The organism is Pandoraea cepalis (genome assembly GCF_902459625.1).
Classification (GTDB): Bacteria; Pseudomonadota; Gammaproteobacteria; order Burkholderiales; family Burkholderiaceae; genus Pandoraea; species Pandoraea cepalis.
Genome location: NZ_CABPRY010000003.1, coordinates 460,702 through 518,372 on the forward strand (window position 1 = coordinate 460,702; position 57,671 = coordinate 518,372).

Here is a 57,671-nt window from a genome sequence, read left to right on the forward strand (position 1 = left end):
AGCTGGCGTCGACCTTCCTGTTCGCGTTCTTCCCGGTCGTCGTGGCGACCATGGGCGGACTCGCCAGTGTCGCGCGCAACCTCGACGAGCACTTCCGCGCGTTGGGCGCGAGCCCGTGGGACACCTTCTGGCGCCTGTACCTGCCGGCGGCGCTGCCCGCGTTCGCCGATGGGCTGAAGATCGCCATGCCGCTCGCGGTGATCGGCGCGATCGTGGGCGAGTTCATCGGCTCGGAAGCGGGGCTGGGGCATCTGATCGTGTTCGCGTCGGCGGCGGCGCGCACCGACGTCATGTTCGCGGCCATCCTCATGGTGACGCTGCTGGCGGTGGTGCTCTACTGGGTGATCGAGCGTCTGGCGCGCTTTGTCTGGTGGCGAGGGATCAACGTATGACTATCTCGACGACTACGGTGACGCCGTTCCCCGCGCCGTCGCGCCCCGCCGGCGACACGAAAGTGGCACCGGCGGGCGCCGCGCAGGTCCAGGACGCGATGATCGAAGTGCGCCACATCGACAAGACCTTCGCCGCCAAGCAGCGCAAGGCCTCACCGGTGAAGATACTCGACGACGTATCGCTCTCGATTGCGAATCGCGAGTTCGTGTCGATTCTCGGCGCGAGCGGTTGCGGCAAGAGCACGCTGCTGCGCATCGTTGCCGGCCTTGTGCCGCACGACGGCGGCGAGGTGCGGGTGGCGGGCCAGCGCGTGACGCGGCCCGCCCCCGAGATCGGCGTGGTGTTCCAGACGAGCAATATGTTGCCGTGGCTCACGGTGCGGCAAAACCTGCTGCTCGGCACGCGTCTGCGCAAGATCCCGAAAGCCAAGAGCGAGCCGCGCGTGGCGGCGCTGCTGGAGATGCTGGGGCTCGCCCAGTTCGCCGATCATCATCCGCACGAGTTGTCCGGCGGCATGCGCCAGCGCGCGTCGATCGGCCAGATCCTGGCGCTCGAACCGAAAGTGCTGCTCATGGACGAGCCGTTCGGTGCGCTCGACGCCCTCACGCGCGACAACCTGAACGTCGAACTGCTGCGCATCTGGCAGGAGCACCGGCAAACGGTGTTGCTCGTCACGCACAGCATCGAGGAGGCGGTGTTCCTGTCGGATCGCGTGATCGTGATGTCGGCGCGTCCGGGTAAGGTCCAGCAGGAAGTCGTGATCGATCTGCCGCGTCCGCGCTCGCCGCAGACGATCAAGCAGCACCCGCGTTACGCGGGGTATGTCGCGCAGCTCTCGCAGCTGATGGGGGTCTATTGATGACCGCGCAGACGATTGCGGCGACGGCAGACGGATGGGCGCGAGCCCGAGCGCGCATGCGCGCGCTCGGGCCGCGCTGGGCCGACGATATCGCTGCCGGACGGCGCCTCGTGCTGGAGACCTACACGCCGCTGCTCGCGCAGGCGTCGACCGACGCGTACACCGTCGTGCGTGATCTGGCCTATGGCCCGCATGCGCGGCATCGGCTTGACGTCTATCGGCCGGCGTCGCGTTTGCGCGAGCCTGCGCCGGTCGTCGTCTTCGTGCATGGCGGCGGATTCGTTCGCGGCGACATGAACGCCAATGCGCAGATCTACGGCAACGTGCCCCGATACTTCGCGCGTCACGGGTGCGTGGCGGTCAACGTGGAGTATCGGCTCGCGCCCGAGGCGCCGTTCCCGGGCGGCGCGCAGGACGTGGGCGCCGCGGTGCGCTGGGTGCGCGAACATATCGGCGAGTATGCGGGCGAGGGTGGGGCCGACGTGAGGCGCATGCTGTTGATCGGCCATTCGGCCGGCGGCTCGCACGTGGCCAGCTATCTGTGCGATCCGCGGGTGCGGCCGGCGCAGCCCGAGGTGGCGGGGACCGTGCTCATCAGCGCGCGACTGCGTGCGGACGTGCTGCCCGACAATCCGAATGCCCCCGGTGTGGTGGCGTATTACGGCGACGCGCCTGCACGCCACGAGGCCGACGCGCCGATGGCGCATGCCGAAGCGATGCCGGTGCCCGTGATGACCGTCGTGGCGGAGTTCGAAAATCCCCATCTCGACACCTACGCGCTTGAGTTCTGTCATCGGTTGGCCAAGCGCGACGCCCGCGCGCCGCGCTGGCTACAGGTGCGCGACCACAACCATACGTCGGTGGTTGCGCATCTCGATTCCGGCGACGAGTCGCTCGGTCGCGAAATCCTGCACTTCCTGCACGACATCGACCCATCGCCCTGATGCGGTCCGCGCCTGCCTGCGCCGGTGAGCCATTGCGCCGTTGAGCCCTTGAACCGTTGATCGAATCGGCGGCGGATCAGCAGCGAACAGGCGGCTCTCGGCGCAGGCAGCGTCGTTCATCTCTCCCTCCCTCAAGGAACTGTCATGGTCGATCATGAATTGACCGGGGCGTTTGCGCCCGTCGTCACGCCGTTTCAGGCGGATATGACGCCGGATGCCCCCCGTTTTCTCGCGCATTGCGAATGGTTGCTCTCGCACGACGTGGGCCTGGCCCCGTTTGGTACGAACAGCGAAGCGAATTCTCTCGACGCCCGCGAGCGCATGGCGTTGCTCGATCATCTGGTCGACAACGGCCTTGACGTGCGGCGCATGCTGCCCGGCACCGGCTGCTGTTCGTTGCCCGAGACCGTCACGCTCACGCGTCATGCGATCGAGCGAGGATGCGCGGGGGTGCTCATGCTGCCGCCGTTTTTCTACAAAGGTGTCACCGACGATGGCGTGTACGACTACTACGCCCGCGTGATCGATCAGGTGAACGATGCACGTTTGCGGCTGTACCTGTATCACATTCCGGCGCTCTCGGGCGTGCCCATCACGCTGCCGGTGATCGAGCGGCTCAGGCGCGACTTCCCGCAGACCGTGGTTGGCATCAAGGACAGCTCGGGTGATTGGACTCACCTGAGCGCGATGCTCGACGCCTTCCCCGGCTTCGGCATCTTCCCGGCATCTGAGTCGCTGGTGTCGCGCGCGTCGGCCAAGGGCGCGAAAGGCTGCATTTCCGCGACGGTCAACATCAATGCGCCGATGATCGGGCGCTTGTGTCGCGAGTGGGCGGACGATGGCGGTGCAGCGCTTCAGGCACAGGCTGACGTCGTTCGCGGCATCGTGCAGTCGTTCCCGATGATTCCGGCGCTCAAGGCGGTGCTGGCCTCGCAGCGTGACGATCCGGCGTGGGCGCGAGTGCGCGCGCCGCTTACGCAACTGACGAGCGACCAACACGTACGGCTGCACGCGCAGTTGTCCGCTTGCGGTTTCACGTTGGCAGGGTAAGCGGACATGCGCGGCACGTTACGGTATCGAGGGGCACGTCGTGGCTGGCGGTGTGTCGGGACCACGCGGCTGGCGGCGGCATGGAGCCTTGCGTTGGCGCTGGGTCCGGGCGCTTGCGAGGTGTCGCACGCTCAGGTGCAGGTCTACGGCCACCTCACGCCGATGACCGATTGGGTCAGTGTGAGCGGGCGTCAGGCGAGCGCGTCTGCGCCGCGTCCGACCCAGGCGCCGTCGGGGGCCATCAATGCGCCGACGGCGAGCGGTGCGCGCATGCTGTCGAGCATTTCGTACTTCGGCCTGCGCGGCAAGGAAGATCTTGGCGACGGGTATGCCGCGATCTGGCAGATCGAGACACCTGTCGCGCTCGACGGAAAATCCACCGGCACGATCGCGGGACGCAATACGAATGTGGGCCTGAGCGGGCCGTTCGGTACGGCGTTTCTGGGCAACTGGGACACGCCGTATCAATGGTCGACGCTCGCGGTCGGCTCGCCGGTGCGCAATCCATACACCGGCGACCTGAGCACGATCCTGAGCAATCCCGGATTCAATGTGCCTAACACGACGACGCAATCGGGGCGGGTGGGTAGTGCGGTCGATGCCACGTTCAACCGGCGGCAGGGCAACAGTCTTCAGTACTGGACACCGACGTGGGCCGGGTTGCAACTGCGGTTCTCGTACTCGCCGTCGAACAGCAAGGTCGTCACGCCGGCGGGCGAGATCTCGCCACAGGTGTTCGGGGCCGGACTGGAGTATCTGAACGGCCCGCTGCGCGTGCGTTACGCGTACGCGCTGCACAAGGACTACTTCGGGCTGGCATGGCTCGGCGCGCCGTCGTCCGCCAATCCGTCCAATGTCGGATCGCACGCCACGGGGTCGCGCGACGACGCGCACAAGGTGCTTGTCGTCTTCACCTACGCGCAAACCAAGTGGGTCGCGGGCTGGGATCGGCTCACCTACCGCACGGACGACGGCACGGTCGGCAATCTCAACCGCTACCGGCGCGATGCGTTCTACGCCATGGTCCAGCACTGGTTTGGCGGTGGCCGTCACTCGGTCTGGCTCGGCGGCGGCTATGCGACGAACGGCGCGTGTTCACGCACGGGCGGTGCATCGTGCAGTACCGACGGGCTTGGCGCGACGCAGCTCAATCTTGGCTATCGCTACGACTTTTCACGGCGCACGGACGTGTACGTCGCGTACTACCAGGTCATCAATCGCGCTTGGGGCCGCTACGGCGTCTCGCCGCGTCCGACGCTCGGCGCGAACGGCGCAAGCGCACCGCCGGGCGCGCACTACCGGGGCATCGGCTTCGGCATCGAACACAGCTTTTGAACAGCACCATCCGACTCACAGGAGACGAAATTGAAGACGACACAAGCGAGCTTCGACAGCATTGTCGAGCGAGAAAAGGGGCTGCATCGCGGCCTGAGCAGTGGGCAATTGTCGATGATTGCCATTGGCGGTGCGATTGGCACCGGCCTCTTTCTGGGCAGTGCGTTCGCCATTGGCTTTGCCGGGCCGAGCGTGCTGGTGAGCTATGCGATCGGCGGCTTGATTGCGCTGTTGCTGATGGGGTGTCTGGCGGAGATGACCGTGGCGCACCCGACGTCCGGGTCATTCGGCGCCTATGCCGAGCACTACATCGGGCCGCTGGCGGGGTTTCTCGTGCGTTACGGCTACTGGTCGTCGATCGTGTTCGCGGTCGGCACCGAGGTCACGGCCATCGCTGTTTACATGAAGTACTGGTTCCCGGCGGTGCCCGGCTGGTACTGGATCGTCGGCTTCTCGGCGGGCCTGATCGGCATCAATGCGGCGAGCGTGAAGGTGTTTGGCGCGGTCGAGTACGGATTTTCGATGCTCAAGATCGCGGCCATTGTCGTGTTCCTGATGCTCGGGGCCTATGTGGTGTTTCGGGCGCCGGTGGACAGCGGTATCGGGTTGGCCAACTACACGTCGCACGGCGGATTCTTCCCGAGGGGGGGATGGGGGATGTGGGTCGCGGTGATCGTGTCGATCTTCAGCTACCTGAGCATCGAGATGATTGCCGTGGCCGCCGGCGAGGCGCAGGATCCGCAGCGGGCGATCACGCGCGCCTTCCGGGCGACGATGTTCCGTCTGGTGTTCTTCTATCTGCTCACGCTCGCATTGACGCTTGCCATCGTGCCGTGGAGCGCGGCGGGTGAAGACGGCAGTCCGTTCGTCAAGGTGATGGCCGCGACGCATATCCCGGGCGCGGCGGGGGTGATCAACCTGGTGATTCTGGTGGCCGCGCTCTCCGCGATGAACAGTCAGCTCTACATCACCACGCGCATGATGTTCAGCCTGTCGCGGGCGGGGTACGCGCCGCGCCGGTTCGGCGAGGTGAGTCGTAACGGCGTACCGGTCGCGGCGCTCATGCTCTCGACCATCGGCATCGGGCTGGCGGTCGCGCTCAACGTGTTCGTGCCGCGGGCGTCGTTCACGCTGATGATGTCCGTGTCGATGTTCGGCGCGATGTTCACGTGGCTGATGATCTTCGTCACGCACCTGTACTTCCGCCGTGCGCACGAGGCAGCGTCGCTGAGCTTTCGCATGTGGGGCTATCCGTATGCGAGTCTGGCGGGCGCGCTGCTCATGCTGGCGACACTCGTGACCACCTATTTCACCGACGAATTCCGCCTGACGCTGGTCTACGGCGTTCCGTTTGTCGTGGCGTTGTCAGTGATCTATGCGGTCTGGTATCGCGGAGATACCCCCGCCGCTGCCATGCATACGCAGGGGCCGAAGCAGTGAAGTCGCACGGCGCGCTTTTTTTCCGTCCGGTGCGCACGCCTTCGACTGATCGCTTTGCCGGGACACGATCCGCGCCCCGGGAACGACCGTGGCGTTGCCCTCAGAGCAGACGATAAGCGAGGCGGGCGGCGACGCGAGCCCCTGCGCCTTGCGGGTCAAAGCGCGGGTTGTATTCGGCCAGGTCGGCCACGCGCAGTTTGCCTGATCGGCGTACGTGCGTGACGATGGCTTCGACAACGGACATTGGCACGCCATACGCGGCGGGGGCGGATACCCCTGGCATGACTGGCGCCGGAAGCACATCGAGATCGATCGTCAGATAGACATGTGAGACGTCGGCAATCCATGCGTCAATCTGTGCGAGACGCGCCTCCAGATGCCGCTCTTGCATTTCGGTGTCTTCCACGTGAATCACGTTCAACTCGCGCGCGCGGTCGAACAGCGATGCTGTATTGCTCAACCGGCTGACACCCAGACATGCGTAGTCGAACGGAAGTCCGGCCGCTTCGCAGGTCTGCGCGATCTGATCGAACGGCGTGCCCGACGAGCCTGGGCGCGCCGTGCGCAGATCGAAATGGGCGTCGAGATTCAGGATCAACAGGCGCGAGCGGTCGCCCGTCGCATCGAGATGCGCGCGCAGTCCTTGCCACGTGCCCCACGCAATTTCGTGACCGCCGCCCAGCACCACCGGTTGCGCCCCGGCATCGAGCTGATGGCGTACCGCGTCGGCCAGTGCTGCTTGGGCCGCCTCGAGATCATCGCCATCACATGGGATATCGCCGGCATCGAACAGGCACGCGATGTCGTGGGCGGGCAGGTTCGCCAGCGCCTGACGGATCGCTTGCGGACCCTCAACGGCGCCAACGCGTCCCTGGTTGCGTTTGACGCCTGCATCGCAGGCGAAGCCGAGCAGCACGGGCGCGCCGCCCGCTGCCGCGTCAGTGCGCGCATCGATCTCGCGCACGACGTTGAACAGCCGGCGCGTGTCGCCGCGCTCGCCGGTATCCGTGCGACCGCGCCAGACCGGGGAATCGCCGGTCACCGATTGCCATTGAATTGCCATGCAAGTCTCCTGTGCGCCGTGCGGGATCAAACCGAGGTCAGGTCGCGCCACTGGCCGTGGCGTACGGTCCGAGACGGCAACTCGCCGCCCAGCCAGTAGGCGAGTTCTGCCGGTCGATCGATTTCCCACGCCACGAAGTCCGCCGTCTTCCCGGCTTCGAGAGTGCCGTGCGTGCCGAGCATGCCGAGGGCTTTGGCCGCATTGCGCGTAACGCCCGCCAGTGCTTCTTCCGGGGTGAGTCCGAACAGCGTGCAGGCCATGTTGAGCATCAAGCGTAGCGAGAGCGCGGGCGACGTGCCCGGGTTCAGATCCGACGCCACCGCGATGTCGACGCCGTGACGACGCAGCAGATCCACCGGTGGGCGACGCGTCTCCTGCAACATGTGGAACGCGCCCGGCAGCAGAACGGCAACCGTGCCCGCGCGTCCCATCGCGGCGGCATCGTCAGCGCTCATATATTCCAGATGATCCGCCGACAGGGCACCCATCTCGGCCGCAAGACTTGCGCCGCCGAGCGGCGAGAGTTGCTCGGCGTGCAGCTTCACCGGCAGCTTCAGTTTCTGCGCGCGCAGCAGCACGCGCATCACCTGCGACGGTGAGAAGGCAATGGTCTCGCAAAAGGCATCGACCGCATCGACCAGATGCTCCTCCGCGAGCTTGGGCAGGATGTCATTGCAGACGTAATTCACGTACTCGTCCGCCTTGCCCGCGAATTCCGCAGGCACCGTGTGCGCGGCCAGGCATGTGGTCTTCACCGTGACCGGCAACGCCTCGCCGAGGCGACGTGCCACGCGCAGCATCTTGCGCTCGCTGTTCAGATCGAGGCCGTAGCCCGACTTGATCTCCACCGTGGTGACGCCGTCGCGCATCAAGGCAAGCAACCGTTTGCGCGCCGATTCGAAGAGCGCGTCCTCGGTGGCGTCGCGGGTGTGCCGCACCGTGTGCTTGATGCCGCCGCCGGCGGCGGAGATGTCCGCGTAGCTCACCCCCTGCAACCGTTGCTCGAATTCGAGGCTGCGGTTGCCGCCAAACACCAGATGCGTATGGCAATCGATCAGGCCGGGCGTGACCCACGCCCCTTGCAGATCGACGCACGCGTCGGTGCCCGAGGCCGAGCGCTCGCTGCGCGCGCCGACCCACTCGATATGCTTGCCGCATGTGACGATCGCGGCATCTTCGATGGCGTGATAACGGCCGTCGCGCATGGTCGCGACGTGACAGTTCTTCCAGTAGGTCCGTTTCATGAGAGGCTCATTCCAGGCTCATTGGGCCGCGCACCTGCGCTTCCTTGGGTTTCACGCCGAACTGATAGGCCACCGACATCAGCACGATCCAGCCGGCACCGACATACAACGCAACACGGGTGTCCTCCATATAGCCCAGCACCCCGATCACGAACAGCATGAACGCGATGGCCAGCGCCGGACCGACCGGCCACAGCGGCACCTTGAACTTGAGCGCGGCGACTTCCGTGGCAGACAGGCGACGGCGCATCGCCACCTGCGAGAGCAGGATCATCAGCCAAACCCACACGGTGGCAAACGTGGCAATCGACGCAATGATCAGGAACACGCCTTCCGGGATCAGGTAGTTGAGCACCACACCGCCGAGCAGCGCGGCCGTCATCACCAGCACCGTGACCCACGGCACGCCATGACGCGACGTCGCCGAGAACGCGGCCGGCGCCTGACCGTGTTCGGCCATGCCGAACATCATGCGGCCCGCGCCGAAAATGTTGCTGTTGATGGCCGAGATGGCGGCGGAAATCACGATCACATTGAGGACGGCGGCGGCGGACTTGATGCCCAGCCCCGAAAAGATCTGCACGAACGGACTGCCCTGGCTGCCAATGCCGGTCCACGGGAAGATCGCCATGAGCACACACATCGTCAACACGTAGAACAGCAGAATGCGCATCGGCACGGCGTTGATGGCGCGCGGGATCACGGTTTCCGGATTCTTGGCCTCCCCGCCGGTAATGCCGATGATCTCGATCCCGCCGTAGGCGAACATCACCACGGCCAGCGACGCCACGAGTCCGCCCCAGCCATTGGGCAGGAAACCGCCGTGCGACCAGAGATTGCTTACCGCAGGGGCATGCTCGCTATGGAGTTGCACGCCCGCGAACAGAATCACACCGCCCCCCACGATCATCGCGACGATGGCGAGAATCTTCACCAGCGCCAGCCAGAATTCCATCTCCCCGTACACCTTCACGTTGCACAGATTCAGCCCGCAGATCAGCATCACGATGCCAAGCACCCAGACCCATTGCGGCACGTCCGGGAACCAGAAGCCCAAATAGATGCCGAACGCGGTCACGTCCGCGAGACAGACGATGACCATCTCCAGAATGTAGGTCCAGCCCGTGAGAAACCCCGCCAGGGGGCCAAGGTTGTCGCTCGCATAGCGGCCGAACGAGCCGGAGACGGGCTGGCGCACGACCATCTCGCCCAGCGCGCGCATCACCATGTACACGGCGGCGCCGCCCAGAACATAGGCCAGGATGACGGCCGGACCGGCCAGTTGGATGGCGGACGCCGAGCCGTAGAACAGGCCCGTGCCGATGGCGGAGCCGAGCGCCAGAAAGCGGATGTGCCGCGCGCTCAGATTGCGTTGCAGGTTTTTCAAGCTGTCTCCTGAATGCGTGATGAGCCAGCCCGCGATCGCGGGCGGCAAGGGGATGCGGGGGGACGGGCAGCCCTGTCCCCGACCGCCGGTGGCGCGAATCGCAGTTCGCTTCGCCCCGGCGGGGGAAGAGGCCTGTGCGATTTAAATGACCGGCGCGCTAGGCAACGTGCCTGACGGCACCAGCGCACTGAGCTGCCGCTGGGCGATCAACGCGCTGGCTCCCTCGATGTCGGGCGCAAAATAGCGGTCCTTATCGTAGAACGGAACCGACTGGCGCAGGAGAGCGCGCGCGCGCTCAAGTGCCGGGGTCGACTTGACCCCCTCGCGGAAGTCCAGCCCCTGGCAGGCGCTAAGCCATTCGATCGCGATAATCCCCTTGACGTTATCGGCCATCTCCCAAAGCCGCTTGCCGGCGTTGGGGGCCATCGACACATGATCTTCCTGGTTGGCCGAGGTCGGCAGACTGTCGACACTGGCCGGATGTGCCAATGCCTTGTTCTCGGAGGCGAGTGCGGCGGCCGTCACCTGCGCGATCATGAAACCGGAGTTCACGCCGCCGTTGGCCACGAGAAACGCGGGCAATTGCGACATGTGCTTGTCCATCATCAGGGAGATGCGACGCTCGCTCAGCGCGCCGATTTCGGCCAGCGCCAGCGCGAGGTTGTCCGCGGCCATGGCGACCGGCTCGGCGTGGAAGTTGCCGCCGGAGATCACGTCGCCCTGTTCCCAGAACACGAGCGGGTTGTCCGACACCGCATTCGCTTCGACGGCGAGCACCTCGGCCGCCTGACGGATCTGCGTGAGACACGCGCCCATGACTTGCGGCTGGCAGCGCAGCGAGTAGGGGTCTTGCACCTTTTCGCAATGCGCATGCGATTCGCCGACCTCGCTGGTCTCGCCGAGCAGATGACGATAGAGCGCTGCGGCATCGATCTGGCCACGCTGGCCGCGAGCGGCATGAATGCGGGCATCGAACGGGGCGCGCGAGCCGAGCATGGCTTCGACCGTCAGGGCGCCGCAAACGCTGGCGGCCGCGAACATGTCTTCCGCTTCGAATAGGCCACGCAGTGCATAGGCCGTCGAGACCTGCGTGCCATTGAGCAGCGCCAGGCCCTCCTTGGCGGCGAGCGTGAGCGGCTCGAGCCCGGCCACGGCAAGGGCCTCGCGAGCGCTCATCCACTGGCCGCGATAACGCGCTTCGCCCTCGCCCAGCAACAGCAGCGACATGTGAGCGAGCGGGGCGAGATCGCCGGAGGCGCCGACCGAGCCCTTGAGCGGGATACGCGGATACACCTCGGCGTTCACCAGCGTGACGAGCGCATCGATGACTTTACGGCGAATGCCCGAGAAGCCCCGCGCCAGGCTGTTGATCTTGAGCAACATGATCAGGCGCACGAGCGCGTCGTCGAGCGGCGCGCCCACGCCGGCGGCGTGCGAGAGCACGAGCGAGCGTTGCAGGTTTTCGAGATCGTCTTTGGCGATGCGCGTCGTGGCGAGCAGACCGAAGCCGGTGTTGATGCCGTAAGCCGTGCGGCCTTCGGCGACGATGCTTTCCACGCAAGCCACGCTGTTGTCGATGGCCGCATAGGCGGACTCGTCGAGCGTGACGGTGGTCGGGTTCTGGTAGACGTCGCGCAGCTGCGTCAGCGTGAGCGTGCCGGGCGTCACAAACAGTTTTGCCATGGACGGATTTCCTTGATTCGACATATTCGGGGGGTGTGGCTTGTCTTGCTTATTTCGAGGTGCCCAGCATGGGCAGGTTCAGGCCGTGCTCGCGCGCGCATTCCACGGCGATGTCATAGCCGGCATCGGCGTGGCGCATGACGCCCGTCGCCGGATCGTTGTTCAGCACACGCGCGATGCGCGCGGCAGCGGCGTCGGTGCCATCGCACACGATCACCACGCCCGAGTGCTGCGAAAAGCCCATGCCGACGCCGCCACCGTGATGCAACGACACCCAGGTCGCGCCGCTTGCGGTGTTGAGCAGGGCGTTAAGCAGCGGCCAGTCGGACACGGCGTCCGAACCGTCGCGCATGGCTTCCGTTTCACGGTTGGGGCTGGCGACCGATCCTGAATCCAGGTGGTCGCGGCCGATCACGACCGGTGCCGAGAGTTCTCCTGAGCGTACCATTTCATTGAAGGCCAATCCGAGCTTCGCGCGCAGCCCCAGCCCGACCCAGCAGATCCGTGCGGGCAGGCCCTGGAAGCTGATGCGCTCGCGCGCCATGTCGAGCCATCGGTGCAGGTGCGCGTCGTCGGGAATCAGCGCCTTGACCTTCGCGTCCGTCTTGTAGATGTCTTCCGGATCGCCCGACAGCGCGACCCAGCGGAACGGCCCGACGCCACGGCAGAAGAGCGGACGGATATAGGCGGGTACGAAGCCGGGGAAATCGAAGGCGTTCTCGACGCCTTCCTCCTTGGCCATCTGGCGGATGTTGTTGCCGTAGTCGAAGGTCGGCACGCCCATCGCCTGGAAGTCGAGCATGGCCTTGACGTGCACCGCCATCGACTGCTTCGCGGCCTTGACGACTTCGGCGGGTCTGGTGCGGGCGCGTTCGCGGTAGTCGTCCCAGGTCCAGCCGATCGGCAGATAGCCGTTGAGCGGATCGTGGGCGCTGGTCTGATCGGTGACCATGTCCGGACGCACGCCACGGCGCACCAGTTCCGGCAGAATTTCGGCCGCATTGCCGCACAGGGCGATGGACACGGCCTGACCGGCCGCGGTGTATTTGGCGATGCGCGCGAGGGCGTCGTCGAGATCCTTGGCTTGCTCGTCGACGTAGCGCGTGCGCAGACGGAAGTCGATGCTGGTCTGCTGGCACTCGATGTTCAGCGAGCAAGCGCCGGCCAGCGTAGCGGCCAGCGGCTGCGCGCCGCCCATGCCGCCCAGGCCGGCGGTGAGCACCCAGCGGCCCGTCAGATTGCCGTTGTAGTGCTGGCGGCCGGCTTCGACGAAGGTCTCGTAAGTGCCTTGCACGATGCCCTGACTACCGATGTAGATCCACGAGCCGGCGGTCATCTGGCCGTACATGGCCAGCCCCTTGGCGTCGAGTTCGTTGAAATGTTCCCACGTCGCCCAGTGCGGTACCAGATTCGAGTTGGCGATGAGCACGCGCGGCGCGTCGGCATGCGTCTTGAACACGCCCACCGGCTTGCCCGACTGCACGAGCAGCGTCTCATCGTCACCCAGCGTCTTGAGCGTTTCGACGATCCTGTCGTAGCACTCCCAGTTGCGGGCGGCGCGGCCGATGCCGCCGTACACAACGAGCGCGTTCGGGTTCTCGGCGACGTCCGGGTCCAGATTGTTCATGAGCATGCGCAGCGGGGCTTCGGTGAGCCAGCTACGGGCATTGAGCTGCGTGCCGCGCGGGGCGCGGATCGTGACATCGCGGTATCGGGTGACTTGACTCACAACGTGTTCCTCTAATTCGGAGCGGAGAATGACTTGTACAGTATTGTATATACAAGTTACCGTGAACTAGGGTTTTTACGTACTTCTGTGAGCCAGGAGGAGGGGGCTTGAGGGGGATGCTCGGGCCCGATGCGCCGGCGCCGGCTGATCGTTGGCTTGCCGCTCGCTTATTCGGTCGCGCCGAAACGGCCTTCCAGTCGGTGGCGAGAACCGGGGTGCAGCAGCCGTGCAACGGAGACCACGCGCTTGCCCGTCCACGTGCGCCGACGGATGAGCAGGCACGGTTCCGTGCGTGCGATGTGCAGCAGTTGCGCTTCTTCGGGGGTGGCTGTCACGGCTTCGACCACATGCTCGCCCGACGTGAGCGGCGAGAGTCGCTGCAGATAGGCGTTGGGCGTCAGTTGGGTGAAGTCTTGTTCGAGGTAGTGTGGCGCGAGCGTGGGATTGACGCAGCGATCCTCGATCTGCACCGGCACGTTGTCCTGGTAGTGAACGATCACCGAGTGGAACAGCGTTTCGCGCTCCTGCAGGTCCATCGCAAGCGCGCGTTCGGGGCCAGCGAGTTCTTCGCGCAGCAGCTTCACTTCGGCGCGATGGCGATGGCCATGCTCGGCGATTTCGTCCGCGATATTGTTGACGGCCAGCAGCGGGGAGTGCGATTTCGGCTCGGCCACGAACGTGCCGACGCCCTGCATGCGTACGAGACGCCCCTCGGCGCTAAGTTCTCGCAGCGCGCGATTGACCGTCATGCGACTTACGCCCGAGAACTCGACCAACTCGTTTTCCGACGGAATGCGGTGATGCGGCGGCCAGGCGCCACTGTCGATCTGACGGCAAATGAACTGCTTGAGTTGCAGATAACGCGGTGCCGGCCCTTGTTCGTTGAGCGTTTCGACAGTCGGTTGGGCAGATTGACGTGGCACCTTGATGGCTTCTCCGGTCACTGACGTGCGGGTGGGAAAGCCTGAAGCATAAGCCAATCGCCCGCTGCGAAGGAGAAAAAACGCGACCCGCTGCGTACGGCATCGGTCAAGGCGAGGCCGCGCCAAAGATGCACTGCGACCCACCGCGAAGCGAGACGAATCCGCTCACCAACCGTGCAATCTCGACCAGACTGCCAGCTCGCGATCTGGAGCGATGGCGTGGTATTCGGGGAATTGCGCCCCGGTGGCACAGGCGTGATTCGGCAGTATGCGCAACAGAGTGCCGATAGGGAATCGCGCGACGATGCCGAGGTCCGGCTCGCCTTCGCGCGACAGAATGCCGTGTTCCTGATTGGCACCGCTCAACCGATACCCAGGGAGGAGGCTGCCGTCGATGCGGCACACCTGTCCGTAGCCGAAATCGCGCTTCTGCTTTTGTGTGCCGCGGTCGCGGCTCATGGCCATCCAGCCGGCATCGACAATGGCCCAGCCTTTCTCGGGCTGATGCCCGATCACGGTCGTGAGCACGCTCAATGCCAGTTCGTCGGTCGTGCACACGCCGATGTTATGCATGACGAGATCGAAGAACACGTACACGCCTGCACGCACTTCGGTCACGCCGTCGAGATGCGCGGCGGTGAGGGCGGTCGGCGTCGAGCCGACGCTGACCACGGGGCACGGCAGCCCGGCATCGCGCAAACGCGTGGCGGCGCGCACGCAGCCGGCGCGCTCCTGCTCGGCGATGGCGGCGAGTGCTTCGGGCGTGTCGACGTCATAGCTGGATCCGGCATGCGTCATCACGCCGCCCAGCGCCGCACCGCCGTCATGCAGCACGCGCGCCACGTCAAGCAGCGCATCGTCGTCGGGCGCGATGCCCGATCGGTGACCATCGGTGTCGATCTCGATCCACACGTCGAATGTCTCGCCGAACTCGGCACCGAACGCCACGATTGCCTGCGCCGATGCGAGGCTGTCCGTGAGGATCTTCAGGTCGCAGCCGCGGCGTCGCAAGGCGAGGGCGGCCGGCAGCTTGCTCGCGACCATCCCCACGGCATAGAGGATGTCGGTCACGCCATCGTCGAAGAAGCGGGCGGCTTCCTTGAGGGTGGAGACGGTGATGCCCGCGGCCCCCGCTTCGATCTGTGCACGGGCCACCTCCACGCACTTGCTGGTCTTGACGTGGGGACGCAGGCGTACGCCAAGCGTGTCCATGCGGGACTGCATGCGACGAATGTTGTGCCGCATGCGGGGCACGTCGATCACGGCGGCCGGTGTGTCGAGCATGGGCAACGAGGTCGGGGGAAGGGCGGCTTTGGCGGTCATGGTGCGGTGTCTCTGGCGGTGGGGACGGGCACGGGCACAGGCCAACGGCGTCGCGCGTGCGCGGGATAGCACGGTGGCGCGGTGGCAGAGTGGTGGATTGGTAAGGCGTCGTCGTCGAAGCAGGTAGTGTAGGAACGATAGGGGGCCTCGCCGTTAAATGTCGCAACATCAAACATTAAGCTCAAGTGAATGATTCAGATCGAGGACCTGCGTCTGGTCGAAGCGCTCGCGCAGTCGGCGTCGCTCAGTGCGGCGGCAAGCCTGCTCAACTTCACGCCACCCGCATTGTCGGCGAGGCTGCGAAAGCTGGAAGCCACACTGGGGCTGCGCTTGCCACGCGCACGTCGCGTCAGTTGCGCCTGACCGCCGAGGGGGAACGGCTGGCGCGAGGGTTCGGCGTTGCTCGCGCAGCTCGATGCGCTGAGCGAATCGTTCCGTCGTGAGGACACGCGCCTGACCGGCACGCTACGGGTGGCGGCCCCGTTCGGCTATGGCCGTCACCACGTGGCGCCCGCGTTGCTGCAGCATCGTTGCGTTTGCATTCGCGAGAACGACGAGGACGTGACGGTGTGGCGCTTTCATCGCCGGGCGACGTCGTCTGCCTCGTCGGCTTCGTCAACCCGGCGCGCATCGACGCGCAACAGTGTTCGCGTCGCACCTGCCTACACGAGCAACGATGGCAGCGTGGCACGCGAATGGGCGGAGCAGGGGCTGGGTCTGGTCTTGCGCTCGGAGTGGGATACCCGCGAGTCGGTCGCGTCGGGCAAGTTCGTGCGCGTGTTGGCGGACTGGGCGTTCGACAGTGCGCCGGTCATCTTGCTGGTGCCCACGCGGCGAGGGCCGACTGCACGGCTTCAGGCGTTGATAGCGTTTCTGGAGGACGCGTTGGGTGCTCCGGCAGCCCGTGTGTCGCTCCCGCCCTCAGGCGAGTCGATGGGCGCGTTCGGCACTTCGGGTCCGCGCGCCGTTCGCCAACACACTGCAAGCAAGGAGTAACAGCGCCGTCATGAAAAACACCGACGGCAATCCGAACGCGACGGCGATCTGGCCACCGACGACGGGCCCGATCACCTGGCCGCTGAATTGTGCCGACTGAAGATAGCCGAGCATCTTGCCGGTGTGGCGCTCGCCAACCGAGTGACGGGCGAGTTTGCCGATGGCGGGCAGCAGTCCCGCGAGCGTCATGCCCATGAGCACACGCAGTGCGGCCAATTGCCACCAAGTGGTGACGAACGCTTGCGGCACCATCACCAGTGCCGTCGCGATAAGGCATCCAACGATGACGCGCCAACTCCCGACGCGGTCCGCGAGCGCGCCCAAGCGCGCTGCCGTGAGAATGCTACCCAGCGCCGAGCTTGCCATGACGACGCCGGCGACCCGCGTGAGATGCGCGCTGTCAACGCCCAATTTCGCGATGTAGACCGTAATGATCGGCTCGATGGACATGTTCGCCAGCAATACCATCATGGCCGTCGCCAGAATGGCCGCTATGTTTCCGGCGCGAGGCGAATGATCGTGGGTGCGCGTCCCTGATGGAGCGTGGCGTTTGCCGTCGCGCGACGCATCGAAGTCTTCGCGAACCCCGAAAATCGTCAGCAGTGCCGTGACCGCAATCATCGCGCCGCCGGAGAAGAAAGTGCCGCGAATACCCAATAGCGGTGGCAACATTCCGCCGACCAGCGGCCCGACCAGACTACCCGCGAGGGCGCCCGTCGACAGGACGCCGAGTGCCCAACCTGCGCGTTCGCGCGGTGCCTGTGTCCCCACCATCACCGTCGCCGCCGACGCATAGCCACCGATCAGCCCGGCGATCAGACGCAGCCCCACGAGTTGGTAGACATTGTGCGCGACGCCGATGAGCGACATCACGATGGCCATGCCGACGGCTGCGCGGATGAGCATCGGCTTGCGGCCAAAACGGTCCGCGAGGTGGCCCCAGAGGGGGGCGGTCACGGCGGTGCCGAGAAACGTTGCGCTGAACGCGACGCCCGACCATTGAATGACGGCGGACTCCGAGGCAACGCCAAGCTGCTGGACATAGAGTGGCAGGAACGGCAACAGCATGCTCAAGCTGACCAGCGTGGTAAATGACCCAAACACACCAATGACCAGATTACGATGCCAGTACCGGGCATGACGGTCGGTGTAACTGGCGGTATGGGTGGCGTTGGCGGTATCGGCACTGACGGATTGGGACGACTCGGCGGGGGGCTTCACAGCAACCTCTGCATTGTGCAATGTGTTCGTGGGTAACCGGGGGGCGGCGCTACTGCCGAGTCTAGTCCGAGCCCCGCGGCGCTGGAATGGCCGCCGTGCGGAAGTCAGTGTTACGAGGCGCGGACGAATGCGCCAACGTTTGCAGCAAGAAATCGATGAAGACGCGGGCGCGAGACGGCAATGTCTTGCCGTGGGGGTACATCAAACTCACCGGGCGCGAGCGTCCCCCGTAAGCGGCCAGCACCTCGACCAGACGCGCGGCCGCCAGATCTTCCTCAACGATGAAGCGGTAAGTCTGGAACAGCCCGGCACCGGCTTTCGCGAGTGTGACGCCCGAGAGCACATCGTCACTGCAACGAAAGTTGCCATCCACGGCATGCTCGATGTCGCGGCCCGCCTCGCGGAACAGCCACGGTATCGCTCGCCCCGTGCTCGGCAGGTCAAATTCGATGCAGTCGTGCTCGGCCAAGTCGTCGAGGGTTCGCGGTGTTCCCACGCGATTCAGGTAATTCGGGTGGGCGACGACGACGAGTGCGGCGTCTTCGAGCGGGCGCGCCACCATACTCGACTCGGGCTGGGCGCGAAAGCGGATGGCGAAGTCGAAGCGCTCCTCGTGAAGGTCGACGTTTCGGTTGCTCACGTGCACGTGCACCTTGATGCGCGGATATTGCGCCTGGAACGTGGGCAGCAGCGGCAGCAGTCGATAGTGCGCGTAGGTCGTCGGCACACTGATACGCAGGGTGCCGGACGGCTGCGACTGGGCGCCAGAGACACGGTGCTCGGCTTCGGAGAGCATGCCAAGGGCGGATCGGCATTCGTCGTAGTACGTGCTACCGCTTTCGGTCAGACGGATGCGCCTTGTCGAGCGGACAAAGAGACGTACCCCGAGGCGTTGCTCGAGACGGGCGATCGACCGGCTGACGGCGGCCGGCGTCACCCCCGCCAGGTTCGCCGCCGCCGTGAAGCTGCCCGCTTCGGCGGCCAGACAGAACAACTCTATGCTGCCAAGCAGGATGTCGCCGAATTGCCGCTGCATATCGATTCTTTACATCATGTAAAAAGACAAGTGTATCCGGATGTGTTTTTCGCGTCTTCATTCACGAATAGAGTGGTGCTCAACCCGCGGGGCGTGTGGATGATCCGCCGTCCCGGCAGGCCACTTCAAGTTGAGGATAGACATCATGAACCATTCGGAACGCACGGCCATTATCACGGGTGCCTCAAGTGGCATCGGCCTCGGGTTGGCGGAAGCTTTCCTGAAGGAGGGTTTCAACGTCGTGGGGACTGGGCGGAGCAGCGCTCGGCTCGACGCGGCGCGCACGGCGCTCGGGGTGGGCGAGCGATTCCTGCCGGTCGCGGGCGATGTGGGTGACCCCAAGGTGGCCGAAGCGGCCTTCGCACGCGCCATTGAGGCGTTCGGTCACGTCGATGTGCTCGTCAATAACGCGGGCATCTTCACGGCGAAGCCGTTTGTGGATTTCACGCCGGACGAGATCGACGAGCAGATCGCCACGAACCTGAAGGGCGCGTTGTACTTTTCACAGGTGGCGGCGCGCCATATGAGCGAACGCCGTCGCGGCGCGATCGTCAACGTGACCGCGTCGATCGCGTTGCAGGCGCATTCGAGTGTTCCCGCCTTGATGGCTGCCGCGCTCAAGGGGGGGCTCAATCAGGCGACGCGCGCATTGGCCCTTGAGTTGGCGCCCTACGGTGTAACGGTCAACGCCGTAGCCCCCGGGGTCGTGGACACGCCGATGCATGCTCCTGAAACGCACGACGCGCTGGGGCAGATGCATCCGCTCGGACGCATTGCTGATGTATCGGACATCGCGCGGGCGGTGCAGTACCTCGTGCAGAGCGAATATGTGACGGGGACGATTCTTCCGGTGGACGGCGGTTTCAGCGCCGGACGCTGATCGACACGGCGCTTCGCCTTCGTTGTTCATGGCACAGCGGTTCGGTGAATTCACCGGCCGCGGCATCTTCAGGAGTCAATCATGCCGTTCGTCAGCATTCGTATCACTCGGGAAGGGAATACCGCCGAGCAGAAAGCACAGGTGATCCGTGAAGTCACCGAGACGCTGGAGCGCGTGTTGCACAAGCCGCCGCACCTCACGCACATCGTGATCGAGGAGATCGACACGGACAACTGGGGCTATGCGGGACAAACCACGACGGTCGTGCGCCGTGCGTCGTCGCCGGGGTGAGTGGGGCCCCGACGACGCGCTCGACCTCATAGCGATCGCTCGATGGCCTGTCCGAGCAACGCCAGCCCGAGGTCGATCTCGTCTTCGCTGACGGTCAGCGGCGGGGCGATGCGGAACACGCCGCCCATGCCCGGCAGTTGCACGATGTTCATGCTCAGGCCGAGGTTCATGCACTCGCGTGTGATCTTCGCGCCGAGTCCGTCGGCCGGCGCTTTGGTGCGACGATCCTTGACGATTTCCATGCCGAGCAGCAGGCCGCGTCCGCGCACATCGCCCACGCATTCGAAGCGCTCCATCAGCCCCAGCAATCCATTGCGCAAACGCTCGCCGATGACGTTGGCGCGCGCGACAAGCCCGTCGCGCGCGACGACGTCAAGTACGCGTAAGCCAACGGCGGCGGGCAGCGGATCGGAGACGTGGGTGGTGTAGAAGAGGTAGCCGCGTTCGTGGGCGCGTTCCTCGATCTCGGCGGACGTCACGATGGCGGCGAGCGGTAGTCCGGCACCGAGGGTTTTCGAGAGCGTCAGGATGTCGGGGGTGACCCCGTCGCGCTCGAACGCGAACATCGTGCCGGTGCGGCCGATGCCGGTCTGCGCCTCATCGAGAATGAGCAGCATGTCGCGTTCTTCGCACTTGCGCTTGAGCGCTGCGAGATAGCCCGGCGGCAGCTCGATGATGCCACCCGAGCTGAGGATCGGTTCCGCGATGAAGGCCGCAAGGTTGCCGCTGGACTGGCGATCGATCAGGTCGAACGCGTAGTCGAGTTCGGCGAGGTAGTCGTACTGATCGGCCGGGCCGAAGCGGGGGCGGTAGGTCAACGGCGCGGGAATTGCAAACGAACCGACCGCGGCCGGTCCGACGCCTTTACGTCCCGCGCTGTAGGTCGCGGCGGCGGCGCCACCGGTCATGCCGTGCCACGATTGCGCGAACCCGACGATTTCGAATTTCCCGGTGACGAGCTTGGCCATGCGAATGGCGGCCTCGTTCGATTCGGCGCCGGTGCTCAGCAGCATGACCCGGTCGAGGCCCTCGGGGGTAATGTCGGCGAGCCGCGTGGCGAGGTCGACCACGGGGCGGGAGAGCATGCCGCTGAACAGGTGGTCGAGCGTGCGGATGGATTCGGTGACGACGTCGACGATGTCGGGATGGCTATGACCGAGCACGGCGCTCATCTGTCCGGAGGTGAAGTCGAGGATAGCCCGGCCGTCGGCGTCGTAGACGAAGCTGCCTTGCGCCCGCTCGATGATCATCGGTTCGAAGGTGCCGCCGTAACGAATCAGATGCTGCCGGGCGTTGCGCCAGAAGTCGGCGTCTTGGTTCTTGGACATGCAGGTGTCTCCGATGGGCAACGGCGATGGGGCGGGGCATTTACCGCTTGCAGTCTAGGCAGCGCTCTGATTTCATGGAAGCGAATAGTGCTAATGGAAGATAGAAGCGAGCCTAATATCTTGAGCCTGTCCCTGGAAATCGATTTGCTGCGTTCGTTCGTGGCCATTGCGCAGGCGGGTTCGCTCAGCCGTGCGGCGCAGCGCATCGCGCGAACGCAGTCGGCGCTGAGCCAGCAGATGAAGCGTCTGGAAGCGATCGTCGATCAGCCGTTGTTGCAGCGCACGGGCCGCGGCGTGGTGTTGACGAGTCCTGGCGAGCGTTTGCTAGGGCACGCCCAGCGGATTCTGCGGGTGCACGACGAGGCCATGGCGGAGATGTCGGGCCGCGGGTTGAGCGGCACGATTCGATTCGGGTGTCCGGACGATTACGCCGCCGCGTTTCTGCCCCATCTGTTGCGTGAGTTTGCGGTGGCGCATCCGCATGCGTTGGTGGAGGTGATTTGCGAGCCAACACCGCGCTTGATGGAGCAATTGTCGCGCCATACGTTGGATCTGGCGCTGATTTCATTGCCGGACGGCGTGGACGATGAGGGCGTCATCCGACGGGAACCGTTGGTTTGGATCGGGAATCCGGGCCTGGAGGCGGTGCTTTCGAATCCCGACGTGGCGCTGCCGCTGGCGTTGTCCGACCCGGATACGCTGGATCATATGGCGGCCTGCGAGGCGTTGGCGCGGGCGGGCAGGGCGTACCGCATTGCCTATGCGAGCAGCAATCTGGCGGGATTGACGGCGCTGGCGCGCTCGGGGCAGGCGTTCGCGGTGATGACGCAAACGGCGGTGCCCCAGGATTTACGCATTGTTACAGGTGATACGTTGCCGCCATTGCCGTCGGTCGGGATTACGGTAAAGTTCGATCGCGCGCGTCCGAATCACTTGAGCGTTGCGTTTGCCGATCACATTCGGCGGACGCTGGCGGTGTTGTAGGGCGGGGACGTGGGGCTTTCATGTTTGCCCCGGTTCAGGTGAATTTGAAGCACAATTGCGCATCGTTTTGAGGCGAGGGTAGTCGCTTCCTCGCTCATCAACAAGAAGCCGGGTTCCGGGCCTTGGGAGGCTCCGATGGTGGCCGGAAACTCGTGGTTATTTCGTTTTTTGTATCGAGGTCGATATGTTGGCGCGTATTTTGGCGGTTTTCCTGGTGGTCGGTTCGCTGCTCTCGTTGGCAGGCTGCAATACGGTCGACGGCGTCGGGCAGGACATTTCAGGCGCAGCGCGCACGGTCAAGCGGGCCCTGTAAGGGGCTGGTTCGGGCGAGGGGGGACGTTTGCGCCTTCGCCAAAATCAATTAGCATGCCGCGTCCAGCATGAAAGCGCTCTGCGTGGTCGATCGCAAGGTTAGCGTCACATTGGAACGGCGGTATGCCGGACGGATTGTGAAACCAGATGTGGCCGGCATCCGCCCCATGAATCAGCACCAGATGCCCGCCGCGTCGATGGTTCGGTTGCTGGGGGGTGGCAATCTCGGGACTGACCGACGCCATGATCATGCAAGTCGGGGAGATCTCTTGCGTCACCGATGCTAGTGGCGCGCCCTCATAGATGCGGGCATTCAACCGATACCGCGAACGAATCCATCGGCAAAATGGGCGGTATATCAGTCCTTTGACGGAATCTTCTCCGTCTATCTCATAGACGCCGTGATCGATCGCCTCGCCAAGCATGCGCTTTCGATTTTCATGTGCAATGCCTAGAAAATCGAGAATCGACTCAAGGCATGCGATGCCGCATACCCTTCGGCTCCAGAATCGATACGCTGTTTCATCCCTGAATCCTGTGTTTCTCCAAGCAGGGTCGTCGCATGGATCCATGCATCCATTTCTTATCTCTCGGTTCAACGCCGGATCGCCCCACTGCGATCTGTAGGGAACGTCGAGGTGTCGGAATTGACGCTTCATATCTGGCATCTCCGGTTCTTCCCACGCGACGTACGCAACGATCGCCTGCCATTCGGCGCCTCCGTTGCGCTGGTTGTCCGCCTCTTTGGCACCTCGTTCGCACCTCGTTCGCACCTCTTTGGCGCGTTTTGACGCTTTCCACACCTGCCCCCCAGACGGACCGGGGCCCCTTTCCGCCTCTCAAACATAAACCCAACTCGCTGCAGAAAGGGGCCCCGGTCCGTCCCCCCTCCACGCCCCCAGTCCCTCCACCCAACGACCTAAGCCCGGCACCGCCCAAATAAACCACTTCACCACTGATGCTTTGGAAACCCGTTATCCTTCTTTGGCTGACGCGCTTTCGGGCGCCCCCCCTTTCTTTCGCTTTCCGCCGAAGACTCCGTCCCCGGCACCCGCTTTTCAGGAGTTCCCCCCTCGTGGCCGCTTTCGACATCGACGACATCGTCTCCTCCCTGCACTCGGCTCGCCTGCGCTGGCGCGACGGCCAACGCCGCCTGCTCGAATCCGGTGGACGCGATCTGCCCTCCCGTGAACACCTCGCCGACATCATCGGCGCCCTCAAAGGCGTGCTCTTTCCCATGCGCCTCGGCCCGCCAGACCTGCACCAGCAAGGCGAGAACTATTTCGTCGGTCATACCCTGACCAGCGTGCTCAACGGCCTGGCCGAACAAGCCCGCATGGAATGGCGCCACAAGGCACGCCACGACGCCAACCTCACGCCCGCACGCATCGAGGAACGCGCCCACGCCACCATCCAGCAATTCGCCCAACGCCTCCCGGCCATCCGCGAATTGCTCGACCGTGACGTGCTCGCCGCCTATCAAGGCGACCCAGCCGCCGGCAGCGTCGACGAGGTACTGATCTGCTACCCAGGCATTCACGCGATGATTCACCACCGCGTCGCCCACGAACTCTATCGACTGGAATTGCCCCTGCTCGCCCGTATCATCGCCGAGCAAGCCCATTCGGAAACAGGAATCGATATTCACCCAGGCGCACAGATCGGTGCCGGCTTCTTCATCGATCACGGGACAGGGGTGGTCATCGGGGAAACCGCGATTCTCGGCGAGCGCGTGCGCGTCTACCAAGCCGTCACGCTCGGCGCAAAGCGCTTCCCGGCCGACGACGACGGCAATCCGCGCAAAGGCCTACCGCGTCACCCGATCGTGGAAGACAACGTGGTCATTTACGCCGGCGCAACGATCCTCGGTCGCGTCACTATCGGACAAGGCTCGGTGATCGGCGGTAACGTCTGGCTCACGCAAGACGTCCCGCCGTTCAGCAACATCACGCAAGCAAGATCGCGCACGGAGGCCGGCTCGCCCCCGGTGTCCGGATGCGATAACGAATCGTCCTGATGCACCCCGCGTGGCCCACGCCGCGCACGGATCGGTCAGGCGGTATTCAACGTCGCGCCCTGTCAGGCCCGTCAGGCAAGCCCCGCCGCCCCGGCGAGAGCGCATAGCGCAACCACGGCAAGCGGCGGTGCCTTCCACCGCGTCAACAGCACGAACGCAATCGCGGCCACCGCGAAGTCGGCGGCGCTGTGCACCGCGCTTGTCCACACCGGGGAGTACAACGCCGAGGCCAATATGCCCACGACGGCCGCATTCACCCCGGCAAGCACGGCCGCCGTCGACGCACGCTCACGCAACGCCTGCCAATGCGGCAGCGCAGCCACGACGAGCAACAGCCCGGGAAGAAAGATCGCCGCCGTCGCAAGCACGGCGCCAAGCCACGGATGCAGCGGGCTCCCCGAGCGCCACCCTAGGTAGGTCGCGAACGTGAAGAGCGGGCCCGGCACCGCCTGCGCCGCACCATAACCGGCCAGGAAGTCGCCGTTCGACACCCATCCCGTCGCCACGGTCTGCGCCTGAAGCAGCGGCAGCACGACATGACCCCCGCCGAACACCAACGCGCCGGATCGGTAGAAGCCGTCGAATATGGCCACGGACCGCGCGTCGGTGAGATGACGCAAGAACGGCAACCCAGCCAGCAGCACGCAGAAGAGGATCAGCGCCACGGCGCCCGCCGTACGTGAGATTCGAAATCGCGCTGACCAGGGCAACGGCGGTGCAGCCATCGCGTGGCCCGAGCGCAGCAGCAGAACCCCAAGCCCCGCGCCCAGCGCGATCACGATGAGCTGCGCAAACTGGGTGGTCGTCAACGCGAGCACTGTCATGGCAGCCAACGCGATCCCCGCGCGGCGTGTGTCGGCACATAATCGCCTCGCCATGTCCCATACGGCCTGCGCCACGACGGCGACCGCCACCAGCTTCAAGCCATGCAGCACGCCATCGCCGACCGGACCGCCCAGGTGCGGCGCCACGACGGCAAACACGAGAAGCAGCAGCGCCGACGGCAGCGTGAACCCGCACCACGCGGCGATGCCGCCCAGCCATCCGGCCCGCTGAAGTCCGATGGAGAACCCGACCTGACTGCTCGCCGGTCCGGGCAGAAACTGGCACAACCCCACCAGATCGATGAAGCTCGCGTCATCAAGCCAGCGACGCCGCTCCACGAATTCGCGACGGAAGTAACCGATGTGGGCGACCGGTCCGCCAAAGCTGGTCACGCCCAGCAGGAGAAACGCACGCAGCACTTCCAGGGCGGCGCGCCCGTGCCTCGTGGCGGGACCCGGGACGGTCTCGATGTCGGTTTTCAAGGGGGACAACTCACGTTAAGCAGCACAAGGTTGCACATCTTAACGCTGACGCGTTGACGTCGGCATGACCGTCAGTAGGATGGGGACACGCAGGGGCATCGCAGGCGCGCGCCACGCCCGCCGTGGGTGCCACCGGTCGCCGGGGTTCATGGCGCGGCGGCCATTTGCAACGCGGACAGCGATTTCCGCATTTCTCCCCCCGTGGCGGTGAAGTGGGTGAGGACTGCCACAATCGCCGGTTCGTTTCAGCAATCGCAGGTTCGCGTGCCGCGTTAGCGTTTCCCCCTCGCTGCGGATGTTGTCTTTCGCGATCTCGCGATGGCACAACGCCGCCGAATTCACGGAGAAACGCTGAATGACTCGATTGCATTACGCCATGCCGCACCACGCGCATCGACCCGCCGCCAATGCGCACCATACAAGACGGGGCATCGCTCGCCCCGCATTCGTCGACGACTGGCGAGCCGGTCTGTCGGTGCCCCGTCGTCGCGCTGTCCAGACGCAGGCGCCTCTGCGTTCGGCCCCGCAACCGCTGCCGACCGAACCCGTCGCTCGCGCAGCGGTTGGCGCAACGGGCCGTGAGACCGCCAATGCGGCCTTCGCGCTGGGCTTGTTGGCGGTGGTCTGTACGACAGGCGTAGCGGTCGCGGCCGTCGCCCCGGGGGCCTCGGTTGCCGGGCCACGGTCGATCAGCCGCAGAGAGGTTCGTATCGAGACGGGACCAACCACGGCGCCGATAGCGTTGCCGCATTCTGACGCGGTGTTCGGCATTCACGCGTTGCTGCGCGTGTGGCCTTACCGCCCCGACGGCGGTGGGGTGATGGCGCAGTGCCTGCCGGCACCGCACGCCCGATCGCTCGGTCGCCCGCCGGCGCCGGCCGACAGCCGCGAGGCCCTGAGCGCGGGACTGGAAGCCTACCGGGGGGATATCGAGCACGCCGTCGTCGCGCTGATCCGGGAATCCGTCGCCGCTTCGGACGCTCAAACGCGCGCGGCGTTTGCCGAGGCCGAGGTTCTGCTCCCAACCCGCATGTCGATGCTCGTCGAGCGCGCGGGGCGGCCGGGTTTGCCCCCGAGAGGGATCGTCTACGACGCGTCTCACGCGATTTCCCTGCACTTGAGGGGCGAGGACGGCGTCTGGCGCGAGTTTGCCCTCTCGCTCGCCCACGATGCACCCGCGCTCATCACACCGTTACATAACGTCGACTCGACCGACGGCGTGGGTGGCAGAAGCCTTGCTGAGACCTATGGGCCTGTTTTCTGGGGCGAGCGCTGGTCGTCGATCGAGTCGCGCATCGGCGAAGGCGACAAGGTGCGGTTCACGTTGGCGGTCGCCGGCGCCACTATCTCAGCGGGCTGGCCGCATCCCGATTCGTCGGTCCTGGATTCGCCGGACATGGAGGAAATCGCCGAGCTGCTGATCGATACCGTCGTGAAGCGTGCTCCCCGCGACCGCCGCGGTCTGCCGGATGCGTCTTTCGGCGCGCGCTCGCGGCGGCACGCGGCGGCCGACATCGGCGGGTCGGGCGCGTTGGCATCGCGCCTGACGATGTCGGGGCTCGAGTGTGTTGCCGCCATGGTGCGCGCCGATACGCTCCATCAGGATGCCATTGCGCTGCTGCAACACCTTTGGCCGGAAACGCCCATCCCGGCATCCGCACAGGCATTGCCCCAGGTGTCCTCTCACGCAACGCCACAGGCAACTCCACAGGCAACTCCACAGGCAGCGCCGTTGCCGCGCGTCATCAAACATGAGCCGTTCGACGGCCCCCTTGGCCGAGGCGTGCAATGGTCATTGCCGCCCAACGTCCGTGTCGAATTCCTCCCGGACCTGACGCAAAACGGGGTAAAGGTGTTCGACATCGACGGCGTTCTGTACGGTGCGACGGTGGCGCACACGCGCAAACACGCTTCGGATCTCCGGCCGCTCGATGACATTCGCCGCGAGCGAGGCCCGGAGTCGCTGTGCCGCATCTCGCGCGGCACGGGGGTCGATATCGACGGCATGTGTCTGGAATGCCACTCGGAGCGACATGACGAAGTGACGGTCACGGAGCAGGGCGCCACCCTGACGCAGCATCAAGCCTTGGACGCGTCGCCGCTCGTACGCTTGCGCGTCGCGGTGTATTCGCGCTTGACGCCATCGGCGGACGGCGGCCAGGTGTTTTTTGCGTTCGGGCGTCTGGGGCGCATCGACGAGCATGGCGTGCCACGCGTCTCGGCGGACTCGCCACTCGTCGATCCGTCGGTGTATGCGCCGGAACTGAACGGCGAACTGGCCTATTACGAGCAGCCGACCACGGAGGGACCGGTCGGCGGGCGCCGCGTGCGTCTCACGCTCGGCGGCATGCGCATCGCGGCCCCCTTCGGGACGTATCGGGATAGCGAAGGCGCGCTGCACGGCATCGTGCAACTGTCCAGCGACGTCTTCTACCGCTTCAGGCTGCCCGAGCGCGACGAACACGACGAATACGGTGAACACGAATCGGCACGTCAGGTACACCTGCACTTTCGCCAGGCGACGCACCGTGACATTCGCGCGTACCGCACGGCACAGCACCATCGCGCGGCGGCCGAAAACGTCGTAGTGATGCCGGCGATCGCCTATGGCGAAGGCCGCACGTTCCTGCAGTTGTATCTCAAGCTCTGGCAGCAGGCACCGTCGCCGGCGGATGTGTGGCGCGGGCTCGAGGACATTTCGCTGTCCGTCGTCGAGGCCAGGCAAGCGGTTCGCGACCTGACGCAAGCGATCGAACATCGGGTGGCCGCGTCCAGAACGCCCGAGGCATCGCCCGGCGCCAGTGGATTCGCGGCGCCGCCGGGGATCGATACCACACTGATGCCGATGTTCAATCGTCTGTGGAACCACTGGCAGCACTACCCGGCGCAAGCGGAGGCGTTCATCAATGCGATCGCGAGGGACTTCGTCTCGCGGCCCGCGCCGTTGGCCGTATGGTCGCAGTTGCCGTTCGTCGGGGACGTGCAGACGACCCGCGAGGTGCTGTCGATCTTCGAGACGTTGTTTCCCGGCATGTCGGGGATCCAGGCACTGGTCGGCGGTACGGCGCGCGCGGCACGCGATGTCGGCGACCGGATGCGCGAGGTCTCGCGTAACGCGAATATTGCGGTGGCGGAGGTCACACTCGTCGACGGGACGAGAACCCTCTACTACTGCCTGTCGGGGCTCCAGCGCACCACGCTGCACACGAACACGCCGAGCGTACGGATCGTGGACGCGGGCAGGGCGTATGCGCGGCGTGAGCACAACGTCATCGCACAACGCCGCAAAGCGGCACGCTCGGGGGAGGAGGCCATTTTCACCGAGTCGCCCGAACTACGCCTGGCGATGGCTGACGCGGACCTGCCGACGTTCAACGCCGCCACCGGCGGAGCGCAGTCCCGCACGCTCGATACCGAGCGAATGATTCTGGCGCAGATCTATGCGGATTACCCGATGGGCGAGAACGTCGTTCGCTCGATCGTGCTGTGCTCGCGCCTGCCGTTCTGCGACTCGTGCGCCGTCAATCTCGCCATGGTCCCCTATCACTATCCCGACGCGGCGTTGCGCTTCCATTATGTGGCCCCTTCGCCGCGCGATCGCCGAACGCGACCCGACACCACGCCGGCGCCCCCTGCCGTGACGGCGTCGGCAGCCGCGACCGGGCAAGCGAGAACCCACGCACACGCGCGCGACCCAGACGAACGGCACGCGCATTCCAGCCTGTGAGCGCGACGCCTGGTCGATTTTCCAATATATTGACCGCACTCGACGGCACTTCTGGCGCCACCTCCGGCGCCTGACGACTTCCCGGTTCGCCGTCCGCCCGTCGAGGGGCATGCGGACCGGGGGCTGAGCTTAACGGCAAAGGAACGATGTACGCATGACGGTGCCTGACGCTCCAGTACAACCGCCCGCCATCGGGTTGGGTGGTGCGGCGCGCGATCTCTACCGCGCGCTCTGGCGCCACGCCCACGGCGTGCGGCTGCATTTGCTCGGCGCCGCCGGGCTGTTGTCGGCCGCGCAGTTATTGCGTCTGACCCTGCCGTGGCTGGCGGCACAGGCGATCAATGCGCTGCAGCAAGGCGACATGACGACGGCCGGCCGCTGGATCGTCTACCTGGTCGGCGTCTATCTCTTGTCCTGGCTGCTCCACGGTCCGGGCCGGATCCTGGAGCGCAACGTCGGGGTTCGTGTGCGTGTCCGGCTGGCCGATCAACTGTACGCGCGGATTGCCACCGCACCGCTCGCATGGCGCGATGGCCGACACTCCGGCGAGTTGCAACACCGCGTGGTGCAATCCAGTCGCGCGCTGTCCGACTTCGCCCAGAATCAGTTCGGCTATCTGCAAAGCGCCTTTAATTTCGTCGGGCCGCTGGTGGCGCTGGCGTTGCTGTCTCGCACGAGCGGTGTGATTGCCGTGACGGGCTATGTCGTCGTGGCCCTCATCATCCTGCGTTTCGACCGCGTACTGATGCAACTCGCCCGAGCGGAGAACGATGCCGAACGACGCTACGCCGCGGCGCTGCTCGATTTCGTAGGTAATGCTGGCACGGTGATCGGCCTGCGTCTGCAGGCCGCGTCTCGCAAAGTGCTGGGGCGGCGCATGGAGACGGTGATGGCGCCGCTGCGCCGCGCCGTCGTGGTGAACGAGGGCAAATGGTTCGCCGTCGATATTCTCGGCATGGGGCTGACGTGGATCCTGGTCGTCGTCTACGTGTTGCAGTCGCGCGTGCCGGGGCAGGCGGTGTTGCTGGGCACGGTGTTCATGATTTACCAGTATGCGCAGCAAGCGGCGACAGTGGTTGGCTCGATGGCGTCGAACTTCCAGAGCTTCGCCCGCATGCACACGGATTACGGCAGCGCCGAGCCGATCTGGGCGGCGCCGGGCGATCCCGAAGCGACTGTGCCCCGCATCGTGCCCGATGCGCCGTGGGAGACGCTCACACTGCGCGGCGTGTCCTGGCTTTACGCCGACGACGCGCGCGGCGGACTTCGCGGTGTCGATCTCGTGCTCCGGCGCGGCACGCGTGTGGCACTGGTCGGCCCGAGCGGGGGTGGCAAGAGCACCCTGCTGCGCACACTGGCCGGTCTCTATCTCCCGCAGCAGGGCCAACTGCTGCGCGACGGCGCGGCGGCACAGTGGGCCGATCTGCGCACGCTGGCCACGCTGATCCCGCAGGAAGCCGAAGTGTTCGAGGCTAGCGTGGAGGAGAACCTGACGTTCGGGGAACCGGCCGCCGCGCAGTCCGTGCAGGCCGCTGTGCATGCAGGGGCATTCGACGACGTCCTCCAGCATCTTCCCGACGGCATGGCCAGCCTGCTTAATGAGCGCGGCGGCAACCTCTCGGGCGGTCAGCGACAACGGCTCGCGCTTGCGCGGGGCGCGTTGGCGGCGCAGGGGAGTTCGCTGTTATTGCTCGACGAACCGACCAGCGCGCTCGACCCGCTGGCCGAGGCACGAGTATTCGATCGCCTGTATGAAGCGTTCCCGAACGCCTGCATCGTCGCGTCGGTGCACAGGCCGAGCCTGCTCGACCGGTTCGACACGCTCGTGGTGATGGACGCAGGCCGCGTCGTCGACGCCGGCCCGCGCGACGAGGTGCTGGCCCGACGGACCTAGCCAAAACCGTTATATCGGATTGAATATAGCGGTTCACATGCCCGCGAGCGCCGTCAACGTCAAGCAGAGTCAGGGCGCGGCTTATATAGCACTACAAGAAATATCGCCACGTGTTGAGCCAAGGCAAACCTTCGATGCGACGCGCTTTACATGTCACAAACGAAGGCGAATAATCGCCTCGTGTTCGAAGACCCGACTGCGCAGTCGTTGCCTTAAGCCGGCGGGAACCGCCCCCCAACACTTCGGAATCGTGTGGCGTTCCCGCTTTCGCTCGCCTGTCGGCGCCATCTTGCGCCGACTCATGCCAGGGAAACGCCATGAGTCATTTCGTTGACCGTCTTCGTTTTTTCACGTCTTCACGTCCCCAGTTCTCCGAGGGGCACGGTGCCACGACCGACGAAGACCGCGGCTGGGAAGACGCGTACCGTCAACGCTGGCAGTTCGACAAGATCGTGCGCTCCACCCACGGCGTCAATTGCACCGGGTCTTGCTCCTGGAAGGTGTACGTCAAAGGGGGCATCGTCACCTGGGAAACGCAGCAGACCGATTACCCGCGCACGCGCCCCGACATGCCGAACCATGAGCCACGCGGCTGCTCGCGTGGCGCGTCGTACTCCTGGTATCTCTACAGCGCCAATCGTCTCAAGTATCCCCTCGTGCGCAGCGCACTCGTGTCGCGCTGGCGCGAGGCGCGCAAATCGCTCGCGCCTGTCGAGGCATGGGCCTCCATCGTGGAAAACGAGGCGTCGCGCCGGGCCTATCAGTCGCGTCGCGGCCTGGGCGGCTTTGTGCGCGCCTCGTGGGACGAAGTCAACGAGATCATCGCTGCCGCCAATGTCTACACGGTCAAGCGCTATGGCCCGGATCGCGTCACCGGTTTTTCGCCGATTCCGGCGATGTCGATGGTGTCGTATGCCGCCGGCGCGCGCTATCTGTCGCTGATCGGCGGCGTCTGCCTGAGCTTCTACGACTGGTACTGCGATCTGCCGCCGGCCTCGCCGCAAACGTGGGGCGAGCAGACGGACGTGCCCGAGTCGGCCGACTGGTACAACTCGACGTTCATCGTGATGTGGGGCTCGAACGTGCCGCAGACGCGCACGCCGGACGCCCACTTCATGACCGAGGTGCGCTACAAGGGCACGAAGATCGTGTCGATCTTCCCCGACTATGCGGAAGGGGCGAAGTTCGGCGACCTGTGGCTGCATCCGAAGCAGGGCACCGACGCCGCACTGGCGCTTGCCATGGGCCACGTGATCCTCAACGAATTCCACCTGGCCGGCAAGAGCGATTACTTCATCGATTACTGCCGACGCTTCACGGACATGCCGTGTCTCGTGCGGATGGTCAAACAGGGCGATGGCTACGTGCCGGAGCGCCAACTGCGCGCGGCCGATTTCGACGGCGCGCTGGGCCAACCGCACAACGCCGACTGGAAGACGGTCGTGATCGACGAGTTGAGCGGCGAGTTCGTGGCGCCGGTCGGCTCTATCGGCTATCGCTGGGCGCAAGGTGACGATGCCAACAAGGGCAAGTGGAACCTGCGCGAAGAGGGTCCCGACGGCAAACCCATCCAGCCGCGCCTCACGATGGTGGAGGGTCACGACGAGGTCGTACCCGTGCTGTTCCCGTACTTTGGCAACCAGCCGCACGCGCATTTCACCTGCACGTCGCACGCCTCGGTGCAACGCCGCAATGTCGGTGTGCGCCGTGTCCAGACGACCGAAGGCGAAGTGCTGGTGGCGACCGTCTACGATCTGTTTATTGCGAACTACGGGCTTGATCAGGGCCTGGGTGGCGAGCACATCGCCCACACCTACGACGACGATGTGCCCTACACGCCGGCATGGCAGGAGGCGATCACCGGCGTCAAGCGGGAAGACGTGATTTCGGTGGCACGCCAGTTCGCCGAGAACGCGCACAAGACGCAGGGCAAGTCGATGGTCATCATCGGGGCCGGTATCAACCACTGGTTCCACATGGATATGTCGTACCGCGCGATCATCAACATGCTGGTGATGTGCGGATGCATCGGGAAATCCGGCGGCGGCTGGTCGCACTATGTCGGCCAGGAAAAGCTCCGCCCGCAAACGGGCTGGACGCCGCTGGCGTTTGGGCTCGACTGGCACCGCCCGCCGCGCCAGATGAACGCGACGTCGTACTTCTATGCGCACACGGACCAGTGGCGTTACGACAACAGCGATCCGTCGGGCCTGCTTTCGCCGCTCGCGGACAAGGCCCCGTTCCACGGCCGCCCCATCGACTACAACGTGCGCGCCGAGCGCATGGGCTGGCTGCCAACGGCGCCTCAACTGCAAACCAATCCGCTCGATGTCGGCCGCTCGCTACCCGATCCGTCGAAGGCCGGGCAGTATGTCGCGAACGCCCTCAAGGACGGCACGCTGCGCATGGCGTGTACCGACCCGGATCACCCCGACAACTTCCCGCGCAATCTGTTCGTGTGGCGCTCGAATCTGCTCGGGTCGTCGGGCAAGGGCCACGAGTACTTCCTGAAGCATCTGCTGGGCACCACGCACGGCGTGCAGGGCGAAGACATCGGCAAGACCCACGGCGCGCGTCCGGAAGAGGTCAAATGGCGCGACGAAGCGCCCAAAGGAAAGCTGGACCTGCTCGTGACGCTGGACTTCCGGATGTCCACCACCTGTATGTACTCCGACGTCGTGCTGCCCACGGCCACTTGGTACGAGAAGGACGATCTGAACACGTCCGACATGCATCCGTTCATTCACCCGCTCTCGGCCGCCGTCGATCCGGCGTGGCAGGCGCGCAGCGACTGGGAGATCTTCAAGGGCATCGCCAAGCGTTTCTCCGAACTGTGCGACGGCCATCTCGGCACGGAGACGGACGTGGTGCTCGCGCCCATCGCGCACGATGCGCCCGGCGAACTCGCGCAACCTTACGAGGTGAAGGACTGGGGTGCCGGGCAGTGCGATCCGGTGCCGGGCAAGACCGCGCAAGGCGTGGTCGTCGTCAAGCGCGACTATCCGAATACCTACCGGAAATTCACGTCGCTCGGGCCGTTGATGGATTCGCTCGGCAACGGTGGCAAGGGCATTCAGTGGGAGACGCACGAGGAGATCGACCTGCTCGGGCAGCTCAACTACAAGGTCTCGGAGGCCGGGGTGTCGAATGGTCGGCCGCGCATCGAGTCGGCGCTCGACGCCGCCGAGGTCATTCTCACGCTTGCGCCCGAGACCAACGGCGAGGTGGCCGTGCGGGCGTGGCAGGCGCTCACGAAGGTGACTGGCCTGCCGCACGCGCACCTTGCCGAAGCCCGCGCCGACGAGAAAATCCGCTTTCGCGACATTCAGGCGCAGCCGCGCAAGATCATTTCGTCGCCCACGTGGAGCGGGATCGAGTCGGAGCACGTGTCGTACAACGCCGGTTACGTCAACGTCCACGAACTGGTGCCATGGCGCACGTTGAGCGGACGTCAGCAGCTCTACCAGGACCATCCGTGGATGCGGGCGTTCGGTGAGTCGCTGTGCGTCTACAAGCCGCCCATCGATACGGGCAGCTACGCGCACATGCTCGGCCAGCGCAGCAACGGCAACCCCGAAAAGGTGCTCAACTTCCTCACGCCGCACCAGAAGTGGGGCATCCACAGCACCTACACCGACAACTTGCTGATGCTTACGATGTCGCGCGGCGGACCGATCGTGTGGATGTCGGAGGCCGATGCGCGCTCGCTGGACATCGTCGACAACGACTGGATCGAGTGCTTCAACGCGAACGGCGCGTTGTGCGCCCGTGCCGTGGTGAGTCAGCGGATTCCGAGCGGGGCCGTGATGATGTACCACGCGCAGGAGAAGATCGTGAACACGCCGGGTTCGGAGATCACCGGCACGCGCGGCGGCATTCACAATTCGGTCACGCGCATCAGCGTCAAGCCCACCCATATGATCGGCGGTTACGCCCAGCTTTCGTACGGCTTCAACTATTACGGCACCGTCGGCTCGAACCGCGACGAGTTCCTGGTAGTGCGCAAGATGAATCGTATCGACTGGCTCGACGATACCGCCGACCAGGTGCTCGTGCCCCCGACCGGAGAACGCCAATGAAAGTGCGCGCGCAGATTGCCATGGTGCTCAATCTGGACAAGTGCATCGGTTGCCATACCTGTTCGATCACCTGCAAGAACGTCTGGACGAGCCGCGAGGGCATGGAATACGCCTGGTTCAACAACGTCGAGACCAAGCCGGGCATCGGCTATCCGAAAGACTGGGAGAACCAGAAACGCTGGCGCGGCGGCTGGACGCGCAAGGCCAACGGCAAGCTCGAACCGCTGCAGGGCGGCAAGCTCAAGCTGCTCGCCAGCATTTTCGCCAATCCGCATCTGCCGGAGATCGACGATTACTACGAGCCGTTCACATTCGACTACGGTCATCTGCAGACCGCCTCGGATGCGAAAGCCATGCCGGTGGCACGGCCACGCTCGCTGGTCACCGGCGAGCGCATGGAGAAGATCGAGTGGGGACCGAACTGGGAAGAGATTCTCGGGGGCGAGTTCGCCAAGCGGTCGCAGGACTACAACTTTGAAGCGGTGCAGAAGGACATCTACGGCCAGTTCGAGAATACCTTCATGATGTACCTGCCACGCCTGTGCGAACACTGCCTGAACCCGGCCTGTGTCGCATCGTGCCCCTCCGGGTCGATCTACAAGCGCGAGGAGGACGGCATCGTGCTCGTCGATCAGGACAAGTGCCGCGGCTGGCGCATGTGTGTGTCGGGCTGTCCGTACAAGAAGATCTACTACAACTGGCACAGCGGCAAGGCCGAGAAGTGCATCTTCTGCTATCCGCGCATCGAAGCCGGGCAGCCGACGGTGTGCTCGGAGACGTGCGTGGGCCGTATTCGCTATCTCGGCGTGCTGCTCTATGACGCGGACCGCATCAGCGAGGCGGCCGGCGTGGCCGACGAGAAAGACCTGTACGAGTCGCAGTTGTCGGTCTTTCTGGACCCCAACGATCCGGCGGTGATCGCACAGGCAAGGCTCGACGGCGTGCCCGACGCGTGGATCGAAGGCGCCAAGGCGTCGCCCGTCTACAAGATGGCGGTCGACTGGCGCATCGCCTTCCCGCTGCATCCGGAATATCGCACGCTGCCGATGGTCTGGTACGTGCCGCCGCTCTCGCCGATCAACGCCGCCGCGAACAGCGGCGATCTCGGCATGAACGGCGCGCTGCCCGACGTGGCGTCGCTGCGCATTCCGCTGCGCTATCTCGCGAACTTACTGACCGCCGGCGACGAAGCGCCGGTGAAGCTTGCGCTTGAGCGCCTGCTCGCCATGCGCGCGTTCATGCGCGCACGGCACGTCGACGGCGTGCAGGCGGACGACGTGCTGGCGCAAGCCGGTCTGTCCGTGGCGCAGGTCGAGTCGATGTACCGATATCTGGCGATTGCCAACTACGAGGACCGGTTCGTGATCCCGACCGCCCACCGCGAATACGCTGAAAACACGTTCGACATGCACGGCGAGTGCGGCTTCTCGTTTGGCAACGGATGCTCGTCGGGCAACGACACGGGCAACCTGTTCAACCCGGTCAAGAAGAACAAGCGGACCATTCCGATTCAGGAGATTTGAGATGTCCGCCTCCGATACCCCCCTCGGCTTGCAGTGCCGCCTGCTCGGTGCGCTGCTGCATTACCCGGACGACGAGGTGGCCCTTGCGTTGCCCGAGATCGAGCAGACGTTGCTCGGCAGTCCGCGCATTGGCGGCGCCGCACGGCGTGAGCTTGACGCGTTCTTCGCCTACTGGCGCGAGCGCGATCTGCTCACGTTGCAGGAGAACTACGTGGCACAGTTCGACCGTGGCCGCGTGACGTCGCTCTACCTGTTCGAGCACGTCTACGGCGAGTCGCGCGATCGCGGGCAAGCGATGGTCGACCTCATGCAGACGTACGAGCGCAGCGGCATCTACCTGGCACCTGGCGAGTTACCCGACTATCTGCCCGCGTTTCTCGAGTACGTCGGCATCCTGACGGAATCGGAAGGCTTGGCGCGTCTCAAGGATATCGAGCATCTCCTGCAGGCCATCGATGCCGGGCTCGCCAAACGCGGATCGCCCTATGCCGGACTCACGCGCGCGCTGCTCTGGCTGTGCGGCGCAACCACGGCGCAGCGCGAGACGCAGACGCCGCCCGAACACGTCGACGACGCTTCGCATATTCCGCGTGCGGCGGACTACGATGCCATCGACGCCAGCTATCAGGATGCCCCGGTGCGTTTCATGGGCGCGGGCCATCCGAGCGGGCAGGGCAATACCGTCGGTGAACCGATTCAGTTCCATGCGCGCCGTCCCGGGCGCTGAGTTCGGAAAGCAAGGAGTGTGACCATGCAAGCTTTCTTTCATCAGTTTCTGTTTGGCATCTATCCGTACATTTGCCTGACGGTACTGCTCCTCGGCAGCCTGATCCGCTTCGACCGCGAGCAGTATTCGTGGAAGAGCGATTCGTCGCAATTGCTCAAGCACGGCATGCTGCGCCTGGGCAGCAATATGTTTCACTGGGGCGTGCTGGTCGTCGTGGCCGGGCATTTCGCCGGGTTTCTGGCGCCGCACTGGCTCGTCTCGCCGTTCCTGAACGCGTCGCAGCACCAGTTGATCGCGATGGTCGGTGGCGGCGCCGCGGGCGTGGTCGCCATCATCGGCCTGACGATCCTCATCGCCCGTCGCATCGGCACGCCGCGCGTGCGCGCCACGAGCCGCACGTGGGACATCGTCATCGTGTTCATGCTCTGGATTCAGCTCGCGCTGGGACTCGGCACGGTGTTGCTCTCCATGCGCCATATGGATGGCGCGATGTTCGAGCAACTGACCGATTACGTGAAAGGCATCGTGACGTTCCAGCCGGGCGTGGCGACCTTGCTTGAAGGCGTGCCGCTGACCTATCGCGCGCATATCGCGCTCGGCTTCACGATCTTCCTCGTATCGCCCTTCACGCGCATGGTACACATCTGGAGCGGTCTGGCGTCCGTGGTCTATCTGATCCGCCCGTATCAATTGGTGCGCAAGCGCTGAGGCGCGGCGCTCTTAATCGCCGCTAAACGTCGATAAGCGTCGAACAACGTCCCTAGTGCCAAGGACCCTGAACATGCAAACCTTGTTGACAGAGGCACGCGCGCCGCTGCGCGTGAACGGTATCGAGATTCACGCCAGCGCCATTGACGAGGCCATGGCAGAACTTGCCGATGCCCCGACTGCCGCCGCCGGCCCGGCATTCGATGTGGAGACGACGGCCCGCTACGCACTCGCGATCCGAGAGTTGTTGCGGCAACGCGCAGTCGAGTTGGGCCTCGCGCTCGACACCGACCCGCCCGATGCGATGGCCGATGCCGTGTTCGCGAAGGAGGTCGCTACGCCTGTCGCCACCGTCGAGGAATCTCGCCGCTATTACGATCAGCACCGCGAGCGCTTCACCAGCGGCGAACTGGTGCACGCGAGCCATATTCTGTTCGGTGTGACCGGACGGGCACCGCTCGCGCTGGTGCGCGCCAAGGCGGAAGAAACGCTGAACGCGATCCTGCAATCGCCGGACCAATTCGAAGCGATGGCGGCGCAGAGGTCGAACTGCCCGTCCGCACAAGTGGGAGGGAGTCTGGGGCAGCTTGAGCGCACGAGCTGTGTGCCGGAGTTTGCGCAAGGCATTTTCGGTTCAGGCGAGACGGGCGTGCTGCCGCGGCTGATCAAGACCCGCTTCGGCTTTCACGTGGTGCGAATCGATCACCGGGTGCCGGGTGCGCTGGTGCCGTTCGAGGCCGTGCAGGACGACATTGCCACGATGCTCACCGAGCAGGTACGCCTGCGCGCCACGCGTCAGTATGTGCAACTGCTTGCCGCGCAAGCCGATCTCGAAGGCGTGACCTTCGCGAGCGCCGACGGGCCGCTGGTCCAATAAGGGAGAGGGCATGGATACCGCACGCGTTGCCACTGCACCTCCGGTCGCCGGCCAGGGGCCCGCGCCGGGCGTCAAGGCGTACTCGGTGTTGTTCGCGAGTACGTTCGCGTTTCTCGTTTGTTTCGTGGTCTGGATGATGTTCGGCGTGCTGGGCATCCAGTTGCGTGAAGACCTTGGCCTGAACAGCACGGAATTCGGTCTGCTCACTGCGACGCCGGTGCTGACCGGCGCGGTGATGCGCCTGCCGCTCGGCATCTGGACGGACCGCTTTGGCGGGCGCCTCGTGATGACCGTGTTGCTGGTGACGTGCGCGATTCCGGTGTATGTCGTCAGCTACGCGACGCAGTTGTGGCAATTCCTTGTTATCGGGCTATTTCTTGGGTGCGTGGGCGCGTCGTTCGCTGTGGGTACCCCCTACGTCGCACGGTTCTTCCCGCCGGCCAGGCGTGGTTTCGCGATGGGCTTTTTCGGGGCAGGCACGGCAGGGGCGGCCGTCAACCTGTTCATCACGCCGAGCTTGGAGGCTGCGTACGGCTGGCGTGCGGTCCCACGCATCTATGCGGTCGTACTGCTCGTCACGGCAGTGATCTTCTGGCTGGCGTCCGCGCCGGACCCGGGTGCGGGGAAGAAGGGCGGATCGATTCTGGCGTCGTTCAAGGTTTTGAGCAATGCACGCGTATGGCGGCTGTGCCAGTACTACTCGATCACCTTCGGCGGTTTCACGGCGTTGTCGCTTTGGATTCCCCAGTATCTCAAGGCCGAATACGGCATGACGGTGGTGATGGCCGCGGCGGTGGCGGCCGGTTTTTCGCTGCCCGGCTCGGTGCTGCGCGCGGTCGGCGGCGTGCTCGCCGACAAGTTCGGCGCGCACGCGGTCACGTGGTGGTGCCTGTGGGTGGCGTGGATCTGCCTGTTCCTGCTGTCGTATCCGAAGACCGATTTCGTGATCTACACGATCCAGGGACCGCAAACGTTCCACATCAGCGTGTCCGTGGTGGGGTTCGTGATGCTCGCCTTCGTGCTGGGCGCCGTGTTCGCGTTCGGGATGGCCTCGACGTTCAAATACGTGGCGGACGAGTTTCCCGAGAACATGGGGGTGGTGACCGGGATCGTGGGGTTGGCCGGTGGCCTGGGCGGGTTTCTGCTGCCGATTCTGTTCGGCGCGCTGCTCGACATCGTCAAGATCCGCTCAAGTTGTTTCATGCTCCTTTACGGCGTCGTGTGGGTCTCGCTGATCCTGATTTATCTTGCCGAAGTGCGACGTGCGCGAGTGATGTAGGCGAGTATGGGGTGGCGTTGCCGATGAGAGGTGTGGCGCGGACACACTAGCCATCCCGGGACGGCGGACATTCCATGCCCCACCGGAAATGGCCGCTGCGCAGCAGCACCGGCGCGCCGAGGCACAGCCCGAGGTAGCGCTCGGTCATTTTCTCGATGGCCGGGCGATTCGCCCGGAATGCCGCCATCAGGTCGTCGACGTTGCACGATTTCGCGCCAAAGTGATCCTCCAGCGCTTCGGCCGAGATCGCACACAGCACACGCTTGTGGTTAAGATCGGCCGCGAACTCGATCGTCAGGTCGTCGCCGTTATAGACCGGTGCGACGTGCGGAAACTCAATCTTCATGACCCAACTCCTCCGAGGCCCGAGGGCGGCGGTAGCGCTCGTCAAACTCGCCAGTCACGGCCGGGGCGTGACTCCGGACCGCTTCATCTCCCTCCAGGTAGGCCTGCTCCATCGGTTCCACGACATGGCAAGGCCAGCCGAGGCGCTCCGCAATTCGCCGGCGAAGGCTGTCCGATGCGGCCGGCTCACCATGATTGAGAAAGATATGCCGGACCGGTTTGTCGAATTTCGAAAGCCAGGCGAGCGTCTCGTTGTAGTCGGCGTGAGCGGACAGCGTGTCGAGCTGCACGACTTCGGCGCCGACGTGAACGTACTCGCCGAAAATCTTGACCTCGCTGCCACCGCTGACCAGGGTCGCGCCGCGCGTGCCGGGCGCCTGGAAACCTGTAAAGAGCACGGTGTTGCGCCAGTCGCCTGCCATCGCCTTGAGGTGGTGCAGCACGCGCCCGCCGGTGGCCATGCCACTCCCCGCAATGATGACCAAGGGGACGGCGCGGGTATCGAGCCATTTCGACTGCTCCACACCGGAGACGAACGTCGCCGCGCCACACATCTCCGCGCATTCGACCGGGTTCAGTCGGTGATCGGTCCGGTGCGCCGCGTAAGTGTTCGTGACATTGATCGCCATAGGGCTATCGAGATAGACCGGCACGTCCGGAATGCCACCAGACGCCTTCTGCTTCGCAATCCAGTAAAGCAGGCTCTGCACACGACCGACGGCAAACGCCGGCACGATCACGGTGCCCCCGCGGGCGAACGTTCGGTTCAGGATTTCCGCCAGTTGCGCGCCGGGATCGGTCCGGTCGTGCAGCCGATCCCCATACGTCGACTCCAACACCAGGAAATCCGGTGACTCAGGGACTGCCGGCGCCAGCATGATCGGGTCGTCCTGCCGTCCCAGATCGCCTGAAAACAGCAGCTTCCGGCTACCGACACTGAACTGCGCCATCGCCGCGCCCAGAATATGGCCGGCATGCCAGAAGTGCAGCGTGATCTCGGGGGACACTTGAAACGGCATATCGAATGGCAGCGGCTTGAGCAGCGCGATCGCGCGGTGGGCGTCTTCAGCGGTAAATAGCGGGAGGGCAGGCTGATGCTTCGATTTTCCGTGACGGTTCACGAACGCCGCCTGTTCTTCCTCGAGTCGTGCACTGTCGAGCAGCAGAATCTCGCATAAATCGCGCGTTGCGGATGTGCAATACACGGGACCTTTGTAGCCATAACGCGCGAGCACCGGCAGGTAACCGCTATGGTCGATATGGGCGTGTGTGAGCACCACGGCGTCGAGGCGCTGGACGTCGAACGCGGGCGCCGCCCAGTTGCGAGCGCGCAAATTCTTCACACCCTGAAAGGCGCCGCAGTCGATCAGAACTTGCCTGCCGGCGGCCGAAAGCAGGGTCTTGGAACCGGTCACGGTGCCGGCGGCCCCCAGGAAGCGTAACTGCATGAACACACCTCACACGATGTCCGGGAGGCCAGATGGCGTCCGGTATTGGCAGAATAGCCCGCCCGTGCCGGATCATCCTTCGACGTGGCCGTGGACGTTGATGTGTATCAAGGACCGTGTTCGCGTTCGCCCACCGCTCGCTTAACTGCCGCTACCGTGTAATCGTCATGATGGCAGACGGTTGACTCGGCCCGCGCGAACTTCGCCGCTGCCGCGTTTTACGCGCTCGCTGTGCCCCGGCCTGTCGTCGAGTTCACCCGTTGACCCTAGTGAGGACGACGCAATGCCTCATCGAATTCTTCTTGCCACGGACGGTAGTGAGACGTCTTGGCACGCCTTGCATGAAGCCATCCGATTCGCGATGCCCGACGACGTCGTTCGGGCAGTCAATGTGATCGACGATCCTTTTGCCCACTATCAGGCCGCGTTCGCCTCCCATATCGATCTCGAAGCGGTCCGCGACGCCTTGATTTCCGAGAACCAGCAGACGTTGAGCGATACCTACAAGACGCTGCGTGAAGAAGGGATCCAGGCCGACACGCGTTCCATCGATCTGCGCGCATGGGGTGGCACGATTGCCGACGCCATTATTCGGGAAGCCGAGCGGTGGCATGCCGATCTCCTGGTGCTCGGCACGCACGGACGCAAGGGCGTGCGGCGGCTCTTGATGGGCAGCGTTGCCGAGCAAGTGCTTCGCCAGACGCATCGGCCCGTCATGTTGGTGACCGGGCCCGCCCCATCGCCGCAGGGCCCGTCCACGGCGGCAACCGCCACCGACCAGGGGTGAGATCATGTTGAAACGTATCCTGGTCGCCATCGACGGCAGCCCCACGGCCGATAAGGCGTTTGACTATGCGCTGGCGCTCGCCAAGGCGCGTAACGCGCACCTGCATGTCGTGTTTGTCGTGGACATCCCGGTGGCCTACGTGGCCGATGCCGATCCGTTTCCCTTTATCGAAGCGATGCGGCTACAGGGCAAGGCGATTCGCGATGCGGCCACCCAGCGGCTCAAGGGGGAGGGCGTTGACGGTGACGTCGAGATACGGGAACTCCTGCCGCTAGGGGGCGATGTCGCGCACCAGATCAACGTGGCAGCCGATGAAGACCAGGCCGATGTGATCGTCATCGGGACGCACGGCCGACGCGGCTTTCAACGCTTGGCGTTGGGGAGTGTGGCGGAGAACTGCGCGAGACAGGCGCAGCGCCCCGTCATCCTCGTTCCCCCGGCTGCGGCCGAGGCGGGCAATGCGGTGTCGTGAGCCTTCGGTTGCGGTAGCCGAGGTCGCACAGGCATGGCACGATGCGAGAGGAGCGCGAACGGCCCACGCGTGTAGAATCGTCGGGCGGGACGTGCGATCTCACACACCCGTGCGTATCGCGAAGGCGATACCTCCGAATTCAATACGCGACGCAGGGGACGGCGCATGACTCGCATCATCGTAGCGGACGATCACACGCTGGTCAGGGCGGGGTTGCAGCGCATCCTGGCCGGCAGCGAGAACCTTGAGATTGTGGGAGAGGCGGCGAACGGCGCGCAGGCGATGGCGCTGCTCGAGCAGACCCCCTGTGATGTCCTGCTGCTGGATCTCTCGATGCCCGGACGCAGCGGCGTCGACCTGATCGTGCAGATCAAGGCGTCATTTCCTCGCGTTGCGATTCTCGTACTCACGATGCACGGCGAAGAGCAGTACGCCGTGCGTGCGCTCAAAGCCGGCGCCGCCGGATATATGACGAAGGAATGTGCACCGTCCGAGTTGGTGCTGGCCGTCAGGAAAGTCGTTGCCGGTGGCGTTTATCTGAGCCTGGCGATGGCCGAGCGGATCGCACAGGATCTGGCGAGCACCGTTGGCGATACGCCGGGCTATCGGCGCCTGTCCGACCGGGAATTCGATGTGTTCCTGATGCTGGCACGGGGTCTGAGCGTGAGCGATATCGGCGATACCCTGTGCGTGAGCGCCAAGACCGTGAGCACCTACAAGGCTCGCGTGTTGCAGAAGCTTGACCTCAGGAGCCAGACCGATCTGGTCCATTACGCGATCAAGCACAATTTGTTACGGGACAGCCTCTGACCGGGCGGTTTTACAGCGCGGTCTGTCAGCCATGGCCTACAGAGCGCCGTCACGGCTGACAAAAGATCGCGTCGCGCGCTTATTTTCTTTCCGGTGTCCGTCTCCAATACTGAAGGCGTCGATTGCACAGGCCAGTCCACCGGAGTTCGCCATGTATGCTTCCTTCCGCCCGCTCGATCCCGCCCCCGAGGCCTACCCACAGAGCATTCGCGTGCATCGGGCATTCAACGATATCGATGACGGTGTGCCCCGGTGCAGCACCTGCCTTCTGCGTCAGCTTTGCCTGCCGGAAGGCCTTTCCGATGCATCTGCCCGCGGTCTGGACGGCGTGACCCGGGTGCGTCGTACCGTTCGCCGCGGTGAAGTGCTGTTTCGACCGGGCGACCCTCTCGAACATCTATACGCCGTGCGTGCGGGCTCGTTCAAAACGGTCATCATGCACCCGGACGGCCGGGAACAAGTCACGGGGTACATGATGGGCGGGGAACTGCTTGGGCTGGGCGCCATCGCCAGTGGCCGGCAGGTGTCGGAAGCGGTGGCGCTGGAGGATAGCCAGGTCTGCGCGATCAAGTTCGCGGATTTGGAAGCCGTTGCCGGGCAGGTGCCCATGATAATGCGACAGATGCATCGGCTGATCGCGGCAGGCATTGTACGAGAGCAGAACCAGTTATTGCGCCTGGGCACCGCGCGCGGCGAGGCCAGGTTGGCCAGCTTCCTGCTGGACGTCTCGGCGCGGCTCGCCGCCCGTGGGTACTCCCCCAGTTCGTTCCTGCTGCGCATGACGCGTGAGGAGATCGGCAGCTACCTCGGCCTGCAGTTGGAAACGGTCAGTCGAATGCTCTCGCGCATGCAGGCGCAGAATGCGCTGCGCGTCAGGCAACGCGAAATCACGCTGCTCGATACCAAGCGCCTGGGCGAGATGGCGGCCCTGTCGCATTAGCCGCGTCTCTTTCCCCCCGCTTCCTTGGCAGGCCCGAATGCGAGCAATGCAGTTGTCTAAGCGGGACGGCACGCTCACGCTCGTGGATATCCCGATTCCTGTCCCGGGGCCCACGCAGGTCTTGGTGCGCGTGAGCGTGTGCGGCGTGTGTCGCACCGACCTCCATGTGGTGGATGGCGACCTGCCGGACGTGCCCGACGCGATCATTCCGGGACACGAGATTGTCGGGACCGTAGCGGCAGTGGGCGCGGAGGTGCGCGGACTGGCGATCGGAGATCGAGTCGGCGTCCCTTGGCTCGGCGCGACGTGCGGCCACTGTCGTTTTTGCCAAAGTCATCGGGAAAATCTATGCGAGGCGGCGCGTTTCACTGGGTATACGCTGAATGGCGGCTATGCGGAATACGCGGTGGCCGAAGCCCGCTTCACGTTCAACTTGCCCGAGCGCTACGATGACGCCACCGCCGCGCCGCTGTTGTGTGCCGGGCTGATCGGCTACCGGTCGCTGAGCATGGCGGGCGATGCACGACGGATCGGCCTGTATGGCTTCGGTGCCGCCGCCCATCTGATTGCCCAGATCGCCCAAGCCCAATCGCGGGAAGTCTATGCCTTCACACGGCCCGGCGACGAAGCGGCGATAGCCTTTGCGTTGGCCAACGGGGCTTGCTGGGCGGGCGCGAGCGACGTGCCGGCACCGCGGCGCCTGGATGCGGCGATCCTCTTTGCTCCGGTCGGCGATCTTGTCCCGCAAGCCCTTGCGGCTGTGGATCGGGGCGGCACCGTCGTGTGCGCTGGCATCCACATGAGTGATATCCCCGCGTTCCCCTACCGGCTGATTTGGGGTGAGCGGCAGGTCAGATCGGTCGCCAATCTGACGAGAGACGATGGGCTGGCGTTTCTGGCGCTCGCCGAACGAATCCCGTTGCACGTCACGACGAAAATCTACCCGCTCGAACAGGCAAATGTCGCCTTGAGCGATCTGCGGCGAGGTGCCTTTTCAGGTGCCGCGGTACTCCAGATTCGCGCGCCATAGCCGGATTCAGGCGTCGCGCGAGTGGGCCGGTGGCGACGTTTCCAGGGGGATCACGGTGGTGACAACTGTTCCGCCCTCGGATGGGCTGCGGACTTCCAGCGTACCGCCCAGCAACCGTGCCCGCTCACGCATGCTGATGAAGCCGAGCGAATCCGATTTTGGGCGCGTTGGGGGCAGGCCTCGACCGTTGTCGGAAATTCGAAGCCGACATTCGCGATCGCATGACAATTCGATCGTGACCGATGTCGCCCTGGCGTGTTTCGCCACGTTGTTGAGGGACTCCTGAACAATCCGGAACAGCGCCGTCGCGACCGGGGCGGGAATCGGGGGCAGACTGTGTGCCTCCGTAAAATCGACGGCCACGCCATACCGGCGTGCAAAGTCCCGGGTGTACCACTCGATCGCGGGACCGAGCCCCAAATCATCGAGCATCGGGGGGCGCAGATCAGCGGCCATTTGGCGCACGGCGGCGACCATACCGTCAATAGATTGCTCGATTCTCTTGACATCGCCGCTGACGGGGGCCTGATCGCCCAGGGCGCGCTTGAGCAGCGCCGTGTCCATTTTCAAGGCGGTGAGCCGTTGGCCCAGGTCGTCGTGCAACTCCCGGGCGACCCGTAGCTTTTCCTCCTCCCGAACCGCTTCGAGACGTGCATTGAGCTTTTCGAGTTCAGTGCGAGACGTTTGCAGCGCATTCGCAATTTGTCGTTGTTCGGTCACGTCACGCAATACCACTGTATAGAACTTGCCGGCCGCGTCGGCGCTTTGCGAAATCGACGCTTCCATCGGAAACTCCTCGCCGTCCGAGCGCAATCCCCAGAGCGGCCTGCCTCGCCCCATCAGGCGCTCCGACACGCCGGTCATGCCAAAACGCTCGATATGCTGATAATGCGCCTCCCGAAACCGCGCCGGGATGAACCGCGCGAGCGGCTCGCCGATCGCTTCCATGGCGCTGCATCGGAACACGCTTTCCGCCGTCGGATTGAAGATCTGGATCCGTTGCTGATCGTCGATGGTGATGATGGCCTCGCGCACGGATTGGATCACACTGAAAAGACGGCTTTCGGAGTGCCGCTTGTCCCCCGCGTTGCGTTCGCTGAGCCGTTGCGCGTGACGTCGCGCCAGCAGGGCGAGGGCCCAGGCGAACGTCGTCACCGCCGTCATGAACAGCCCCAGACCGAGGGCCCAATTGGCCACGCCGGCCCCGCGCAGCGAGGCAAATTCATTGGACGCGGTGAACGTGAGAAACAGCGCAGGTTTTTCCCCGTACGGCAGACTCGCTTGCGTTTGGTAGTCGATGGGGGGACGGGGCTCGCCGGGCGCCCGGGGATAGAGGCTGTCGAAGATGGGGGTGGGTTGGTTCGCGCCGTCCCGGGTACTGACGGTCAACGCGATGTCATGGAGAAGCGGCCCGATGGCAACGTGTACGAGCGCGTCGATATCCGCAACGGCATACGCGCATACCGACGGGCGGCTGGTGTCGGACAGGAAAATCCAATACGCGCGTCCCGTCGCCGCCGATGTCCTCGTAAAAAGGTTCCCCGTTGTTTTTGTACCACTTGGCAGTGCCATCGAACCGCTCGGACCGAACACCGTGTCGTCGCCGATGGTGTAGGCAACAACACGCTCGATGGTGTCGCCCGTGCGCTGACATCGCGCGAAGCTCACCAGACCGGGCAATCGCTCCGACACCCGCATGTTTTGCGCATACGCTCCCCAGGCATTTTCGTCGGGGCGAGGCGCCATCGCCAGCCGGTCGAGCGCGCTATGCAAGGTGTCGCGATAGGCAGAGAGGGCGATCGCGAGCTTGTCCGTCGCGGCTGTTGTGCGCAAGTCGAATCGCGCGTCGACGTTGGCCTGCATCGTGGTGCGTACGGCGACCCAGTTCCATGCCGCAAGCGCGAGGCAGATCGAGCACAACAGGGCTAGGGTGATGCCATCGGTCTGCTGCGAAAGCGATTGTATTGCCCCACGAAACGTCAATTTGGTCATGTACGTTGCCCCCTGTCGGTTCTCATGCCGAGGATTCCGTCTTTGTAGCACTGCTGGCGCAATTTTCCCATCCTAGTCAATCCGTAAGGCATCGCGCGTGACAAGCGCAAATCCCCGGAGCGCGGACGTAACAGCGGCGGCGTCGTCAAGTCAGGCCTTGATCCGCGTCAACGGAGGCGGCCGGCGTCGAACTAGAGTACAAGGTGATCGCCCCCATTGGAGAGTCACCATGACCTACCGGACGCTGCTTGTACACGTCGATAACAGTCAGCAATCCCGCGCACGCGTCGAGCTTGCCGTGGACTTTGCCTGTCGGCTACCGGCCCACCTCACGGGCATCTACCTGCCGTTCCACATGCCGCTATTTTCCGACGTCACCGATATTGGGGGCATGGGGGTACCGCCGCCGTCATCGCCGGAGAGCGACGCCAAGCGACTTGAGCAGGCGGAGCAGATGTTCATGGAGATCTGTCGCCGTCAGGCGGTCAGTCCCGAATGGCTGGCGCCCCGATTCGACACGATTCGCGAGATGCAAACCCATGCACGCTATGCGGATCTGGTGATCGTCGGACAGGAAGACCAACGCGACCCCGAAACGATACCGGCCATGGGGTTCGTCGAATCTGTCGTGCTCGCCGCTGGCCGGCCTGTCCTGATCTTGCCGTATGCGGGCAAGGTACCGCGTGCGTTCAATAACATTCTGCTCGCCTGGGACGGCGGGCGCGAAGCGGCGCGCGCCGCAGCCGACGCCATGCCCTTCTTGCAGGCGGCGAAGACCGTCCATGTGATGCACGTCAGTCGAGGAAGCAAAACGGACGTCCTTGGTCCGATTCCGGGGGTTGATATCGCGATGTTCTTCGCCCGTCATGGCGTCAATGTGCGAGTGACGCCCGAACGCGGCGCCAATGACATCGCTGTGGGCGAGGATTTGCTCTCCCGCGCAGCCGACATGAACATCGACCTGATTGTGATGGGCGGCTACGGCCATTCGCGAATGCAGGAATGGGTGCTCGGGGGGGTGACTCGCACGCTACTTGAAACCATGACGGTGCCGGTGCTGATGTCGCACTGACGCCACGCGATTCGGAGTTCGGATATGAAAGCGCTGGTATTCCACGGTCCACAGCAAATCGCGCTGGAGGACAGACCCATGCCGGAGGTGATCGCGCCAACCGACGCCATCGTCCGCGTTTCCAAGACGACGATATGCGGTACCGATCTGCATATTCTCAAGGGTGACGTGCCGACGGTGGAGCCTGGGAGAATCCTGGGACATGAGGGGGTAGGCGAGGTCGTTCAGACAGGCACCGCCGTGACCGCGTTCAAGCCCGGCGACCGCGTGCTGATTTCGTGCATTTCATCGTGTGGGAAGTGCGAGGCTTGCCGACGTGGCATGTATTCGCATTGCGCGGCCGGTGGCTGGATTCTTGGCAATCGGATCGACGGCACACAAGCCGAATATGTCCGCACGCCGCATGCCGACACCAGTCTTTACCATGCGCCTGTCGGCATCGATGACGACGCGCTGGTCATGCTCAGCGACATTCTGCCGACCGGATTCGAGTGCGGCGTGCTCAACGGCAAAGTCAAGCCGGGCGACAGCGTGGCGATTGTTGGCGCAGGTCCGATCGGCCTTGCGGCGCTGTTGACCGCGCAATTCTTCACGCCCGCCCAACTGATCGTCGTCGATCCGGATGCCTCACGGCTGGAAGTGGCAACGCGACTCGGCGCCACGACGGTGCTCTCGCCCGGGCAAGCCGCCGAGGAGACCATCCGTAACCTGACCGGCGGGCGCGGCGTCGATACGGCCATCGAAGCCGTCGGCGTGCCGGCGACGTTCGAGTTATGCCAGGCGATCGTCGCCGCCGGGGGCGTCATCGCGAATGTCGGGGTGCACGGCAGCAAGGTCGATTTACACCTCGAGTCGCTGTGGGACAGGAACATCAGCATCACGACCCGGTTGGTCGACACGGCGGCGACGCCGATGTTGCTCAAGACCGTGCAATCGGGACGTCTTTCGCCCAGCGTGCTGATCACCCACCACTTCTCGCTTGCCGAAATTCTCGACGCGTACCGGACGTTTGGCGACGCCGCGAACACGCATGCGCTAAAGGTCATCATCTCGCCGTGAGGTGTGCGGCGCACGGCACGGCAGCGCGGATGTCTCGTCCGCCTGCCGCCGCCGATCATGGCGCTTTCGGAAGTGTATCGAGCAGGTCGTGCAACGCCTCGGCCAGCGCTGGCGTCACATCGATGGCGTTGGACGCGTGCGGCACTGTGTTGGCCGTCACGACCCGGCTGGCGCCGGCGGCGAGGAGATCGTCGACGCTGATGCCGTCGAACAGTCCATGAACGGCAATGCAGACCGGGTTGCCGAAGCCGGCTCGGACCAGCGCCTTGACAGTGGCTACCATCGTTTGCCCGCTCGCCAGGATGTCGTCGACGATGACTGCCGTGCGTTTCGCAAACGTCGCGGGTACCTGCAACCGGACACTGACCTTGGTGTCGGCCTCCCGGGTCTTGTGCGCGACGACCGACGGCGCGCCGATGCGCTCGCCGATCTGTGCTACCCACGCTTCGCTTTCGTCGTCCGGTCCCACGATGAGCGGATTGGGCACGCTCGCCGAGATCCACTCGGCCGTGGCGGCGACGGCATGGGGAGAGCGCACCGGAACGGCATAGGCCGCCGAGAGCGACGGCAGCCGGTGCAAGTGCGGCTCAATCGTCACCAGGCCATCGATATGCGCGCTGAGCAGCCGGCCAAAGCTGTAGGCGGACACGGATTCGCCCGGATGGAAGCGCGCGTCCTGGCGCAGGTAGCACAAATATGGCGCCACGAGGACGACATGGCGCGCGCCGAGGTCCCGCGCGGTGTCCGCCGCGAAGATCAGCGGCAGTATCTTGGCATCGGGGCGGTGGAGCGAGCAGACTATGACGACCGCCTTCCCGCTCAGCGGCCCTTCGAGCGCCACGCGTTGTTCGCCATCGGGAAAGCGATGGATATCCAGGCGCTGCACCGGACAAGCGAGGCTGCGAGCGAGCGATCGTGCCACGGATTCGTCCCCGGGCATGGAATAGACCACGACATCCTTCATGATTCCCCCACAGCGACGATGGCTGGAAAGCGACACGCGTACTCGTACGCGTAATCGAGTTCTCCCTCGCTTTCCGCATAGATGGTGAACAAGGGCTGTCTCGAAACCACGTGGGTTCCGATCGGTGCTTCGAAGACCACCCCAGCCCTCGGCGCGGCCGGTGCGCCTGCCAGCTTTGCCACCCGCGCCAGATGGCGATTGTCGACGGCGGTCACCACGCCACTGTGGCGGGCCGTTACGGGTTTGCTATGCCGCCCGACCAATGGCTCGCGCATGCCGCCCTGGGCCTCGCAGATTCTCTGGAATTGCCGCCACGCGAGCCCACTGGACAGAATGCGGTGTGCACATGCCTGGCCTTCGCCGGGCAGGGCCTTGCCGCCCATTTCCAGGAGTCGGCCGGCGATATCCACGCTCTTGTCGGCGAGATCGGCCGGGGCATTGCTGCGATTTTGCAGCACGGACAACACGTCGCGCGCCTCCAGACTGGGGCCGATCCCGCGGCCGATCGGTTGAGCGCCCGCACAGACATAGGTCGAAACGTCGAGTCCGAGCGCCCGGCCGATCGTGCGCAGCCGTTCGGAAAACAGGGTGCTGGCGTACTGAGACCGAATCTTGGCGGTCAGGCCGACCGGCACGTCGATCAGCACGTGCGTGGCGCCGGCGGCCAGCTTCTTCGACAGGATGGAGGCCATCATCTGCGCTTCGCTGTCCAGATCGAGCGGGCGCTCCACCTGAATCAGAATGTCGTCGGCCGGGCTGAGGCCCGCCGCGCCGCCAAAGACGATGCAGCCCCCCACGGCGTCCACGACCCGGCGCATCTCGTCGGCACGCAGATCGACCGGGGCCAGCGTTTCCATGGTGTCGGCGGTCCCCGCGGGCGACGTGATTGCGCGAGACGACGTCTTCGGCATGATCAGCCCTTGCGACGACACGATAGCGACCACGATCGGGGTGGTGCGATTGCCCGGCAGGCCACCAATGCTGTGCTTGTCGACGATGCAGTCCGCCTGCCAATGGAGGGTCTCGCCCGTGGCCACCATCGCGCGCGTGAGGGAAATGATCTCGTCGTCCGAGAGCCGATTCCCCGTGCATGCGGTCAGAAATGCCGAGATATGGATGGAGGAATAGCGGCCGGCGGCAATATCACCGATCACCTCATCGAGTTCTGCGGGCGTAAACGCCTCGCCGAACATCCGGCCTCGCACGTGGCGAAAGGACTCGATCGGCGGCATGTGACGTACGCGCACCCATTCGCCCTCGGACACATCGAGCGCGGCCAGGGCGGCTTCGCTCAAACCGATCTCGTCGAGTTCCACCCAATCGCCCGTCACGGTCTGTAGCGTTGCGACGACGCTTGCCGTCCGGTATTCAAGCTGCAGACGCGTCTGTGCCGCGAAACCTTCCGAGCGACAGATCAGGCTATCGCGCCGAAGGTAGGCAACGGCTTCGCGCAACGTGTCGATCTGGACTCTGCGGGCGCGCAGCCGGCGTCCGGTGAACGGAAGGTCGGCGTGGGTATCGGCTTCTCCCGGCGACGAGCCTCGCAGGTCGGGACGACCGACGGCCTCAGCTTCCGGTGACTTCTCGATGTCGTCTGACACAGTGCGTATTCCTTGCAGAGCGCTACGGAGGCGCGTCCCGTCAGCGCGGATTCAGGGCCGATATCGGCGGTGCCTTAGGTTCCCAGCGTAGTGCCGGCAGGCGCGGTAGGCGGCGGGTGTCCGGTGAGACGTTGATGTGCATCAAACGGTGCCTCTCCACGTGTTTCTTGTGAACAACGCATCGGCCGACGTTGAGATATGTCAAGGCCCGGGCCGCGGCAACGGACTATCGTGGAGACATCGCCGGTTCCAGCACAACCGACGCAAGCGACACCCGATCTTGCCGGTCCTCCGGCACTTGCGTTCGGATACGGCCCCGTTCCGAACGCAGGCAAGTTGGGTTTCTGCCCGCTTCGGCGGGCGATTTTTTTCGCGCGTTGCGGTCGCGTTGTGTGACTCGCAATCCATTCGGGAGACGCGACGATGTCCAAGGCCCTGATTCCCCCCTTGAGCCTGTGCAAGGCGCAAGTGTTCGCGGCGCTCGATGCTCACAGAAACTGGGTGGAGAACGTGCAGTGTCTGCGGCAGATGCAGCTAAAGGCCGACGAGGGTCTGATCGAGGCCGACAACGCGTTCGCCAGTGCACTGGAAAGTGCGTCGGATTTCAGTGCGCTCTTCAATAGCCAGCTCGCCTTCATGAACCAGCAGTTGGCGATGCAGAACCTGATCTGGCAAGGGCTGGTGAAAATGAGTGCCCGCGGGCCCACGGTCTGGGCCGAACAGTACTTGGCGGCGCAGAAGGCATGGCAACGGGTGTTCTCCGAGACGGCGGGCGAGGCGATGGATACGCAAAGCCCCGCCAATTGGTGGACGGCGTGGGGCGAACTGACCCAAACGGCGATGAACGCGTTCGGCTCACTCTCGGATCCGGTCGAACAGAGCGCGCCGCGCGCGAGGCCGGCGGCGTCGGCGCATAACGCCGCGCGCGGCTGATCGGCGGCGGGGCGTCGTCGCCACTCGCGCGAGTCCCCCTGGCGTCCCGACGCTACGCTCGCTCGTCACCGTGGAAGCTCATCCCTATGCCCGGCGCACCCGCTACCGAAGCCATCGTCGCCACCGGACTTACCAAAGGGTTCGGGGAAGGGGCGGCCCGCACGACAGCCGTCAATGCGGTTGACCTGGTCGCCCATTTTGGCGAGATGCTCTTCATCGTCGGACCGTCGGGAAGCGGGAAGACCACGCTCCTTAGCCTGCTCTCCGGCATCCTGCGTCCCGATGCCGGCAAGGTGTGGGTGGGCGGCAGCGATATCTGGGCGTTGTCGAAAGACGATCTGGCGGATTTTCGGCTGAACACGATCGGCTTCGTGTTCCAGGACTATCACCTGTTCCCCAGGCTGACGAGCGCGGAAAATGTGGCGATACCGCTCGTCCTCAAGCACCAGAACTGGAACGAAGCGCTCGAGGCGGCCCGCCAGAGTCTTGCGATCGTCGGCCTGAAAGACCGTGCAGAGGTGGTGCCCGTCAAGCTCTCGGGCGGTGAGCAGCAACGCGTGGCAATTGCTCGGGCGATCATCGGCTCGCCTCAGATACTGGTGCTCGACGAGCCGACGGCGTCGCTGGACGGCGATACGGGCAGGATGATCATCGCCTTCGTCAAGCAGAAGATTCTGGACCGGAACCGATGCATCGTCATCGTGACGCACGACGCCCGCATCAACGAATACGCGGACCGGATCGTTCATATGGAGGACGGACGCATCGTCTCGGCGAATGGGGGGCACCGTTGAGAAACCGATGGCTCTTCGTTGTCTCAGGGGCGGGTATTCTCGCTGCCTTGCTGGGCGCTTACGTTTTCTCGCTCGAGCGTAAGCCGGAAGCGCCTGCCTTCACGCCCGTGAGCAATCCGTATCCGACGGCAATCTACGCAACCGGCATCGTGGAAAGCGAGCAGGGCGGGGGCGCCAATATCAACATGTTCCCGGAGGTCTCGGGCGTCGTCACGCAGGTGCTCGTGCATGAAGGCGATAAGGTGCGCGCTGGCGCGACGTTGTTGCGCATCGACGATGCGGTCCAGCGCGCGACGACGGAGCAGTTGCACGCGCAAATGCTCGCGGCAGGTGCCGTCCTCGACCAACTGAAGGCTGAACCCAGGAAGGAAACCCTGGCCGTTGCCAAGGCGCAGGTTGACCAGGCGCGCGCGAATCTGACGGCAGCGCAGGACCAGTACGACAAGCGGCGAGCGTCTTACGAGATGGACAGCCGATCGATCAGCAAGGACGTGCTCGATACGGCCCGTGACGCGGTCGGTCAGGCGAAAGCGGCACTGGAAGTCGCGCAAAGTCAATATGCGCTGACTCGCGCAGGCGCGTGGCGCTACGACGTGGACAATCAGGCGCACCAGTATGACGCACTGTCCCAGGCCTATAGCGCGGCCAACGCGCTACTGCAAAAATATGCGATCACCGCCAAATCCGACGGCGTGGTGCTGGCCCTGAATGCCACCGTGGGCAGCTATGTCTCCTCGCAGGGCGTCTACGATACGTACACAGCAGGGTTCGATCCCCTGATTGTCATGGGCGGGCCCCAAGACTATCTAGCGGTACGTTGTTATGTCGATGAAATCCTGGTGTCGCGGCTGCCGGCTGCCGGTCACATGCGCGCGCAGCTTTCCGTGCGAGGCACCGATCTGAAGGTGCCGCTGGAGTTCGTTCGCGTACAGCCGCTCGTATCGCCCAAAATCGAGTTGGCCAACCAGCGGCGGGAAAAGGTCGATCTGCGTGTGCTGCCGGTCATTTTCCGGTTCAAGGCAGCAGACTTGCCGAGGGTGTATCCGGGACTTCTCGTCGACGTCTTCATTGGACAGCAATGATGGACACCTCCGATACCCGGGGAGGGTGAGCGTGCGATCCACCGGCATCATGCGCATCGGCTTTCGGTTGCTCGTCAATGATAAGGCCAAGTTCTCCGCCGTGCTGGTCGGCATCGTGTTCGCTGTCTTCCTGATGACACAGATGACGGCGATGTTTGCGGGCATCCTGAACCGCGCCCATTCGACCATCACCAATGTCGGCGCCGAGATGTGGGTCATCGATCCCGCGGTCAATACACCGAGCTCCGCCATTCCGCTGCCCAATTTCCTGCTGGACGCGGTACTGAGCATGGACGGTGTCAAATATGCCGCGCCGTTGTTCATCGGCGGCGCCCAGGTCAGGCTGGCCAGCGGCGTCTACCAATCGGTGAGCGTGGTCGGCCTCGACGATGCGAGTCTGTTTGGCCGCCCGCATATGGAAAAGGGGGACATTCTGGACATCTATGCCGACAACGCGTTTCTCGTCGTCGACGATCCCGAAATCGCCAAGCTGGAGCATCCCACGATCGGAACCACGTTCGAAATCAATGACTTTCGCGGCGTTGTCGTGGGTTTGGCGAAGGTGTCCGCGAACGGGTTGAACGGCGTGCCAACGCTCTATACCACCTACAGCAGGGCCGCCGAGTACATTCCGGGCACCCGGTTCACCCTTTCTTACATTCTGGTGCAGCCGAAGTCGCCCGCGGCGATTCCGGCCATCAAGCGGCAGGTGTCACAGCTCGGCTACATCGCGCTCACCAATGACGAGTTCAACCAGCGAGTGGCAAATTTCTATACGTACCGGACCGGCATCGGCACCAATATTCTGCTCATGACCATCATCAGTTTCATCGTGGGGGTCTCCATATCGGGCCAGACGTTCTATTCGTTCGTGCTCGAAAACCTGGACAAATTCGGCGCGCTGAAGGCGATCGGCGCAAAAGGCAGCGAGCTAGTGAAGATGATTCTGTTCATGGCCGCATTTACCGCACTGACGGGCTATGGCATCGGCGTCGGCCTGGTCACGTTGGTGATCGCGCTTGCCAAGCGCACATTGCCTAACTACGCGGCCATCACCACGTTCTGGAATCTTGCGTTCTCCTTCACGATGGTGTTGCTGATTGCGGCCATTTCCAGCTATATCGGCATTCGCAAAGTGTTGCGGATCGAACCGTTCGACATTTTCCGCGGATAAGCCCGCGGCCCGTTGCGGGCGGCGCTGCCGCCCATTGATGTTCGTCAAGGCGCAATCGCGCCCGTTGCACCAGACTTCAGGCAATACGATCAATAGGCTTGAAGCGCTCGCCAAACTCGCTCACCAAGCGCCTGCCGGGCCGATATCACGTCGCGGTACCCGCGTCGTCGTGCCCTACCCCGAAGGAGGTTTTCGTGCCCCGATCCAAGGACAACTTACGCCAGGCGTGGACCGTCGACGATCAGGCATTCGCCAAGACCGCGACGGCCGCCGAGCGACTCAGATTCTGCCTGCAATACGCCATCCTCGCGCCTTCCACGCATAACACGCAGCCTTGGCGCTTCGTGCTCAGCGACGACACGGTCCTGTTGTGCGCCGACCGCACCCGGGCGTTGCCGGTCAGCGACACCTATGACCGCGAGCTGGCGATCAGTTGCGGGGCGGCCTTGTTCAATCTGCGCGTCGCCCTTAGCCACTTCCGTTGTCCGTATGTGATCCGGATCATGCCCTCGAGCGCCGAGCCCGACGTGCTCGCGAGTGTGCAAATCTCGGACGAGGGGTTCGTGGACGGACAGATTGCAGCGCTGTTCGCGGCCATCCCCGATCGGG

48 protein-coding genes and 2 pseudogenes (2 of these 50 only partly in view) are annotated in these 57,671 nt (G+C 64.5%); 33 read left to right on the forward strand and 17 right to left on the reverse strand.

The window, feature by feature from the left end:
* From PCE31107_RS10120 to PCE31107_RS10145, 6 genes are all read left to right on the forward strand, one after another.
* Positions 1–392, forward strand: the 3' portion of a protein-coding gene (locus PCE31107_RS10120) for an ABC transporter permease (protein ID WP_017232162.1). It extends 352 nt beyond the left edge of the window; only the last 392 of its 744 coding nucleotides appear in the window; the start codon falls outside the window, past its left edge; the stop codon is at positions 390–392.
* Positions 389–1,252 carry an ABC transporter ATP-binding protein gene (locus PCE31107_RS10125; RefSeq protein ID WP_130026050.1) on the forward strand — a complete coding sequence of 288 codons (864 nt, stop codon included), beginning with the start codon at positions 389–391 and terminating at the stop codon, positions 1,250–1,252. Before PCE31107_RS10120 ends, PCE31107_RS10125 begins: the two co-directional genes overlap by 4 nt.
* The gene (locus PCE31107_RS10130; RefSeq protein WP_150608147.1) at positions 1,252–2,196 is read left to right on the forward strand and encodes an alpha/beta hydrolase; all 945 of its coding nucleotides are present in this window, start codon (positions 1,252–1,254) and stop codon (positions 2,194–2,196) included. The genes PCE31107_RS10125 and PCE31107_RS10130 overlap by 1 nt, the downstream gene beginning before the upstream one ends.
* 144 nt (positions 2,197–2,340) lie before the next feature.
* Complete coding sequence (locus tag PCE31107_RS10135; RefSeq protein ID WP_150608149.1) at positions 2,341–3,246, forward strand: dihydrodipicolinate synthase family protein; 906 nt, start codon at positions 2,341–2,343, stop codon at positions 3,244–3,246.
* Between the two features lie 6 nt (positions 3,247–3,252).
* Complete coding sequence (locus PCE31107_RS10140; protein ID WP_150608151.1) at positions 3,253–4,581, forward strand: porin; 1,329 nt, start codon at positions 3,253–3,255, stop codon at positions 4,579–4,581.
* A 30-nt stretch (positions 4,582–4,611) separates the two neighbouring features.
* The gene (locus PCE31107_RS10145; protein WP_150608153.1) at positions 4,612–6,021 is read left to right on the forward strand and encodes an amino acid permease; all 1,410 of its coding nucleotides are present in this window, start codon (positions 4,612–4,614) and stop codon (positions 6,019–6,021) included.
* Positions 6,022–6,121: 100 nt separating this feature from the next.
* On the opposite strand, the gene hutG is transcribed toward PCE31107_RS10145, so the two are convergent.
* From hutG to PCE31107_RS10180, 7 genes are all read right to left on the reverse strand, one after another.
* Entirely contained in the window at positions 6,122–7,084 is a 963-nt protein-coding gene (gene hutG / locus PCE31107_RS10150) for a formimidoylglutamase (protein WP_150608155.1), read from the reverse strand.
* Positions 7,085–7,110: 26 nt separating this feature from the next.
* Complete coding sequence (gene hutI, locus PCE31107_RS10155) at positions 7,111–8,328, reverse strand: imidazolonepropionase (RefSeq protein ID WP_150608157.1); 1,218 nt, start codon at positions 8,326–8,328, stop codon at positions 7,111–7,113.
* A gap of 7 nt (positions 8,329–8,335) precedes the next feature.
* The gene (locus PCE31107_RS10160) at positions 8,336–9,715 is read right to left on the reverse strand and encodes an amino acid permease (protein WP_150608159.1); all 1,380 of its coding nucleotides are present in this window, start codon (positions 9,713–9,715) and stop codon (positions 8,336–8,338) included.
* Positions 9,716–9,856: 141 nt separating this feature from the next.
* Positions 9,857–11,422, reverse strand: a complete 1,566-nt coding sequence (gene hutH, locus PCE31107_RS10165; protein ID WP_217425195.1) for a histidine ammonia-lyase — start codon at positions 11,420–11,422, stop codon at positions 9,857–9,859.
* Positions 11,423–11,447: 25 nt separating this feature from the next.
* Positions 11,448–13,127 (reverse strand): urocanate hydratase, encoded by a 1,680-nt coding sequence (gene hutU, locus PCE31107_RS10170; RefSeq protein ID WP_150608163.1) that lies wholly within the window; start codon positions 13,125–13,127, stop codon positions 11,448–11,450.
* A 167-nt stretch (positions 13,128–13,294) separates the two neighbouring features.
* On the reverse strand, positions 13,295–14,050 hold the full coding sequence (hutC, locus tag PCE31107_RS10175) for a histidine utilization transcriptional repressor HutC (protein ID WP_150608165.1): 756 nt from the start codon (positions 14,048–14,050) through the stop codon (positions 13,295–13,297).
* 165 nt (positions 14,051–14,215) lie between these two features.
* Entirely contained in the window at positions 14,216–15,373 is a 1,158-nt protein-coding gene (locus PCE31107_RS10180; RefSeq protein ID WP_174966612.1) for a DSD1 family PLP-dependent enzyme, read from the reverse strand.
* Between the two features lie 189 nt (positions 15,374–15,562).
* On the opposite strand from PCE31107_RS10180, the pseudogene PCE31107_RS10185 reads away from it, so the two are divergent.
* A pseudogene (locus PCE31107_RS10185) lies at positions 15,563–16,270 on the forward strand (LysR family transcriptional regulator); the annotation flags it as partial.
* A gap of 24 nt (positions 16,271–16,294) precedes the next feature.
* On the opposite strand, the gene PCE31107_RS10190 reads toward PCE31107_RS10185, so the two are convergent.
* Both PCE31107_RS10190 and PCE31107_RS10195 read right to left on the reverse strand, forming a co-directional pair.
* Complete coding sequence (locus PCE31107_RS10190; protein WP_150608167.1) at positions 16,295–17,590, reverse strand: MFS transporter; 1,296 nt, start codon at positions 17,588–17,590, stop codon at positions 16,295–16,297.
* 61 nt (positions 17,591–17,651) lie between these two features.
* A complete protein-coding gene (locus tag PCE31107_RS10195; protein WP_150608169.1) occupies positions 17,652–18,626 on the reverse strand; it encodes a LysR family transcriptional regulator in 975 nt (324 codons plus the stop codon).
* Positions 18,627–18,771: 145 nt separating this feature from the next.
* Here PCE31107_RS10195 and PCE31107_RS10200 point away from each other — a divergent pair, with 145 nt between their 5' ends.
* Positions 18,772–19,506 (forward strand): SDR family NAD(P)-dependent oxidoreductase, encoded by a 735-nt coding sequence (locus tag PCE31107_RS10200; protein ID WP_130026037.1) that lies wholly within the window; start codon positions 18,772–18,774, stop codon positions 19,504–19,506.
* 81 nt (positions 19,507–19,587) lie between these two features.
* Complete coding sequence (locus PCE31107_RS10205; RefSeq protein ID WP_130026036.1) at positions 19,588–19,797, forward strand: tautomerase family protein; 210 nt, start codon at positions 19,588–19,590, stop codon at positions 19,795–19,797.
* Positions 19,798–19,823: 26 nt separating this feature from the next.
* Here the strand turns inward: PCE31107_RS10205 and PCE31107_RS10210 are convergent, their stop codons facing one another.
* A complete protein-coding gene (locus tag PCE31107_RS10210) occupies positions 19,824–21,125 on the reverse strand; it encodes an aspartate aminotransferase family protein (protein ID WP_150608171.1) in 1,302 nt (433 codons plus the stop codon).
* A gap of 93 nt (positions 21,126–21,218) precedes the next feature.
* Between PCE31107_RS10210 and PCE31107_RS10215 the strand changes: the two genes are divergently transcribed.
* Positions 21,219–22,109, forward strand: a complete 891-nt coding sequence (locus PCE31107_RS10215; RefSeq protein ID WP_150608173.1) for a LysR substrate-binding domain-containing protein — start codon at positions 21,219–21,221, stop codon at positions 22,107–22,109.
* Between the two features lie 184 nt (positions 22,110–22,293).
* Complete coding sequence (locus PCE31107_RS23795) at positions 22,294–22,422, forward strand: hypothetical protein (RefSeq protein WP_017232138.1); 129 nt, start codon at positions 22,294–22,296, stop codon at positions 22,420–22,422.
* On the opposite strand, the gene PCE31107_RS10220 is transcribed toward PCE31107_RS23795, so the two are convergent.
* Entirely contained in the window at positions 22,406–23,080 is a 675-nt protein-coding gene (locus tag PCE31107_RS10220) for a C39 family peptidase (protein ID WP_174966613.1), read from the reverse strand. The genes PCE31107_RS23795 and PCE31107_RS10220 overlap by 17 nt on opposite strands.
* Positions 23,081–23,496: 416 nt before the next feature.
* Here PCE31107_RS10220 and epsC point away from each other — a divergent pair, with 416 nt between their 5' ends.
* Positions 23,497–24,438, forward strand: coding sequence for a serine O-acetyltransferase EpsC (epsC, locus tag PCE31107_RS10225; RefSeq protein WP_150564732.1), 942 nt, complete (start codon positions 23,497–23,499; stop codon positions 24,436–24,438).
* Between the two features lie 71 nt (positions 24,439–24,509).
* Here epsC and chrA read toward each other — a convergent pair whose 3' ends face one another.
* On the reverse strand, positions 24,510–25,745 hold the full coding sequence (gene chrA / locus PCE31107_RS10230; protein WP_246181782.1) for a chromate efflux transporter: 1,236 nt from the start codon (positions 25,743–25,745) through the stop codon (positions 24,510–24,512).
* 355 nt (positions 25,746–26,100) lie between these two features.
* Between chrA and PCE31107_RS10235 the strand changes: the two genes are divergently transcribed.
* From PCE31107_RS10235 to PCE31107_RS10270, 8 genes are all read left to right on the forward strand, one after another.
* Positions 26,101–29,472, forward strand: coding sequence for a deaminase domain-containing protein (locus tag PCE31107_RS10235; protein ID WP_150608177.1), 3,372 nt, complete (start codon positions 26,101–26,103; stop codon positions 29,470–29,472).
* Positions 29,473–29,626: 154 nt separating this feature from the next.
* Positions 29,627–31,366: an ATP-binding cassette domain-containing protein gene (locus tag PCE31107_RS10240; protein ID WP_150608179.1), complete on the forward strand. Its 1,740-nt coding sequence runs from the start codon at positions 29,627–29,629 to the stop codon at positions 31,364–31,366.
* A gap of 317 nt (positions 31,367–31,683) precedes the next feature.
* Entirely contained in the window at positions 31,684–35,445 is a 3,762-nt protein-coding gene (locus PCE31107_RS10245; RefSeq protein WP_150608181.1) for a nitrate reductase subunit alpha, read from the forward strand.
* Positions 35,442–36,968 (forward strand): nitrate reductase subunit beta, encoded by a 1,527-nt coding sequence (gene narH, locus PCE31107_RS10250; protein WP_017234418.1) that lies wholly within the window; start codon positions 35,442–35,444, stop codon positions 36,966–36,968. Before PCE31107_RS10245 ends, narH begins: the two co-directional genes overlap by 4 nt.
* A 1-nt stretch (position 36,969) precedes the next feature.
* On the forward strand, positions 36,970–37,695 hold the full coding sequence (gene narJ, locus PCE31107_RS10255; RefSeq protein ID WP_130026029.1) for a nitrate reductase molybdenum cofactor assembly chaperone: 726 nt from the start codon (positions 36,970–36,972) through the stop codon (positions 37,693–37,695).
* 24 nt (positions 37,696–37,719) lie between these two features.
* Entirely contained in the window at positions 37,720–38,403 is a 684-nt protein-coding gene (narI, locus tag PCE31107_RS10260) for a respiratory nitrate reductase subunit gamma (protein WP_150608183.1), read from the forward strand.
* A gap of 73 nt (positions 38,404–38,476) precedes the next feature.
* Entirely contained in the window at positions 38,477–39,280 is an 804-nt protein-coding gene (locus tag PCE31107_RS10265; protein WP_150608185.1) for a peptidylprolyl isomerase, read from the forward strand.
* 10 nt (positions 39,281–39,290) lie between these two features.
* On the forward strand, positions 39,291–40,559 hold the full coding sequence (locus PCE31107_RS10270; RefSeq protein ID WP_150608186.1) for an MFS transporter: 1,269 nt from the start codon (positions 39,291–39,293) through the stop codon (positions 40,557–40,559).
* Positions 40,560–40,605: 46 nt separating this feature from the next.
* Here the strand turns inward: PCE31107_RS10270 and PCE31107_RS10275 are convergent, their stop codons facing one another.
* Together PCE31107_RS10275 and PCE31107_RS10280 are read right to left on the reverse strand one after the other, a co-directional pair.
* On the reverse strand, positions 40,606–40,905 hold the full coding sequence (locus PCE31107_RS10275) for a DUF1488 family protein (protein WP_150608188.1): 300 nt from the start codon (positions 40,903–40,905) through the stop codon (positions 40,606–40,608).
* Positions 40,895–42,352 (reverse strand): MBL fold metallo-hydrolase RNA specificity domain-containing protein, encoded by a 1,458-nt coding sequence (locus PCE31107_RS10280; RefSeq protein ID WP_150608190.1) that lies wholly within the window; start codon positions 42,350–42,352, stop codon positions 40,895–40,897. The genes PCE31107_RS10275 and PCE31107_RS10280 overlap by 11 nt, the downstream gene beginning before the upstream one ends.
* A 283-nt stretch (positions 42,353–42,635) precedes the next feature.
* On the opposite strand from PCE31107_RS10280, the gene PCE31107_RS10285 reads away from it, so the two are divergent.
* The 6 genes and pseudogenes from PCE31107_RS10285 to PCE31107_RS10305 all read left to right on the forward strand — a co-directional run bounded on the left by PCE31107_RS10285 (position 42,636) and on the right by PCE31107_RS10305 (position 46,391).
* Positions 42,636–43,139, forward strand: coding sequence for a universal stress protein (locus PCE31107_RS10285; RefSeq protein ID WP_130026025.1), 504 nt, complete (start codon positions 42,636–42,638; stop codon positions 43,137–43,139).
* Between the two features lie 4 nt (positions 43,140–43,143).
* Positions 43,144–43,611, forward strand: coding sequence for a universal stress protein (locus PCE31107_RS10290; protein WP_150608192.1), 468 nt, complete (start codon positions 43,144–43,146; stop codon positions 43,609–43,611).
* A 165-nt stretch (positions 43,612–43,776) separates the two neighbouring features.
* Entirely contained in the window at positions 43,777–44,421 is a 645-nt protein-coding gene (locus PCE31107_RS10295) for a response regulator (protein WP_130026024.1), read from the forward strand.
* Between the two features lie 151 nt (positions 44,422–44,572).
* Positions 44,573–44,953 (forward strand): annotated as a pseudogene (locus PCE31107_RS23915) (cyclic nucleotide-binding domain-containing protein); the annotation flags it as partial.
* A gap of 33 nt (positions 44,954–44,986) precedes the next feature.
* Positions 44,987–45,361 (forward strand): helix-turn-helix domain-containing protein, encoded by a 375-nt coding sequence (locus PCE31107_RS23920; protein WP_425494724.1) that lies wholly within the window; start codon positions 44,987–44,989, stop codon positions 45,359–45,361.
* A gap of 37 nt (positions 45,362–45,398) precedes the next feature.
* A complete protein-coding gene (locus tag PCE31107_RS10305; protein ID WP_150608196.1) occupies positions 45,399–46,391 on the forward strand; it encodes a zinc-dependent alcohol dehydrogenase family protein in 993 nt (330 codons plus the stop codon).
* A 6-nt stretch (positions 46,392–46,397) separates the two neighbouring features.
* Here PCE31107_RS10305 and PCE31107_RS10310 read toward each other — a convergent pair whose 3' ends face one another.
* Positions 46,398–47,963: a PAS domain-containing sensor histidine kinase gene (locus PCE31107_RS10310; RefSeq protein WP_174966614.1), complete on the reverse strand. Its 1,566-nt coding sequence runs from the start codon at positions 47,961–47,963 to the stop codon at positions 46,398–46,400.
* Positions 47,964–48,540: 577 nt separating this feature from the next.
* On the opposite strand from PCE31107_RS10310, the gene PCE31107_RS10315 reads away from it, so the two are divergent.
* Both PCE31107_RS10315 and PCE31107_RS10320 read left to right on the forward strand, forming a co-directional pair.
* On the forward strand, positions 48,541–49,455 hold the full coding sequence (locus tag PCE31107_RS10315; RefSeq protein WP_246181783.1) for a universal stress protein: 915 nt from the start codon (positions 48,541–48,543) through the stop codon (positions 49,453–49,455).
* 24 nt (positions 49,456–49,479) lie between these two features.
* Complete coding sequence (locus PCE31107_RS10320) at positions 49,480–50,514, forward strand: zinc-dependent alcohol dehydrogenase family protein (protein ID WP_150549881.1); 1,035 nt, start codon at positions 49,480–49,482, stop codon at positions 50,512–50,514.
* A 55-nt stretch (positions 50,515–50,569) separates the two neighbouring features.
* On the opposite strand, the gene PCE31107_RS10325 is transcribed toward PCE31107_RS10320, so the two are convergent.
* Positions 50,570–51,478 carry a ribose-phosphate diphosphokinase gene (locus PCE31107_RS10325; RefSeq protein ID WP_150608200.1) on the reverse strand — a complete coding sequence of 303 codons (909 nt, stop codon included), beginning with the start codon at positions 51,476–51,478 and terminating at the stop codon, positions 50,570–50,572.
* Positions 51,475–53,079, reverse strand: a complete 1,605-nt coding sequence (locus PCE31107_RS10330; protein WP_150608202.1) for a thymidine phosphorylase family protein — start codon at positions 53,077–53,079, stop codon at positions 51,475–51,477. Before PCE31107_RS10330 ends, PCE31107_RS10325 begins: the two co-directional genes overlap by 4 nt.
* 423 nt (positions 53,080–53,502) lie before the next feature.
* Between PCE31107_RS10330 and PCE31107_RS10335 the strand changes: the two genes are divergently transcribed.
* The 5 genes from PCE31107_RS10335 to PCE31107_RS10355 all read left to right on the forward strand — a co-directional run.
* Positions 53,503–54,012 carry a hypothetical protein gene (locus tag PCE31107_RS10335; protein WP_150608203.1) on the forward strand — a complete coding sequence of 170 codons (510 nt, stop codon included), beginning with the start codon at positions 53,503–53,505 and terminating at the stop codon, positions 54,010–54,012.
* 86 nt (positions 54,013–54,098) lie between these two features.
* A complete protein-coding gene (locus tag PCE31107_RS10340) occupies positions 54,099–54,806 on the forward strand; it encodes an ABC transporter ATP-binding protein (protein WP_150608205.1) in 708 nt (235 codons plus the stop codon).
* Positions 54,803–55,888, forward strand: a complete 1,086-nt coding sequence (locus tag PCE31107_RS10345; RefSeq protein ID WP_150608207.1) for an HlyD family secretion protein — start codon at positions 54,803–54,805, stop codon at positions 55,886–55,888. Before PCE31107_RS10340 ends, PCE31107_RS10345 begins: the two co-directional genes overlap by 4 nt.
* A gap of 49 nt (positions 55,889–55,937) precedes the next feature.
* Positions 55,938–57,062 carry an ABC transporter permease gene (locus PCE31107_RS10350; protein WP_174966615.1) on the forward strand — a complete coding sequence of 375 codons (1,125 nt, stop codon included), beginning with the start codon at positions 55,938–55,940 and terminating at the stop codon, positions 57,060–57,062.
* Positions 57,063–57,256: 194 nt separating this feature from the next.
* A protein-coding gene (locus PCE31107_RS10355; protein WP_150608209.1) for an Acg family FMN-binding oxidoreductase crosses the window boundary here: on the forward strand, positions 57,257–57,671 show its 5' portion. Its footprint extends 623 nt past the window's final position; only the first 415 of its 1,038 coding nucleotides appear in the window; its start codon is at positions 57,257–57,259; its stop codon lies off the right edge, out of view.

Bases quoted from the DNA above. Each gene is read 5' to 3' on its own strand.
- PCE31107_RS10125 (WP_130026050.1), top strand. From the start codon at position 389: ATGACTATCTCGACGACTACGGTGACGCCGTTCCCCGCGCCGTCGCGC.
- PCE31107_RS10130 (WP_150608147.1), top strand. From the start codon at position 1,252: ATGACCGCGCAGACGATTGCGGCGACGGCAGACGGATGGGCGCGAGCC.
- PCE31107_RS10135 (WP_150608149.1), top strand. From the start codon at position 2,341: ATGGTCGATCATGAATTGACCGGGGCGTTTGCGCCCGTCGTCACGCCG.
- PCE31107_RS10140 (WP_150608151.1), top strand. From the start codon at position 3,253: ATGCGCGGCACGTTACGGTATCGAGGGGCACGTCGTGGCTGGCGGTGT.
- hutG (WP_150608155.1), bottom strand. From the start codon at position 7,084: ATGGCAATTCAATGGCAATCGGTGACCGGCGATTCCCCGGTCTGGCGC.
- hutI (WP_150608157.1), bottom strand. From the start codon at position 8,328: ATGAAACGGACCTACTGGAAGAACTGTCACGTCGCGACCATGCGCGAC.
- hutH (WP_217425195.1), bottom strand. From the start codon at position 11,422: ATGTCGAATCAAGGAAATCCGTCCATGGCAAAACTGTTTGTGACGCCC.
- PCE31107_RS10180 (WP_174966612.1), bottom strand. From the start codon at position 15,373: ATGACCGCCAAAGCCGCCCTTCCCCCGACCTCGTTGCCCATGCTCGAC.
- PCE31107_RS10195 (WP_150608169.1), bottom strand. From the start codon at position 18,626: ATGCAGCGGCAATTCGGCGACATCCTGCTTGGCAGCATAGAGTTGTTC.
- PCE31107_RS10200 (WP_130026037.1), top strand. From the start codon at position 18,772: ATGAACCATTCGGAACGCACGGCCATTATCACGGGTGCCTCAAGTGGC.
- PCE31107_RS10205 (WP_130026036.1), top strand. From the start codon at position 19,588: ATGCCGTTCGTCAGCATTCGTATCACTCGGGAAGGGAATACCGCCGAG.
- PCE31107_RS10210 (WP_150608171.1), bottom strand. From the start codon at position 21,125: ATGTCCAAGAACCAAGACGCCGACTTCTGGCGCAACGCCCGGCAGCAT.
- PCE31107_RS10215 (WP_150608173.1), top strand. From the start codon at position 21,219: ATGGAAGATAGAAGCGAGCCTAATATCTTGAGCCTGTCCCTGGAAATC.
- PCE31107_RS23795 (WP_017232138.1), top strand. From the start codon at position 22,294: ATGTTGGCGCGTATTTTGGCGGTTTTCCTGGTGGTCGGTTCGCTGCTC.
- PCE31107_RS10220 (WP_174966613.1), bottom strand. From the start codon at position 23,080: ATGAAGCGTCAATTCCGACACCTCGACGTTCCCTACAGATCGCAGTGG.
- PCE31107_RS10235 (WP_150608177.1), top strand. From the start codon at position 26,101: ATGACTCGATTGCATTACGCCATGCCGCACCACGCGCATCGACCCGCC.
- PCE31107_RS10240 (WP_150608179.1), top strand. From the start codon at position 29,627: ATGACGGTGCCTGACGCTCCAGTACAACCGCCCGCCATCGGGTTGGGT.
- PCE31107_RS10245 (WP_150608181.1), top strand. From the start codon at position 31,684: ATGAGTCATTTCGTTGACCGTCTTCGTTTTTTCACGTCTTCACGTCCC.
- narH (WP_017234418.1), top strand. From the start codon at position 35,442: ATGAAAGTGCGCGCGCAGATTGCCATGGTGCTCAATCTGGACAAGTGC.
- narJ (WP_130026029.1), top strand. From the start codon at position 36,970: ATGTCCGCCTCCGATACCCCCCTCGGCTTGCAGTGCCGCCTGCTCGGT.
- narI (WP_150608183.1), top strand. From the start codon at position 37,720: ATGCAAGCTTTCTTTCATCAGTTTCTGTTTGGCATCTATCCGTACATT.
- PCE31107_RS10265 (WP_150608185.1), top strand. From the start codon at position 38,477: ATGCAAACCTTGTTGACAGAGGCACGCGCGCCGCTGCGCGTGAACGGT.
- PCE31107_RS10270 (WP_150608186.1), top strand. From the start codon at position 39,291: ATGGATACCGCACGCGTTGCCACTGCACCTCCGGTCGCCGGCCAGGGG.
- PCE31107_RS10275 (WP_150608188.1), bottom strand. From the start codon at position 40,905: ATGAAGATTGAGTTTCCGCACGTCGCACCGGTCTATAACGGCGACGAC.
- PCE31107_RS10280 (WP_150608190.1), bottom strand. From the start codon at position 42,352: ATGCAGTTACGCTTCCTGGGGGCCGCCGGCACCGTGACCGGTTCCAAG.
- PCE31107_RS10285 (WP_130026025.1), top strand. From the start codon at position 42,636: ATGCCTCATCGAATTCTTCTTGCCACGGACGGTAGTGAGACGTCTTGG.
- PCE31107_RS10290 (WP_150608192.1), top strand. From the start codon at position 43,144: ATGTTGAAACGTATCCTGGTCGCCATCGACGGCAGCCCCACGGCCGAT.
- PCE31107_RS10295 (WP_130026024.1), top strand. From the start codon at position 43,777: ATGACTCGCATCATCGTAGCGGACGATCACACGCTGGTCAGGGCGGGG.
- PCE31107_RS10305 (WP_150608196.1), top strand. From the start codon at position 45,399: ATGCGAGCAATGCAGTTGTCTAAGCGGGACGGCACGCTCACGCTCGTG.
- PCE31107_RS10310 (WP_174966614.1), bottom strand. From the start codon at position 47,963: ATGGCACTGCCAAGTGGTACAAAAACAACGGGGAACCTTTTTACGAGG.
- PCE31107_RS10320 (WP_150549881.1), top strand. From the start codon at position 49,480: ATGAAAGCGCTGGTATTCCACGGTCCACAGCAAATCGCGCTGGAGGAC.
- PCE31107_RS10325 (WP_150608200.1), bottom strand. From the start codon at position 51,478: ATGAAGGATGTCGTGGTCTATTCCATGCCCGGGGACGAATCCGTGGCA.
- PCE31107_RS10335 (WP_150608203.1), top strand. From the start codon at position 53,503: ATGTCCAAGGCCCTGATTCCCCCCTTGAGCCTGTGCAAGGCGCAAGTG.
- PCE31107_RS10340 (WP_150608205.1), top strand. From the start codon at position 54,099: ATGCCCGGCGCACCCGCTACCGAAGCCATCGTCGCCACCGGACTTACC.
- PCE31107_RS10350 (WP_174966615.1), top strand. From the start codon at position 55,938: ATGCGCATCGGCTTTCGGTTGCTCGTCAATGATAAGGCCAAGTTCTCC.